The organism is Pseudomonas citrullilanati (assembly GCF_030580855.1).
GTDB lineage: Bacteria > Pseudomonadota > Gammaproteobacteria > Pseudomonadales > Pseudomonadaceae > Aquipseudomonas > Aquipseudomonas citrulli.
Genome location: NZ_JAUQOP010000013.1, coordinates 57,672 through 115,342, shown reverse-complemented (window position 1 = coordinate 115,342; position 57,671 = coordinate 57,672). Strand labels below are relative to the sequence as shown.

At 61.9% G+C, this 57,671-nt stretch carries 44 protein-coding genes (2 of these 44 cut by a window edge); 17 read left to right on the top strand and 27 right to left on the bottom strand.

Annotated features, from left to right (window positions below; translation table 11 throughout):
- From Q6A48_RS11700 to Q6A48_RS11690, 3 genes are all read right to left on the bottom strand, one after another.
- A protein-coding gene (locus tag Q6A48_RS11700) for a hybrid sensor histidine kinase/response regulator (protein ID WP_304554271.1) crosses the window boundary here: on the bottom strand, positions 1-1,025 show its 5' portion. 907 nt of this gene lie to the left of the window's left edge; 1,025 of the gene's 1,932 nt are visible here — the first part of the coding sequence; its start codon is at positions 1,023-1,025; its stop codon lies beyond the left edge, outside the window.
- A 376-nt stretch (positions 1,026-1,401) separates the two neighbouring features.
- Positions 1,402-3,708, bottom strand: coding sequence for an ATP-dependent DNA helicase (locus Q6A48_RS11695; protein WP_304554270.1), 2,307 nt, complete (start codon positions 3,706-3,708; stop codon positions 1,402-1,404).
- Entirely contained in the window at positions 3,705-5,369 is a 1,665-nt protein-coding gene (locus Q6A48_RS11690) for a VRR-NUC domain-containing protein (RefSeq protein ID WP_304554269.1), read from the bottom strand. The genes Q6A48_RS11695 and Q6A48_RS11690 overlap by 4 nt, the downstream gene beginning before the upstream one ends.
- Before the next feature lie 221 nt (positions 5,370-5,590).
- Here Q6A48_RS11690 and Q6A48_RS11685 point away from each other — a divergent pair, with 221 nt between their 5' ends.
- Positions 5,591-5,815: a YgdI/YgdR family lipoprotein gene (locus tag Q6A48_RS11685; protein ID WP_304554268.1), complete on the top strand. Its 225-nt coding sequence runs from the start codon at positions 5,591-5,593 to the stop codon at positions 5,813-5,815.
- Between the two features lie 89 nt (positions 5,816-5,904).
- Here the strand turns inward: Q6A48_RS11685 and Q6A48_RS11680 are convergent, their stop codons facing one another.
- The 8 genes from Q6A48_RS11680 to Q6A48_RS11645 form a co-directional block, all read right to left on the bottom strand.
- Positions 5,905-7,758 (bottom strand): polyurethane esterase, encoded by a 1,854-nt coding sequence (locus Q6A48_RS11680; RefSeq protein ID WP_304554267.1) that lies wholly within the window; start codon positions 7,756-7,758, stop codon positions 5,905-5,907.
- Positions 7,759-7,854: 96 nt separating this feature from the next.
- Positions 7,855-10,875 (bottom strand): autotransporter serine protease, encoded by a 3,021-nt coding sequence (locus Q6A48_RS11675; RefSeq protein WP_304554281.1) that lies wholly within the window; start codon positions 10,873-10,875, stop codon positions 7,855-7,857.
- Positions 10,876-11,119: 244 nt separating this feature from the next.
- Positions 11,120-12,457 (bottom strand): TolC family outer membrane protein, encoded by a 1,338-nt coding sequence (locus Q6A48_RS11670; protein ID WP_304554266.1) that lies wholly within the window; start codon positions 12,455-12,457, stop codon positions 11,120-11,122.
- 14 nt (positions 12,458-12,471) lie between these two features.
- Positions 12,472-13,806, bottom strand: a complete 1,335-nt coding sequence (locus Q6A48_RS11665) for an HlyD family type I secretion periplasmic adaptor subunit (protein WP_304554265.1) — start codon at positions 13,804-13,806, stop codon at positions 12,472-12,474.
- On the bottom strand, positions 13,803-15,590 hold the full coding sequence (locus Q6A48_RS11660; protein WP_304554264.1) for a type I secretion system permease/ATPase: 1,788 nt from the start codon (positions 15,588-15,590) through the stop codon (positions 13,803-13,805). Before Q6A48_RS11660 ends, Q6A48_RS11665 begins: the two co-directional genes overlap by 4 nt.
- Before the next feature lie 142 nt (positions 15,591-15,732).
- The gene (locus Q6A48_RS11655; RefSeq protein WP_304554263.1) at positions 15,733-16,086 is read right to left on the bottom strand and encodes an AprI/Inh family metalloprotease inhibitor; all 354 of its coding nucleotides are present in this window, start codon (positions 16,084-16,086) and stop codon (positions 15,733-15,735) included.
- A 141-nt stretch (positions 16,087-16,227) separates the two neighbouring features.
- Entirely contained in the window at positions 16,228-17,685 is a 1,458-nt protein-coding gene (locus Q6A48_RS11650) for a serralysin family metalloprotease (RefSeq protein WP_304554262.1), read from the bottom strand.
- Between the two features lie 378 nt (positions 17,686-18,063).
- Positions 18,064-18,969: a LysR family transcriptional regulator gene (locus Q6A48_RS11645; protein WP_304554261.1), complete on the bottom strand. Its 906-nt coding sequence runs from the start codon at positions 18,967-18,969 to the stop codon at positions 18,064-18,066.
- A gap of 134 nt (positions 18,970-19,103) precedes the next feature.
- Here Q6A48_RS11645 and Q6A48_RS11640 point away from each other — a divergent pair, with 134 nt between their 5' ends.
- Together Q6A48_RS11640 and Q6A48_RS11635 are read left to right on the top strand one after the other, a co-directional pair.
- Positions 19,104-20,549, top strand: a complete 1,446-nt coding sequence (locus Q6A48_RS11640; RefSeq protein ID WP_304554260.1) for an MFS transporter — start codon at positions 19,104-19,106, stop codon at positions 20,547-20,549.
- Between the two features lie 193 nt (positions 20,550-20,742).
- Positions 20,743-21,021 carry a DUF1652 domain-containing protein gene (locus tag Q6A48_RS11635; RefSeq protein ID WP_003201764.1) on the top strand — a complete coding sequence of 93 codons (279 nt, stop codon included), beginning with the start codon at positions 20,743-20,745 and terminating at the stop codon, positions 21,019-21,021.
- A 73-nt stretch (positions 21,022-21,094) separates the two neighbouring features.
- Here Q6A48_RS11635 and Q6A48_RS11630 read toward each other — a convergent pair whose 3' ends face one another.
- The 5 genes from Q6A48_RS11630 to Q6A48_RS11610 all read right to left on the bottom strand — a co-directional run bounded on the left by Q6A48_RS11630 (position 21,095) and on the right by Q6A48_RS11610 (position 30,155).
- On the bottom strand, positions 21,095-23,500 hold the full coding sequence (locus tag Q6A48_RS11630) for a UvrD-helicase domain-containing protein (RefSeq protein ID WP_369811689.1): 2,406 nt from the start codon (positions 23,498-23,500) through the stop codon (positions 21,095-21,097).
- 238 nt (positions 23,501-23,738) lie between these two features.
- Positions 23,739-25,385, bottom strand: coding sequence for a phosphoglucomutase (alpha-D-glucose-1,6-bisphosphate-dependent) (gene pgm, locus Q6A48_RS11625; protein WP_304554258.1), 1,647 nt, complete (start codon positions 25,383-25,385; stop codon positions 23,739-23,741).
- Between the two features lie 90 nt (positions 25,386-25,475).
- Positions 25,476-26,873 carry an aminotransferase class I/II-fold pyridoxal phosphate-dependent enzyme gene (locus Q6A48_RS11620; RefSeq protein WP_304554280.1) on the bottom strand — a complete coding sequence of 466 codons (1,398 nt, stop codon included), beginning with the start codon at positions 26,871-26,873 and terminating at the stop codon, positions 25,476-25,478.
- Positions 26,874-26,969: 96 nt separating this feature from the next.
- Positions 26,970-28,460: a hypothetical protein gene (locus Q6A48_RS11615; RefSeq protein WP_304554257.1), complete on the bottom strand. Its 1,491-nt coding sequence runs from the start codon at positions 28,458-28,460 to the stop codon at positions 26,970-26,972.
- 669 nt (positions 28,461-29,129) lie between these two features.
- The gene (locus Q6A48_RS11610; protein WP_304554256.1) at positions 29,130-30,155 is read right to left on the bottom strand and encodes a zinc-dependent alcohol dehydrogenase family protein; all 1,026 of its coding nucleotides are present in this window, start codon (positions 30,153-30,155) and stop codon (positions 29,130-29,132) included.
- 257 nt (positions 30,156-30,412) lie between these two features.
- Here Q6A48_RS11610 and Q6A48_RS11605 point away from each other — a divergent pair, with 257 nt between their 5' ends.
- Both Q6A48_RS11605 and Q6A48_RS11600 read left to right on the top strand, forming a co-directional pair.
- Positions 30,413-31,327 carry a LysR family transcriptional regulator gene (locus Q6A48_RS11605; protein WP_304554255.1) on the top strand — a complete coding sequence of 305 codons (915 nt, stop codon included), beginning with the start codon at positions 30,413-30,415 and terminating at the stop codon, positions 31,325-31,327.
- Positions 31,328-31,367: 40 nt separating this feature from the next.
- Entirely contained in the window at positions 31,368-31,502 is a 135-nt protein-coding gene (locus Q6A48_RS11600) for a hypothetical protein (RefSeq protein WP_304554254.1), read from the top strand.
- A 219-nt stretch (positions 31,503-31,721) separates the two neighbouring features.
- Here Q6A48_RS11600 and Q6A48_RS11595 read toward each other — a convergent pair whose 3' ends face one another.
- From Q6A48_RS11595 to Q6A48_RS11580, 4 genes are all read right to left on the bottom strand, one after another.
- Entirely contained in the window at positions 31,722-32,312 is a 591-nt protein-coding gene (locus Q6A48_RS11595) for a DUF1349 domain-containing protein (protein ID WP_304554253.1), read from the bottom strand.
- Positions 32,313-32,451: 139 nt separating this feature from the next.
- Positions 32,452-34,038 (bottom strand): GMC family oxidoreductase, encoded by a 1,587-nt coding sequence (locus Q6A48_RS11590; protein WP_304554252.1) that lies wholly within the window; start codon positions 34,036-34,038, stop codon positions 32,452-32,454.
- Between the two features lie 18 nt (positions 34,039-34,056).
- Positions 34,057-34,935, bottom strand: coding sequence for a sugar phosphate isomerase/epimerase family protein (locus Q6A48_RS11585; protein ID WP_304554251.1), 879 nt, complete (start codon positions 34,933-34,935; stop codon positions 34,057-34,059).
- Between the two features lie 46 nt (positions 34,936-34,981).
- Positions 34,982-36,226 carry a Gfo/Idh/MocA family protein gene (locus Q6A48_RS11580; protein ID WP_304554250.1) on the bottom strand — a complete coding sequence of 415 codons (1,245 nt, stop codon included), beginning with the start codon at positions 36,224-36,226 and terminating at the stop codon, positions 34,982-34,984.
- Between the two features lie 424 nt (positions 36,227-36,650).
- On the opposite strand from Q6A48_RS11580, the gene Q6A48_RS11575 reads away from it, so the two are divergent.
- The 7 genes from Q6A48_RS11575 to hisD all read left to right on the top strand — a co-directional run bounded on the left by Q6A48_RS11575 (position 36,651) and on the right by hisD (position 44,875).
- A complete protein-coding gene (locus tag Q6A48_RS11575; RefSeq protein ID WP_304554249.1) occupies positions 36,651-37,814 on the top strand; it encodes an ABC transporter substrate-binding protein in 1,164 nt (387 codons plus the stop codon).
- Between the two features lie 133 nt (positions 37,815-37,947).
- Complete coding sequence (locus Q6A48_RS11570) at positions 37,948-38,877, top strand: ABC transporter permease (protein WP_304554248.1); 930 nt, start codon at positions 37,948-37,950, stop codon at positions 38,875-38,877.
- Positions 38,878-38,900: 23 nt separating this feature from the next.
- On the top strand, positions 38,901-39,692 hold the full coding sequence (locus Q6A48_RS11565) for an ABC transporter permease (protein ID WP_304554247.1): 792 nt from the start codon (positions 38,901-38,903) through the stop codon (positions 39,690-39,692).
- 3 nt (positions 39,693-39,695) lie between these two features.
- Positions 39,696-40,775: an ABC transporter ATP-binding protein gene (locus tag Q6A48_RS11560; RefSeq protein ID WP_304554246.1), complete on the top strand. Its 1,080-nt coding sequence runs from the start codon at positions 39,696-39,698 to the stop codon at positions 40,773-40,775.
- 44 nt (positions 40,776-40,819) lie between these two features.
- Complete coding sequence (locus Q6A48_RS11555; protein WP_304554245.1) at positions 40,820-42,409, top strand: GMC family oxidoreductase; 1,590 nt, start codon at positions 40,820-40,822, stop codon at positions 42,407-42,409.
- A gap of 117 nt (positions 42,410-42,526) precedes the next feature.
- Positions 42,527-43,303 carry a helix-turn-helix domain-containing protein gene (locus Q6A48_RS11550; protein WP_304554244.1) on the top strand — a complete coding sequence of 259 codons (777 nt, stop codon included), beginning with the start codon at positions 42,527-42,529 and terminating at the stop codon, positions 43,301-43,303.
- Positions 43,304-43,567: 264 nt separating this feature from the next.
- Positions 43,568-44,875, top strand: a complete 1,308-nt coding sequence (gene hisD / locus Q6A48_RS11545) for a histidinol dehydrogenase (RefSeq protein WP_304554243.1) — start codon at positions 43,568-43,570, stop codon at positions 44,873-44,875.
- Positions 44,876-44,947: 72 nt separating this feature from the next.
- Here the strand turns inward: hisD and Q6A48_RS11540 are convergent, their stop codons facing one another.
- The 3 genes from Q6A48_RS11540 to Q6A48_RS11530 form a co-directional block, all read right to left on the bottom strand.
- Positions 44,948-46,102: an MFS transporter gene (locus Q6A48_RS11540; protein ID WP_304554242.1), complete on the bottom strand. Its 1,155-nt coding sequence runs from the start codon at positions 46,100-46,102 to the stop codon at positions 44,948-44,950.
- A 73-nt stretch (positions 46,103-46,175) separates the two neighbouring features.
- Positions 46,176-47,543 carry an amino acid permease gene (locus Q6A48_RS11535; RefSeq protein ID WP_369811688.1) on the bottom strand — a complete coding sequence of 456 codons (1,368 nt, stop codon included), beginning with the start codon at positions 47,541-47,543 and terminating at the stop codon, positions 46,176-46,178.
- A 207-nt stretch (positions 47,544-47,750) separates the two neighbouring features.
- Complete coding sequence (locus Q6A48_RS11530; RefSeq protein ID WP_304554241.1) at positions 47,751-48,815, bottom strand: LacI family DNA-binding transcriptional regulator; 1,065 nt, start codon at positions 48,813-48,815, stop codon at positions 47,751-47,753.
- Positions 48,816-49,532: 717 nt separating this feature from the next.
- Here Q6A48_RS11530 and Q6A48_RS11525 point away from each other — a divergent pair.
- The 5 genes from Q6A48_RS11525 to Q6A48_RS11505 all read left to right on the top strand — a co-directional run bounded on the left by Q6A48_RS11525 (position 49,533) and on the right by Q6A48_RS11505 (position 55,546).
- Entirely contained in the window at positions 49,533-50,192 is a 660-nt protein-coding gene (locus Q6A48_RS11525; RefSeq protein WP_304554240.1) for a ThuA domain-containing protein, read from the top strand.
- 79 nt (positions 50,193-50,271) lie between these two features.
- Positions 50,272-52,059 carry a thiamine pyrophosphate-binding protein gene (locus tag Q6A48_RS11520; protein WP_304554239.1) on the top strand — a complete coding sequence of 596 codons (1,788 nt, stop codon included), beginning with the start codon at positions 50,272-50,274 and terminating at the stop codon, positions 52,057-52,059.
- 23 nt (positions 52,060-52,082) lie between these two features.
- Positions 52,083-53,675, top strand: coding sequence for a GMC oxidoreductase (locus Q6A48_RS11515; RefSeq protein ID WP_304554238.1), 1,593 nt, complete (start codon positions 52,083-52,085; stop codon positions 53,673-53,675).
- 54 nt (positions 53,676-53,729) lie between these two features.
- A complete protein-coding gene (locus Q6A48_RS11510) occupies positions 53,730-54,992 on the top strand; it encodes an MFS transporter (protein WP_304554237.1) in 1,263 nt (420 codons plus the stop codon).
- A gap of 50 nt (positions 54,993-55,042) precedes the next feature.
- A complete protein-coding gene (locus Q6A48_RS11505; RefSeq protein WP_304554236.1) occupies positions 55,043-55,546 on the top strand; it encodes a heme-degrading domain-containing protein in 504 nt (167 codons plus the stop codon).
- Between the two features lie 394 nt (positions 55,547-55,940).
- Here Q6A48_RS11505 and Q6A48_RS11500 read toward each other — a convergent pair whose 3' ends face one another.
- The 4 genes in view from Q6A48_RS11500 to Q6A48_RS11485 are tightly spaced (at most 29 nt apart) and all read right to left on the bottom strand, a layout consistent with a single transcriptional unit that may run on beyond the window.
- Positions 55,941-56,123, bottom strand: coding sequence for a DUF1289 domain-containing protein (locus Q6A48_RS11500; protein WP_304554235.1), 183 nt, complete (start codon positions 56,121-56,123; stop codon positions 55,941-55,943).
- 2 nt (positions 56,124-56,125) lie between these two features.
- Positions 56,126-56,482, bottom strand: coding sequence for a hypothetical protein (locus Q6A48_RS11495; protein WP_304554234.1), 357 nt, complete (start codon positions 56,480-56,482; stop codon positions 56,126-56,128).
- Positions 56,483-56,511: 29 nt separating this feature from the next.
- Positions 56,512-57,435 carry a CDF family Co(II)/Ni(II) efflux transporter DmeF gene (gene dmeF / locus Q6A48_RS11490; protein ID WP_304554233.1) on the bottom strand — a complete coding sequence of 308 codons (924 nt, stop codon included), beginning with the start codon at positions 57,433-57,435 and terminating at the stop codon, positions 56,512-56,514.
- Between the two features lie 20 nt (positions 57,436-57,455).
- Positions 57,456-57,671, bottom strand: partial view of a metal/formaldehyde-sensitive transcriptional repressor gene (locus tag Q6A48_RS11485; protein ID WP_304554232.1) — the 3' portion only. Its footprint extends 60 nt past the window's final position; only the last 216 of its 276 coding nucleotides appear in the window; its start codon lies off the right edge, out of view — the gene reads right to left on this strand; its stop codon occupies positions 57,456-57,458.

The following is a 57,671-nucleotide window of genomic DNA, read 5'->3' as shown; positions in this document are numbered from 1 at the left end:
AACGCCAGCATCCGTTGGGTCAGCGATACGCCCCGCAACGCGCCCTGGGTGGCGTTGTCGAGCAACTGGGCAACTTTCGGATCGCCGGGCATGCGCTTGCGCACGATCTCCAGGTTGCCGAGGATGACCGTCAACAGGTTATTGAAGTCGTGGGCGATGCCGCCCGTGAGCTGGCCGATGGCGTGCAGTTTCTGCGACTGGAACAGGGCCTCGCGCGCCTGCTCCAGGGCCTGCTGCGCCTGGGTGGCATCGGTGATGTCGCGGGTGATCTTGGCAAACCCCAGCAGGGTCCCGGTGTCGCTGCGGATCGCATCGATGACCACGTGGGCGAGGAATCGCGTGCCATCCTTGCGCACGCGCCAACCCTTCTTTTCGAAACGGCCCTCGCTGGCGGCGACGCTCAATGCCCGTTGCGGTTCACCGGCGGCACGGTCCTCGGGGGTGTAGAACATCGAGAAATGCTGGCCGATGGCTTCGATCGGCAGGTAGCCCTTGATGCGCTGCGCACCCTGGTTCCAGTTGGTGACCTGGCCGTCAGGGTCGAGCATGTAGATGGCGTAGTCGGTGACGCTTTGCACCAGCAGGCGGAACTGCTGCTCGCTTTGCTTGAGGGTTTCCTCGGCCATCTTGCGGTCGGTCAGGTCGCGGGTGATCTTGGCGAACCCGAGCAACTCCCCGCTCTGGCTGTCGATGATCGGGTCGATGACCACGTGGGACCAGAACAGCGTGCCGTCCTTGCGCACCCGCCAGCCCTCGCCCTCGAAACGCCCCTCGCGCACGGCGGTCTCCAACGCCCGCTGCGGCAGGCCGGCGGCGCGGTCCTGTTCGGTGTAGAAACGCGAGAAATGCTCGCCGAGGATCTCCGCTTCCTCATACCCCTTGAAACGCCGGGCACCGGAGTTCCAACTGGTGATGATGCCCGAGGGATCGGTCATGTAGATCGCGTAGTCGACCACGGCGTCGATGAGCAAGCGAAAGCGCTGCTCCTGGTTTATGCGCGGCGTCTGGGGGTTATTCTCAAGCATCTGGCCGAAGCATCCGTATGGATTTTTGCGAAGTATGGAGCAAGTCGTGCGCGAGGAAAAACAATTGCAACCCCAAGCCCCCACGGCGGGGTGTGGCAGGCCCTGGATCTGGAATCGCCCGGCATCAAACTGTGGGAGCGCGCCTGCTCGCGATAGCGTCGTGGCTGGGCCGGTGATGTTGAAGGTGCCGCCGTCATTCGCGGGCAAGCCCGCTCCCACAAGGGATTGGCGGTGGGTCGCAGGTGTGTGAGCAACCGAGATCCAGTGTGGGAGCGAGCCTGCTCGCGAAAGCGGTGGGGCAGCTTGCATTGATGTTGGATGTGCTGACGCCATCGCGAGCAGGCTCGCTCCCACAGGGGGCGTGGCAGGTTTGGGATCAATGGGCAGCCTGGAACGGGGCGGTGGGTGGGTGTTCGGCGTTGACAGCCCACCAGCGTGGCAGCAGTCGTTGCACCTGCGCTTCACCGAACCGGTCATCGATGAGCATCACCACCCCGTGGTCCTGCTGGGTGCGGATGACGCGTCCGGCGGCCTGCACGACCTTTTGCAGGCCGGGGTACAGGTAGGTGTAGTCATAGCCATCGCCGAAGATCGCCGCCATGCGCTGCTTGATCTGCTCGTTGACCGGGTTGAGCTGGGCCAGCCCCAGGGTGGCGATGAAGGCGCCGATCAGGCGTGAGCCGGGCAAGTCGATGCCTTCGCCGAACGCCCCGCCGAGCACTGCGAAGCCGATGCCCTGGCTGTGTTCCATGAAGCGTTCGAGGAAGGCCTGTCGCGGGGCTTCGCCCATGCCACGCGATTGCGTCCAGGTGGCGATCCCGGGGTGCCGCTCGGCGAACAGCCCGGCGACTTGCTGGAGGTAATCGAAGCTGCTGAAGAACGCCAGGTAGTTGCCCGGACGCGCGCTGAACTGGCGAGCCATCAACGCGACGATCGGCTCCAGGGAGGCCTGGCGGTGGGCGAAGCGCGTGGAAATCCGGCTGACCACCTGGACGTCCAACTGATCGGCCCGGAATGGCGATTCTACGTCGATCCACACCGTGTCGGCCGGGGTGCCGAGCAGGTCGGCGTAGTAATGCCGCGGGCTCAGGGTGGCGGAAAACAGCACGCTGGCGCGGGCCGCCGTCAGCCGGGGGCGCAGGAAACCGGCTGGCACCACGTTGCGCAGGCACAGCGTCGAGGCGCTGCGCTGGCGGCCGAATTCACGCTTATGGATATCGAACAGGAATTGCTCGTCGAACGACTCGGCCACCCGGCCAAACTGCAAGGCGTCGAAGTAGAACGCCTGCAAGTCGCCGTCCAGCCCCTGGGGATGCTCGTTGAGATAATCGCCAATGGCCGTGGTGCAGGTGCCCAGGGCCTGGAGGAATTTGTCGGGCAATTGCCCATGGGCCTGGTACGCCGCCACTTGCGGCGCGTGCAAGGCGTTCCACTGGCGATTGACCCGTTCCAATGGTTTCTTCAGGGCCTCGGGGGCGGTCTTGCGCACCGCCGCCAAGCCCGACTGATCGAGGGTCGCGCTGTACATCTGGCGACCGCGCTCCACCAGGTTATGGGCTTCGTCCACCAGGGTCGCGACCTTCCAGCCATTGGCCTGGGCCAGGCCGAAGAGCAAGGCGCTGAAGTCGAAGTAGTAGTTGTAGTCGGCCACCACCACGTCGGCCCAGCGGGCCATTTCCTGGCTGAGGTAATACGGGCAGACCTCATGGGCCAGCGCGACCTCGCGCAGCGCCGCCTGGTCGAGCAGGGTCACCTGGCTCGCGGCCTCGCGCGCGGCCGGCAGCCGGTCGTAGAAGCCCCGGGCCAACGGGCAGGATTCACCATGGCAGGCTTTGTCCGGATGCTCGCAGGCCTTGTCCCGGGCGATCATCTCCAACACCCGCAACGGCATCGTCGGCGCGCTGCGGGTGATCACCCGGGCGGCGTCCAGCGCGAGTTTTCGCCCGGGGGTCTTGGCCGTGAGGAAGAACACCTTGTCCAGGTGCTGCGGCGCCAGGGCCTTGAGCATTGGGAACAGCGTGCCAACGGTCTTGCCGATGCCGGTGGGGGCCTGGGCCATCAGGCACCGTCCGGTGCTCACGGCCTTGAACACCGACTCGGCGAGGTGCCGTTGTCCGGGGCGGAAACCGGCATGGGGAAAGACCAGCGTCTGCGCCCCCAGGTCGCGGGCGTGCCGATGGGCCATTTCCTGCTCGGCCCAGGCCAGGAACAACGCGCACTGGGCTTCGAAGAACGCCTGCAGCTCGCCGGCCTCGAACCCTTGCGTCAGGCAGGTTTCCTTTTCGCTGGCGACGTCGAAATACACCAGTGCCACGTCGATGCGCGCCAGCTGCAATGCATGGCACATCAACCAGCCGTAGATCTTCGCCTGGGCCCAGTGCAACTGCCGGTGATTGGCCGGTTGCCTGGCCAGGTCGCCGCGATAGGTCTTCACTTCTTCGAGGCAGTTACGCAGCGGATCGTAGCCATCGGCCCGGCCTTTGACTGTCAGCGCCTGGTACTGACCCTCCAGGCTCACTTCGGCCTGGTAAGCCTCGCTGCGCCGCGACGCCACGGTGCGATGGCCGGCCATGCCTTCCAGGGCCGTGGGCGATGGCGTGAAGCGCAGGTCGAGATCGCCCACCTTGGCGGTGAACTCGCACAAGGCCCGCACGGCGATGCTGTAGCCCGGTGCGGCGCTCATGCGCCCTGCTCCGCATCCTGCGGCTGCCATTGCACGTAGCACACCGCCACCGGCATCCGGTGTTCATGGCAGAACTCCAGCCAGCGCAATTGATTGTCTTGCAGTCGATCCCCCGGGCCCTTCACCTCGATCATGCGGTAGGCCTTGTGCCCCGGCCAGAACTGGATCAGGTCCGGCATGCCGGCGCGGTTGGCCTTGATGTCCAGCAGCAAGCGGTTGAACCAGTGCTTGAGGTGTTCGGCCGGCAAGCAGTCGAGGGCCTGTTCCAGCAACGTTTCGGACAGCGCGCCCCAGAACACGAACGGCGACTGGATGCCCCACTTCTCGGCGAAACGACGGACAATGGTGTGCCGATAGCGGCCATCGTCCAGTTCAGCCAGGCACGCCGCGAACAATTCGGCCCGCCGGGCATGGAAGTCTTCGCTGAGCAGGTCCACCGGGCCACGCTGGAACGGGTGGAAGAACGCCCCCGGCAACGGCGCGAAAATCGCCGGCCAGCACAGCAGGCCGAACAGTGAATTGACCAGGCTGTTCTCGACGTAATGCACCGGGGCGGCTTCCTCGTGCAGGTGAGCCTGGACGTGATACTCCACCGACAAGGCTGGATCGACCCTGGGCAGTTGCAGGTCCAGCCGCTCCACCTCCCGGGCCAGGCTGCGCGGCACCGGCGGCCCCCCGAGCTTGCGCCGCAGCCGGGGCACGATCCGGAGCAGGGCCTGGTTTTCGGCGGCACTTTGCGGTGCCTGCGCGGCGGCTTCGCCCAGCTCCAGGGCCAGGGCGTATTCGCCGACGCGCTCCAGCACGCGGATCATCCGCAACCGTGCGCCGGGGTAGGTGCACGCGCGGTAGATGCACAAGGCCAGGGCGAAGTCGCCGATACGCTCGCCATGCTGGCCGATCTGGTACAGCAACTTGCCGCGTCGGCGCTCCAGCCATGGATTGTCCAACACCAGGGCATTGACCTGGTCGACGATCTCTTCCAGCGCCTCGCCGGCTTCGAAACGCTGCTGGCAGGCGTGGAGGAACACGCAGGCATAGACGTCCTGGCGGCTGCGCAAGCCGCGGGACTCGGTACTCAATTCGACGGTTTCGTAAGTGAAGATGCCCAGGTCCGCCAGGACGAATTCCGACCAGTCCTGGTAGAGGTTACCGAAGAACATCAGCCGCAACCGGTCGCAGAGCGGCATGATCGTCAGGCTGTACAGGCGATCGTCGAGCTGCGGGCACCAGGCGCTGAAGGCCTGCGGCTGGCTGGCGCGCTCGGCGACGACCTGGAGCCACTCGGTCTTTTTCGCCTTGGGTTGGTCGATCAGGTGCCCGAGGCATTGAAGGATTTCCGCTTTCAGCAATACCTCGAACAACTCGGTAACCCCCAGCGCGGCCTGGTCTTCGACCCAGCCCAGGGCCAGCAACGGCTGCACGGCGACGCCAATGTCGCCGATTTCCGGGTAGTGGAGCTTGCTGTGGCGAAACCGCAGCCCCTTGCGCATGACCATCCGCACCAGCAAGCCTTGGGAGGCCCGGGGTAGCACTGTGAAATCATCGACGAAGCGCTGTTCTTCGAGGCTGAGCACATCGGCGTAGCGCTGCGTCAACCAGCCCAGCACTCGCTGGAAGTTGTTCAGGTAATAGAAGGGATCGTCGAGGGAACTGGCTGTCACGGGAAGAAGCGCCACGGGTGCTGGGGTACTGTTCATGCATACAGATAACAGCTACAGATACCCTGGGCAACTGCAAAAGATGAACGGTCTCCTATATTTAGAGATGAAATCCTTCGACAAGTGATGAACTTTCCTACAGCGAGCGGGACAAATGGCGGTTACCTAAGTGATGGCGCAGTCGCATCAGCCGGACCGCGTCCTTTTGATCGAGAGGTTTGGATATGAACATCAGGTTTCTAAGCCTGCCCATGGCCGCCGCGGCCTTCCTGACACTGGCCGGTTGCTCCTCGCCTACCGTGGTGACCTTGCAGAACGGTACCCAGTACCTGACCAAGGACGCCCCCAACACCCGTACCTCCGATGGTTTCTACGAGTTCGAAGACATCGCCGGCAAGAAAGTCCGGGTGCGCGCCGACGACGTCGCGACCATCCGCAAGGAAGATTGATGGCCCTGTTGGCAAGGAGGCGTGCTCGCGCCTGAGCACGCTGCCCAGCGGTCACACGCCTCTTCGCCCACCGCTCACTCATTCACCGGTCAGGCGAACACGATACCCTCGCCGCCCACCTGCCCCATTCCGACACCCACCAGGGTCACCGAGTTGTCCCCTACCTGCAACAACGTGTCGCTGCCCACCTGGGACAGGTGCTGGCGATAGTCGAAACCCTCTCCTGCCCCTTGCACACCGATGAACACCAGCTTGTCGCCGGCGTCGAAACCGCTGATGCGATCCTGGCCAAAGGCGCCGTTGAAGATGAAGGTGTCGCTGCCGCCGCCCGACTGCATGACGTCGTTCCCCACGCCGCCGACGAAGGTGTCGTTGCCCGCCCCGCCCAGCAACAGGTCGTCGCCGGCCTGACCGAACAGCCAGTCCCCCGTCCCGTGGGCCACCAGGCTGTCATGGCCCACCGTGCCCTTGACCGCCTGCGCATACGCCGTGAGCTTACCGCTGGCCAGCAGGCCATTGGCGGTGACGTCATGGCTGACCTCGTCCTTGAGCACACCCCATAGCGCGCCAGGCTCCTGGCTCACCAGGGTGCCGATGTCGCGGGTGATGCTGATCCCGCCGTGGGCGTCGCGCACGTACAGCGTCCCGGCGCCATCGCTGGCAAACGTGAAGTCGTTCACCGACTTTTGCAGTTGCAGGCTGTTGTGCCCCTGCCCGCCGAGGATCACGTTGTAGCCGCCACCGCCGCGGAAGGTATCATTGCCGGCGCGGCCTTCCAGGTAGTCATTGCCCTGGCCACCCTGGATCAGATCGTTCTTGTCGCTGCCGAGGATGAACGTGCTGCCGGTGTGGGCCTCGGCGTTGCGGTTGAGGTCCTGTACCCAGGTGTTGGCGCGGGCCGGGTCCGACAGGTTGGCGACGACGATGGTCGAGTCCTTGTGCGTGAGGTCGTAGAACGCCGAGTCCATGATCCGGCCCATGCCATCGCCGTAGCCGGTGGGCAAGTGGGAGATCCAGGTGGGGATGTTGAGGATGGAAAACGGCAGTACGTTCCACGCGGTCGAGGCGTAATGGTCGTTGAAGCTGACGATGTTGTCGGTGGCCGAGACCTTCTGCGCATCGTGCACGCCCACCGACGCCAGGTTGAACGTCGAACCGTCCAGCGCCCGGAACACCGGGTCGTTCTCGTAACCGATGTTCAGCACCTTGTCGGTACCGCTCTGGGTCGGCGACGCATAGGCGATGTAGTTGGCGTCGTTGTAGAACCCCGACCAGCGGCTGCCGCTCAGGTCCGCCAGGCTGTTGACCGCCAGGCCACCGAGGCTGTGGCCGCTGACCAGCACGTCCGCGCCGGTGAGGCCATGGGCCTGGGCGAACCGGGCGACATCACCGAGCAGGTTGCCGAAGGCTTCGCCGGCATAGTGCTTCGCGTAGTCCTTGGGGCCCAGCGCGGCCATCACGTCATTGATCACATCGCCAATGGAATCGCCGATCAGGTCCTCCCGCGGGCCGCTGGTCCCGCGGAACGACACGCCGATTTCCGTGAGATGGCCGGCTGTGTCGTACTTGCCCAGGATCTCCGCCTGGGCGGTGGTGTAGCCGGCCTTTTCACCGAAGAACGTCCCACGCCCGTCGACCTTGCCGGCGTAGCCCAGTTGCGCCGCGCTGATGGGCGTCCAACCGGCCTTTTGCACCGCCTCCAGCGCGAGTTTTTCCGAGTCGGGGTTCCACGGCACGCCGGGAATCACCCCTTGCGAGTCGGTGCCGCCCAGCAGCGCAGTGACCAGGGTCGCCGGCAGGCCAGCACCGAAACCGTATTGCTGGTAACCGGCGGCGAAGCCGTTGTCGAGGTTGTGGTAGGCATACAACATGATCGCCATCGCATCGCCGACCAGGGCTTTGGATGCTTCGGTGCCGAAGGTCTTGTAGTCATAGATACCCATGTCCTGCTACCTCTTTTCTTGTTGTTGGAATATTGGAGAAACCCTGGAAGAAGATGCTGTGGCGAGGGAGCAAACCCCTCGCCACAGGCAGGTCACCTAGAACTGCCAATCCAGGGTCAGGCCCACGCCATGGCGCTTGTCCCGGGAACCGAGCAGGCCGTTGTAGTCCAGGTTGACCCGCACGTCCTTGGCCACCGCCAGCCCGGCACGGGCGCCGATCACGGCGGCGTTGCGGTCCAGGGACACGCTCTGCACCGCGAAGGTGTTGCTGCTGCCGGCGAAGGCCAGGTCCTGCTCCGAGCGGGTATCGCTCAAGTTGTGCTGCCAGCCGAGGGAGCCTGCGAGCTCCAGTTGCTGCTTCTCGGAAAGCGCCAGGCGCTTGCTGGCCCGCATGCCCAGGGTCGAGAGCAGCGCGTCGCGACGGTCGTCGCCGCCCCGCAGCGCGGCGTTGTCGCCTTTCTCGTGGAAGCTGTCGCTGTCCAGGTGCACGTAGGCCAGGTTGGCAAACGGCTCCAGGGCCAGGGGCTGCACGTCGAGGCGATACGCCGCTTCGGTGAAGAGCTGGGCCGTCTGGGCATCACGCTTGGTTTTCTCGCGCCCACTCACGTCACCCCATTGCACGTCCCGCTTCACGTCGATGCGATGCCAGCTGTACGCGCCACCGACGGTGAGGCGCACGGCGTCGATTTCATGCCCCAGGTAGGCCCCCAGGTGATAACTGTCGGCCTTGGCCGACGAGTGCGTGCCATCACCCATGCTCAACGAACTGTCGCTGTAGCCGGTGACAAGACCCAGGCGGGTCTGGTCGCCGATCAGCCCATCGGCGCCCACCAGCAGCCCGCCAATGGAGCTGTTGGCACTGGCGTTGTCATGCCCACCGTCGCTTTCGCCCCAGGCCCCGAGCACCTTGACCCAGACATTGCTGTCGGCGTCGGTCGGGGTGTTGGCGTCGTACAAGGCGTCCTGGCGCAGGCGATCACCGACGGCTTCACGCAGGTGGCGGCTGTCGTTGATCAACAGCGTGCCGACGGCCGGGTGAATCTCGCCAGACAACTGCTGGAATGCCTGTTGCGCCACGGCGGCGCTGGGTGACAACAGCAAGGCTTCGTACAACCCGTTGCCGGCGCCCAGTTGCTCGGCGGCGGCGGCCACGGAACGCTGGTTGGGTGTCAGGCCGAGGCTGGCGAATGACACGGCGTTGCGCTCGACCGCCAACTGGATGCCATTGGCGCTGTACGCCAGGTCGCCACCGAGAAAGGCGTAGTTGGGCAGGACCTCGCCAAATCGCCCTTCGATACCGCCGCCGGCCTGCAAGATGTTGAACTGCGTGCCGAGCAGGCTCTTCACGTCGCCGGTCGTGAGCAGCGTCGGGCTGTTTTCCAAGGACAGCGACACCGTCGCGCCATCGATGGACGCCTTGCCGCCGGCCACGATCGAATCGCTGGTGGTCGGCGAGACTTCCACCGCGTAGGTCGAGCCGGGCTCGAAGGTCACGTCCCCGGCCACCTGCAACGTACCGATGGAGTTACCCGGCGCCACGCTGCCGCCGCGGTTGGCGGTCAGGCTGGCGACGCGGCCATTGCCCCCCAGGATCCCGCCGTCATTGACGGTCACCGCCGAGGCCAGCGAACCGTTGACGGCCAGTCGGCCCCGGTTGACCAGGGTGGGCCCGCTGTAACGGTTGTCGCCAATCAGCACCAGGGTGCCGAGGCCTTCCTTGGTCAGCCCGCCATGGCCACCGATGTCGTTGCGCCAGACGTCCAGGCCGCACTGGATGCCGCTGCACACCCGCTCGGTGGGCTTGCCGGCGTCGATGACCGCGCCGATGCCTGGCAGGTCGGCCACGAACTGGCCGGTCCCGTAGGCACCGTCGATGCGGAACGCTTCAGGGATGTCCGCTTCGGTCACCAACATCGACGGGCCGTTAATGGCCTTGCCCAGGTTAATCATGCCCCAGCCGTACAGCTCGTCGACACCCGGCGCGCCCATGTCGGTGGCGGTGGTGCGCAGGACGCTGGCGACCTGGGCACCGGTCATGTACGGGAAGCGCTCCATCAGCACCGCAACGCTGCCGGCCACGTGGGGCGCGGCCATGGAGGTGCCGCTCTTGTTGCCATAGCCCACGGTCAGGTCCGCGGCGCTGGTGCCGCCAATCACCGCGCTGTAGACCCGGGTGCCCGGCGCCGAGACGCAGAAACTGGCGGTGTAGCCGCAGCGCGACGAGAAGGTGCTGAGGGTGTAGGGATTCGGGCTGGCGGTGTCCGGGTTGATCTGCAGCGCCGCGACGGTCATCCAGTTCGGCGCGATGTCCGGCACGAAATACGCCAGGCCGGCGATAGCGTCGGGGTTGTTGAGGTTGTAGTCGTTGCCAGCGGCGAAAATCGTCACGATGCCGCTGCGGGCCGCGGCGATGGCGCCATCGTAGGCGCCGCCCGGCTTGGTCCCCAGCAGTGGCCTGATCTGGTCGAATTGCAGCTGCGCGTCCTGCACGGTGAAGTGCGGGAACGCCGGGTCGCGCCCGCCCTGGTCGAAGCGGTCGGTGATGCCAATGCCCCAACTGTTGTTGATGATCCGCGCCCCGCTGGCGATCAGCGCATCCCAACCGGCCTTGTACACCGCGCCGTCGTTGCCCAGGATGATGCCGTCCTCGGGACCGGGGTCGCCGTTGTCGGCGCTGATGATCTGCGCACCGAAGGCCACGCCGTGCATCGGCCCGCCATCGCGGCTGCCGGCGGCGATCCCGCCGACGTGGGTGCCGTGGGACCCGAGCTTGCCGTCGGATCCGACGGTGGGCGAGCCGTCGTAGCGGAACGGGTCACCGGCCTTCACCGGGATATACGGGTCGGTGTATTCGCGGATGCCGCTGGTGACCAGCGTCACGACTTTATCGGTGCCGGAAAACTCCGGGTGGGCGGCGTACACCGGCTGGTCGAAGATCCCCAGCTTCACGCCCTTGCCGGTGTAGCCGGCGGCATAGGCCTGCTGGGCGTTGATCGCCCCCAGGCCCCACTCGGCGTTGAATTCGCTACTGCGCCAACTGTCCGGATCGCCTGCCCTGCCACCCTCGACATATGGCGCAGCCTGCGCCGTGCCCAGGCTGGCCAGGGCACAGAGCATGGCGTGGTTGAGGGCCTTGGGTACAAACGCGCGACGGGGTTTGACGAGTTGCTTCTTGTTATCGGTCTTCATCACGAACCATCCTTAGTTGTTGCAAAAAACCTGCGGTATCGCGGGCTAGCTGGCTCCGCCGCCCTCTGTGGCGAGGGGATTTATCCCCGTTCGACTGCGAAGCAGGCTTGATCCTGGGGCCGCTGCGCGACCCAACGGGGATAAATCCCCTCGCCACAAAGGGCCAGTCAGTTCAATGGGTTACAAACGCCTCATCCACCTTCGCCAGGTCCTGCTCCCCGAGCGTGCCGGCGTAGTAATGCAACTTGGTCCAGGCCATGAGGTAGTCGTAGCGGGCCTGGGCCAGGTCGCGGCGGGTGGTATAGAGCTGCTGTTCGGCGTTGAGCGCGTCGAGGTTGACCCGCTCGCCGCCGAGAATGCTTTGCCGGGTCGACACCACCAGCGCTTCGGCCGAGCCCAGGGCTTTCTGGTAGGCGCGCAGTTTGTTCACCCCGGTTACGCAGGCGCTGAACTGGCGGCGCAACTCGATCAGCGTCTCGCGGGTCTTGGCGTCCAGTTCGTACTCGGCTTGTTCCATGTTGCGGCTGGCCTGGCGGGTGGACGCCGCGACGCCGCCACCGGCGTACAGCGGCACGCTGATTTCCACACCGATGGTGTTGGTGTCGTAGCGCTGGTTGTAGGTGTTGCCGCTTTCCGATTCGTTCTGGCGCATGGTCGCGTAGGCACTGACCTTGGGCAGGTGCCCGGCGCGGTTGCGCTCGACCTCGAAACGCGCGACATCCACGGCCTGGCGCCGGGACGCCAGGTTCGGGTTGTTGCTCACCGCCAGTTCATGCCAACTGTCGAAGTTGGCCGGTTGCAGGGCGAAGGTCTGGAACGTGTCGTTCAGCGGTGCCAGGTCTGCGATGTCCAGCGCCGGTACGCCGATCAACGCCCCCAGCTCGCGCAGGGACGCATCCTGCTCGTTACGGGCCTCGATCTCTTCGGCCATGGCCAGTTCATAGCGCGATTCGGCTTCGAGGATGTCGGTGCGGGTGCCCTCGCCCTGGCGAAACAACGCCTCGTTCTGGCGGAACTGCTGTTCGAAGGCCTTTTTCTTCGCCTGGGCGATGTCGATCTGGTCCTGGGCGAACAAGGCCTGGGTGTAATGGCTCAGCACCCGTACCAGCAACTCCTGGCTCTTGCCGCGAAAATTCTCGTCGGCGAACAGCGCCTGGGCGACGCCCTTGCGGTACGCCGCGTAGGCTTCGTAGTCCAGCAACGGTTGTTGCAGGGTCAGGCTGGAGCCGTAGCTGCTGTAGTTGCGGTCGTCATGCTGGCTGGCGCCGCGGTCATTGAGGTAGGTGACTTTCGATTGGTTGCGACCCTTGTTGTAGCTGTAGCCCAGGTGCGGCAGCAGCCCGGCGCGGCCAATGGCCCGGTTCTCCAGGCCCGCATCGCGCTCCTTGATCGCCCCCAGGTAGACCGGGTCGTTGCGCAGGGCCTGTTCATAGAGTTCGAACGGGCCCAAGGCCCACACGGTGTCGCACGCGAAAACGGCCAGCAAGGCCAACCCGTAGAAACGCTTCATACCGCCGGACATCCTTATTCTTCGGTCAACGCAGAGCCAGCTCGGTCGAGCAGCGGCTTGAACAGGTAGTTGAGCAGCGAGCGCTCGCCGGTGCGTACGAACATCTCCGCTGGCATGCCGGGCTTGATCACCAGGCCATTGAGGCGCTCCAGCGCCTGGTCGCTGACGCTGCTGCGCAGCACGTAGTACGGCGCGCCGGTCTTCTCATCGATCATCTGGTCGGCGGACACCAGGCTGACTTCCCCCGGCACCCTCGGCGTGCGGTTCTGGTTGAAGGCGGTGAACAGGATGTCCACTGGCAAATGCGTGCCGACCTTGTCGATCAGGTTCACCGGCAAGTGCCCTTCCACCTCCAGGCGCGTGCCCTGGGGCACGATCTCCAGCAAGGTGTCGCCCTGGCGTACCACCGCGCCTTCGGTGTGCACGCCGAGGTTGACGGCGATGCCGTCGGCGGTGGCGAGGATTTCGCTGTGTTGCAGCTCGAATCCGGCGGATTTCAATTGCTGTTGCAAGGTTTCACTCTTGAGCTGGGCGTCGGCCAATTGGCTGCGGACTTCCTTCTGGTATTCCTCGCTGTGCTGCTGCAGCTTCAGGCGCGATTCGACGATCCCCTGCTCCACCCGGCCGCTTTCGCCGCTGTTCTGCGCCAGTTCCTGCTGCACCTGGGACAACTGCCGTTGATAGTCCAGCACACGGTTGCGCGGGATGTAGCCGTTGTCCGCCAGGGGCTGCAGGTTGCCCAGTTGCAGCCGCAGCGACTCGGCCTGGGCCGTCAGATCGCTGCGCGCCCGGCGCATGCCCGCCAGTTGCGCGGTGGCGCCGTCGATACTGGCGCGCAATGCCGCCTGTTCGCGGGCGAACGCTTCACGGCGGCTGCTGAACAATTGCCGCTGCCCTTCCAGCACCAGGGCCAGGCGCGGATCGGGGTCGCTGCTCAACTCGGCCGGGAAGCTCACCCGTGCCAGGTTGTCGCGCTCGCTCTGCCAACGGGCCAGGCTGGCCCAGGCCATGCGGTACTGGGCTTGCAGCGACTGGACATCGGCGTCGACCTGGGTCTGGTCCAGGCGGAACAGGGGTTGGCCCTGCGTCACCGCCTCGCCTTCGCGCACCAGGATCCGACTGACCACGCCGCTGCTCATCGACTGCACCGCCTTGCGCTTGCCGGACACCACCACGGTGCCTTGGACCGGGATGCCCTGGTCCAACGGCGCCAGGCTGGCCCAGGTGAAGAAACTGCCGGCGCCGATGAGCGCCAGTGCCCAGCCGATGCGGGTGAAGAATCGTGCGTCGCGCTCGGGCCGCTCGAAAATCCGGGAATGTTCAAGGTTCATGTCGCGATCCTGGCTCATGCGCCGCTCGGCTTGTTGGCGGTGGTGTATTGGCGGCTCATGCTCAGGCCGGTGGGGCTGGCTTGGGGGCTGGCTTGGGGTTTGTTCCGCGCTGATTCGGCCTGGCCGGACAACGCCCGCAGCACATCCTGGCTGGGCCCGAAGGCCTGCAACCGACCTTCGTTGAGCACCAGCAGCTTGTCGGCCTGGGCCAATGCCGAGGAGCGATGCGTCACCAGCACTACGCTTGTGCCCTGGGCCTTCATGTGCGCGATGGCACTGGCCAGCGCCGCTTCGCCCACCGTGTCGAGGTTGGAGTTGGGCTCATCGAGCACCACCAGGCTGGGCCGGTCATACATCGCCCGGGCCAGGGCCACCCGCTGCTTCTGCCCACCCGAGAGGCCGCTGCCGTCTTCCCCCAGCACCGTGTCGTAGCCCTGGGGCATGCGCAGGATCAGTTCGTGGACGCCGGCCTGTTGCGCCGCGGCCACGACTTTCTGCGGGTCGGCCTCGCGAAAGCGGGCGATATTCTCGGCGACACTGCCGCTGAACAGCTCGATGTCCTGGGGCAGGTAGCCGATGTGGGGGCCCAACTGGTCGCGGTTCCAGCGATGAATGTCGGCCCCGTCGAGGCGCACCGTGCCGCCGAGGGTCGGCCAGACGCCCACCAGCACCCGGGCCAGGGTGGACTTGCCAGACCCCGACGCGCCCAGCACGCCCAGCACTTCCCCGGCCGCCAGGTTGAAACTGACCTGTTGCAGCGTCGCGCTGCGTTGCCCCGGCGGACCGGCACTGACCTGCTCAAAGCTGACCTGGCCCTTGGGCGACGGCAGCGCCATGCCTTCGTCGCGGGGGGCAAACGCTTGCAGCAGCGCATCGAGACGGCGATAGGCCAGCTTGGCGCCGCTCCACTGCTTCCACACGGCGATCAACTGGTCGATGGGGCTCAGCACCCGGCCCATCAGGATCGAACCGGCGATCATCATGCCGGCGGTCATCTGGCCCTTGATCACCAACAACGCGCCGAGGCCCAACACCAAGGATTGCAGGCACAGGCGCAGGGTCTTGCTCAAGGAGCTGATTACCGCCCCGGTGTCGCTGGCCTGGTTCTGCAGGCCGAGGAACCGCGAATGCACGGCGAACCAGCGGCTGCGCAGCGCATCGAGCATGCCCATGGCCTGGATGGTCTCGGCGTTGTGCAAATGGCTGGTCGCCAGTTGGCTGGACTGTTGCGAATAGACGCTGGCCTGCCCCAACGGTTTGCGGGTCATGGCTTCGTTCAGGCAGGCCAGGCCGATCAGCAGTGCGGTGCCGACACTGGCGAACACCCCGAGCCAGACGTTGAACAGGTAGATCACCAGCAGGTACACGGGAAACCACGGCGCATCGAAGAACGCGAACAGCGCCGGCCCGGTAACGAACTGGCGCAACTGGGTGAGATCGCCCAGGGATTGCCCGGCATTGCCCTCGCCCTGGCGCAGGTTGCGTTCGAACGCGGCTTTATACACCTGGAGATTGAAACGTCGTTCCAATTGGCTGCCGATGCGAATGACGACGAAACTGCGCACCATCTCCAGCAGCCCGATGAACACGAAGAACCCGACGACCATCAGCGACAACATCAACAAGGTCGTTTCGTTTTGCGAGGACAACCCGCGATCATAGACCTGGAGCATGTAGATCGACGGCGCGAGCATCAACACATTGATCAGAGCGGTAAAACAGCCAACGCTGATCAAGATACTTTTATATTCGCCCAGGGCTTTAAACAGCGGCACCGACCCGGCACTCCTTGCCTTATTCATGCATCTTCCTTGCGCTTGGCCGCACCGGGCAGCCTGGCGATTATTCAACTTACCGATCGTTAATCTTTTACCCGGGCCCTGCCGGGATTCACGCCCGTCAAAACAAGCGTGTTCGATTCTTTGCGCACACTGGACTCACGGACTAATGCGTGACTTGCGACTTATTACGTTCAAGCCTAAGTACCAAACCGGACTTCAATGTCACTTGATAACGGTCTTGCTGGCGCAGCCCCAGGTGAACACGGGTGTTGTGCTGGCTGATCAGCGATAAACCATCGGGCTCGGTGAACCACTGCACCGGCTCTTCTCCCAGCCAGTGCCCCAGGCATTCGGTTTGCCCACCCAGGGTCTGGTCCGCCTTGAGTTCCACCAGGCAGGTGTTGGACGGTTTGTCCTGCAACGCCTGGGCCTGGGCATCGTCCTGCGGGCTCGCCAGCACGGCCTGCCATTGACCAGCCAATTGCGAGGGTTCGATTAACAACAGACTGCGAGCCATGGTGGCTTCTCCGAAAAACAACGTCAGCGTGGCGAGTGTCCAGGCGATTGCCGAAGGCCTGCAAGGCATGGTTTTTCTCACTCTCAAAGGTCCGCAAGGTGTGGCGGGAGAGCCAGCTCTCCCGCCACCGTTATCAGGACATCAGGCCACGATGTCCGTCACCGCTGCCTGGCCAACGGTGCTGACCAGGAAGTCCGCCACGCCATGGCCGGAGAAATCCACCGACAGCAGGCTATTACCGCCCGACGTCGACAGCACGGCATCCCCCGCCGCCCCGGTGAACGCGCTCACGAAGTGCAAGCCCGCACCCTTGGTGATACCGGTCAGGTCGATCTTGTCCAGGCCGCTGACGAAGTCGAGGATCTGGTCGGCGGAACCGGGACGCGAGTCGTTGCTGGCCGCGAACACGAAGGTGTCGGAACCCGAGCCGCCCCACAGTTTGTCGGCCCCGCCGGCTCCCCAGAGGATGTCATTGCCGGCACCGCCCTTGAGTTCGTTGGCGACGGCGTTGCCGATCAGCAGGTCGCTGCCCGAGCCGCCGGTGGCGTTCTCGATGATCGCGCCCTTGGCGATGGACACGTTGCCCACCAGGCCGCCAACGTCGGAAAACGACGCGTCATTGAGATTGATCTTCTGGTTCTGGGTGAAGCCGGAGAAGTCCAGGGTGTCGCGACCGCCCGCGTCCCAGACCGAGAACACCACCTTGTCGGAGGACGACGTGGCGCCGAGGAAATCCCGGCCGGCGTTGGAGTTGAAGCCGTAGGTGGTGTCACCGGTGCGGGTGCTGGTGTTGGCGCCGTAGAGCTTCTGGATGGCAGCGATGTCATCCATCAGCGGTCCGGAGGAATAGGCTTCGACCCCGCCCTTGCTGAAGTTCTGGTTGGTGTTGCTCTCACTCCAGTAGCTCATGACGCTGTAGCCACGCGTGTCCTGGCCATAGGTGGCGTCATCGTAGGTCGGCGCGCCTTCACCGGCGTTGTAGTCACCGGGGTGGGCCAGGCCCAGGGTGTGCCCGATCTCGTGGGTCAGGGTCTGGCGACCGTAGTTGTTCAGGTCCGGGGTCTTGTTCTGGGTGTAGCTGCTGTTGATCAGGTACCAGGACGTGCCGTCATAGCCGGCCCCGGTGCCCGGCAGGTAGGCAAACGCCGCCGCGCCATCCTGGCCGCTGCTGTAGTTGCCGAAGGTCATGTGGCCGTCGCCGCCGCTGGCCTTTTCGGTGAACGTGACGTTGGCCACGTCCGCCCAGGACTGCATCGCCAAAGCCGCCTGGGCTTTCTGCTGGGCGCTGAACTGGCTGAAGCCGCTGATGCCATGCTTGTTCATGGTGCTTGAAGAGGCGGACGTCAGGAACGTGTAGGTCAGCTCGATCTTGCCGCTGCCGTCCCGGTCCTGGTAGGCCGCGCCGTCACGCAGCAATTGCGTGGCCGCCTGGTCGACGGAATAGGACGGCTTGCCGTTGACGGTCAGGTTGCCGCCGCGATCGTATTGGTGGCTGAAACTATTGATCTGGTTGAAGGCATTGCTGGCAGCCGCCAATGATTGCGGGGCCCAGAGCAGTTGTTCGGCCGAATCGATAGCGCTGTTTTTGACTTTCGACATAAACACACTTCCTTGTTTGCAGATGGAACATTTGTCAGACGACAGGCGATCTCTGGCGAGATCGTCCTATCACTCGCCCAATGAGGGACGTAAGAAACCTGACACAATTTGAAATCGAACGTCTAGCAGTTTTTTTGGATTAAATTCCGGCCGTCGGCCGGCATGCCCACAAACAAAAGGCCTCGTCTCGAACGTACTCACTAGTTAAAAATTCGAATGCGGATTGTCGGACAAAAGTCTATTTAAATATTAAATAGCGGCAACTAACCCGTTGCCCACCCCGGGCACTTTCGCCAACTAAGTGCCAGCGAAGTGCTATTAATGAATATCTACTAGGGCCTGATGAAAAGTCTTGAGACGAAGGTTTTCGTGCAGCGCCTAAATGCCCGTGGGCTTGCGTGCGCACACTTCCCGCAGGCAACCGCGAAGCCAGCGATGCACCGGGTCGGCGTCCAGGCGCGGATGCCAGAGCATGGCAATGGTGAACTCCGGCACCGGAAACGGCAGCGCAAAACTGTGCATGCCCACCCGCAGGTTGGCGGTGTAGCGCGCCGGCACGCTGGCGACCAGGTCGCTGGACCGGGCCAACCCCAGGGCCGACGAAAAACCTGGCACGGTGGTGACGATTTCCCGTGACAAGCCCAGGGGTTCCAGGATGCGGTCGATGGGGCCTTGGTCGAGAAAGCGCATGGAAACCCCGATATGCTGGCACGTCGCATAGTCTTCGGCGCTGACGGCTGTCCGGCTCAACGGATGCCCGGCGCGCACCACCCCGATCAAGCGATCGCCAAACAGCGCCTGGGTACGCAGTTCCGGGCTGGTGTCCCGGTCGACGACCGCCGTTTCCAGGTCGACGGTGCCCTCGCGCAACGCTGTGCTGTCGCGGTTGGCCTTTTCCACGAATCGCAAGCGCACCCCTGGCGCCTGCTGGTTGATCCGGGCGATCAGGTCGATGGCGAAGTTCTCCACGAAGCCTTCGCGGGTCCGCAAGGTGAAGGTTCGGTTCAACCGTCCGAGGTCCGGCGTCGAGACGGGACGCAACACCGCCTGGGCCTGCTGCACCAGGAGGCTGACCTGCTCGCGCAGCGCCAGGGCACGAGGCGTTGGCACCAGCCCGCGCCCGGCCCTGACCAGGAGCGGATCCCCCGTGGTTTCGCGCAACCGGGCCAACGCCCGGCTCATCGCCGAAGGACTCAGCCGAAGCCGTCGCGCGGCCCGGGCCACACTGCCTTCGGCCAGCAACACATCGAGGGTGACGAGCAGATTCAGATCGGGAATGGACATGATGGCGCCCTGGCGTGGCTGTGGGATGGCGTTTGCTGCAGCTATGGAGTGCAAACGCTGCGTCTTCCGCCATGGTAAGCCCAGGCGTAACGTTCCGACAGCACCACGTTACGACCCAGACACAGGTGACCCCGATGAAATCCGATCTTGCGCCGCCCTCCCACCCGACACCCGCTCTTCCCGCTCGCGGCGCCTTGGCCAGCCTGGCGCTCTCGACATTGCTCGCCTCCCTGGGCGCGAGTGTCGCCACGGTCGGCCTGCCAACCCTGGCGGGGGCGCTTGACGCCTCCTTCCAGCAAGTCCAGTGGGTGGTGCTGGCGTACCTGCTGGTGATTACCACACTGATCGTCAGTGTTGGCCGCCTGGGGGACCTGATGGGACGCCGTCCACTGCTGCTGGTCGGAATCGCGCTGTTCACCGTGGCATCGGCTGGGTGCGGCATGGCGCCCTCACTGGACTGGCTGATCACCGGCCGGGCCCTGCAAGGCCTCGGCGCAGCCATCATGATGACCCTGACCTTGGCCTTGGCGAGCGACACCGTCAGCCAGGACAAGACCGGCAGCGCCATGGGCTTGTTGGCCACGTTGTCGGCGGTGGGCACGGCCCTCGGGCCGAGCCTGGGCGGCGCGTTGATCAGCGGCTTCGGCTGGCAGGCATTGTTCCTGGTCAACGTCCCCCTCGGCGCGCTGACGCTAGGCCTGGCCTGGCGCTCGCTGCCCGTGCGGCCTCGTCCGGCGACGACGGGCGCCCGCTTCGATGTCTACGGCACGCTGCTGCTGGCGGCCACGCTCAGCGCCTACGCCCTGGCCATGACCTCCGGACGCGGCGACTTCGGCGGACGAAACATCGTGCTGTTGCTGATCGCAGCCCTCGGCGCCGCGCTGTTCGTCCTGGTCCAGTCCCGGGCGGCCTCGCCGCTGCTGCCACTGGCCGCGTTCCGCGACCGGCTACTGGTGTCCGGCCTGGCGACGAGTGCGGTGGTCGCCACTGTGATGATGGCGACGCTGCTGGTCGGTCCTTTCTACCTGTCGATCACCCTGGGCTTGCCGGCGGCGCTCGTCGGCCTGGTGTTGGCGGTGGGTCCCTGCGTGGCGGCGCTGGCGGGTGTCCCTGCCGGGCGCCTGACGGACCGTGTCGGTGCCCGTCCCATGCGTCTGGCCGGCCTTGGCACCATGGTGCTGGGCAGCCTGATGCTGGCGCTGCTCGCGCCCGCCCTCGGCATTGGCGGCTATCTCGGCGCCATTGTGGTGACCACCCTCGGCTACGCCTTCTTCCAGACCGCCAACACCACCGCCGTCATGGCTAACGTGGCCGCCCACCGTCGAGGCGTGATCGCCGGGTTGCTCAACCTGTCGCGCAACCTGGGCTTCTTCACGGGCGCCTCGGTGCTGGGAGCGGTATTCGCCCATGCGTCGGCCACGACCGACATCGGTAGCGCGAGCCGCGAAGCGGTCGCGAGCGGCCTGCACGCCACCTTCGCCGTCGCCTTGGCGTTGGTCGTCCTGGCCTTGCTCATCGCCCTCAGGTACCGCGCGCCAGAGCCGTTGGACGAGACCCTGGCCAGTACGCGCGAGGCGTGATGGCACAGCAAAATCGGCGGTTTAAGCCTTGATGCAGATCAAAAGAATGGAACCAATCGCAAAACGGACTGAAAAAAGCCACATGACTTTCATTTTCAGGTGCTATTTTTAGTTCTCACTGGTAGAGCCATGAAGGCTCTTCCTTCCTGACATGAGCAAAAGGAAGCGCTCGATTGAAGAAGGTGGGCAACACATGAATAAAGGATCTTTCAGCAAGGTTACCTTCCCCAACGCCTGCCAGTTGATGCGCTGGCATTTTCATCCAATGGGCTTTGAAGCCAGCATGGATGCGCCCGGCAGCATGGTCGCCCGATTGTTTGATCGTGCCAGTGGCGAGACCATGATTGCCATCGCCGGCATCCCCTGCGCGACCGTGATGAATGCTCCGGATGTGGAACGCATCATCGAAGCGGTGGAAGCCGAGCTGGAAGCCTTCGTGCCACCGGTTGGCTTGCGCAGGTTCGCTTCCTGATCCTGGTTCCCTGATCCACCGCTTTCGCGACCGCTACGCTCCCCACCCTCGACCAGGGGGTGGCCGGAGCGTCTCAGCCATTGCGTGCACGACGATGATCAGCGAAGAACGGCTTGCCCGTGCCGATGCGATCCGAGGCCTTGGGCGCATTGGCCGCCTGGCCTTCCGGGGCATCCACGTACCAATAGCAATGCTGCACCGCACGCGTAATCCCCACGTACGCCAGGCGCAGGATCTCGTCCTTTTGCGCGGTGTCGTAGGGCTCGGCGTCGGTGTCCTGGCCCAACCCCGCCATTCGGTAGACCTGGTTCTTGTAGGGCGAATGGGTCAGGTGCTGGCAATCGCCCAGCAAAAACACCGCGTCAGCCTGTAGCCCCTTGGCACTGTGATAAGTCATTTGCCTCAGCCGTCGGGCCTCGTAAGGCAAGCTAGAATCCACATTAACTATTGGCGAAATATATTTCTCAATCAACGACTTATCGCTGCTTTTTCGATACAACATCAAGATTGAATCGCCCTTGCGATAGTGCTCGTCGAGCCGCCGCGCCAGACCTTCGTCATCCCGGTCCAGTACATTGACCGGCGTCAGGGAACGAGGCTGGCCACTCGCCTTGGCCTTCTTCCCGGGAATCGCTGCCGCGGCGCGCACAATGTGCTCGGCGGCGTCGATGATGTGCTGATGACTGCGGTAGTTGTCGGTCAGCATCACCCGCGTGGTCGTCGGCGAAGGGAATTGCTTGTTGAATGCCATGAAATAGCTTGGCGAACTGCCGCGCCAACCGTAGATCGATTGCCAGTCATCCCCAACGCACAATAACGACGAGCGCTGGGCGCCGCGCCCCACGTGCATGGCTGGGCCACGGCTGCGCACTTCCCGCAGGCTGGCGCGCAGCCAGGAGACGATCTGTGGCGACACGTCCTGAAACTCATCGATCATCAAGTGCGAGAGCGGCCTGAGCATCCCGTCAGTCAACAACTTGAAGTTTTCCGGGGTCTGTTCGCTGAATAACGCGAACATGCGGTTGAAAGTCATGATCGGCGGGGACTGGTCCAGCAAGTGATCCTCGAACGCCCGCCAGTAACGGCTCAACGCCTCGAAGAAATAGCGGTCGGGATCATCCTGGGCAAAGGACATCCGCCCCACGGCGTCCGGTACATCCAGGCCAAGGTTTTCGATAAAGCCGGCGGCGGCGACGAAACAGTCCAGCAAAGGCGCCGAAGCCAACTCCCCCTTGACCTTGTAGTCGAACCCGGGACCGGCGCTGGCATCCCCTGCCATGGACGCCAAAAGACGTTTTGATGAGTCATAATTTTCAAGCCATATCAATGGTTTACGACAGAAAGCTTGAAACAGGGTGCGCTTTACAGCCCACTCCGCGCGCAGGCTCAGCTTGGCCCCGGGACGGCTCAGCCGGGCGTCTTCCCGTGGATCGAACCCCAGCACGACCCAGGCATCCAGGGACGGAATGTAGCCATGGCAGCGAAAGGTCGAGCCGTTGATGTCGAAGGCCTGCCGCTTCGGCTCGATGCCCTTGATAGGCCAGGCTCCGGCGCGTACCCACAAATCCTCGATGGCGTCGCACAGCGCTTCGTCGCGCTGGGCCGCCAGCTCGGTCACGGCTACGCGCTTTTGCACGTCCGGATGATCGCGCTCCAGCTCCTTGAGTTGCAGCGCATGCCGGGACAGCGGCTTGATCAGCTCGCGAAAACGCTCGTCCCGCTGGTAAAGGCGGTGATAACAGGCGTTGAGTTGCTGGCGCTGGACGTCGTTGATGCGCAGGTCGAAGGGGTTGCCCTGGCCGTCGTCGTCACTCGTCTCGCGGTGACTGAGGGCCTCGAACGCTTGAAGTCGCTCGAACCCGGGCAGGCTGCGGACCATGGGCAGGATCCGCGAGTGGAAGGTCCGCACCAGGTCACGGGCCTGCTTGAGGCTGACCGCTCGCCCCCAGAGGCCAAATACTTCAATCAGTTTCTGGATGAAGTCCTTGCGCGACTCCCGGGTAAACGTCACGACGGTCATCGAGTCCATTTCGAACCCCAGGTAATGCACCAGCAGCACGATGCGCAACACCAACGTCGTCGATTTGCCCGCACCCGCCCCCGCGACAACGGAGGTCGAGGGCGTGTCACTGAAAATCATCTTCCATTGCGCTGCACTGGGTTGCGCATTTGCCGGCAACAATCGGGCGACATCAGCCTTGATTCGCTTTTTCAACTCCGCGCTCAGCGGCAGGCGCCAATCATCGAACAGCAGGTCATCGACCTGTGGGGCTGGATGCTCCGTGCTACGGGAATCACGGATCAGCAGGACCTGGCGACCGTCTTCCAGGCCTTCCTTATAGCCATAGTCGAAACCGGCGGTATGGCCGCTGCGAAATCCATCGGCCTGGCCGTGCAACCAGGAACTGCGGTGCTGGGCGCGCAGGCGAGTCAGGCCATGGCCAAAGAAACGGGCCGCCAGGCGTTTGAGCCACGGCATCTGTGCCAGAGGCAAGAGATCGGGAGGAAGATCGGGGGTGTGCTGCGACACGCGTAGAGACTCCGGTGTTCTGAACCATGGCAGACATGGTGTCTGCATTTGCCTTCAGGTTCCACCAGAAATCTTATTTGTCATGGGGTTAGGCGATGAAGTGAAAGGTATATGGAGCTTTTGGACCACCGAGTGCCAAGCACATCGTGCCTGAGGAAGCGGCCTTCCACAGGCACGAAAGGCTCGATCACTGCCCGGAAATGGCCCCGTCCACCAGGGTCTGCGCTTCGACGACCAGTTGCTTGAGGTGGTCTTCGCCAATGAAGCTCTCGGCGTAGATCTTGTAGATATCCTCGGTCCCCGAAGGACGGGCGGCGAACCAGCCGTTTTCGGTCATGACCTTCAAGCCACCAATAGCCTGGTCGTTACCCGGCGCGTGGCTGAGGATGTTCTGGATCTTCTCGCCGGCAAGCTCAGTGGACGCCACCTGTTGCGCAGACAACTTGCCCAACAGCGCCTTTTGCTGTGGATTGGCCTTGGCGTCGACGCGCACCGAGAACGGCTCGCCCAATTCGTCGGTCAGGGCGCGGTAGGCCTGGCTCGGATCGCGGCCGGTGCGAGCGGTCATCTCGGCCGCCAGCAGTGCCGGGATCAGGCCGTCCTTGTCGGTACTCCAGACGCCACCGTCCTTGCGCAGGAACGATGCGCCGGCGCTCTCTTCACCGCCAAAGCCCAGGGAACCGTCGAACAGGCCATCGGCGAACCATTTGAAGCCGACGGGCACTTCATACAGGCGCCGACCCAGGCGCTTGGCCACGCGGTCGATCAGGCCGCTGCTGACCACGGTCTTGCCCACGGCGGCATCGGCGCGCCATTGCGGACGGTTCTGGAACAGGTAGTCGATGGACACCGCCAGGTAATTGTTGGGCGCCAGCAGGCCACCAGACGGCGTGACGATGCCGTGGCGGTCATGGTCCGGGTCGCAGGCGAAGGCCACGTCGAAACGCTCCTTGAGACCGATCAGCCCCTGCATGGCGTGGCTGGAGGACGGGTCCATGCGGATTTGCCCGTCCCAGTCGACGGTCATGAAGCGGAAGGTCGAATCCACGTGGGTGTTCACCACGTCCAGGTCCAGGCGGTAATGCTCGGCAATCGCCGGCCAGTAGCGCACGCCGGCGCCGCCCAGCGGATCGACGCCCAAGCGCAGGCCGGCAGCGCGGATGGTGTCGAAGTCGATGACATTGACCAGGTCGGCCACGTAGCTGTTGACGTAGTCGTGACGGTGGGTGGTGTCCGCCTTCAGGGCCTGCTCGTAGGTGATGCGCTTGACCCCAGCCAACTGGTTGCCCAGGAGCTCGTTGGCCTTGGCTTCGATCCACTTGGTGATGTGGGTATCGGCCGGGCCGCCATTGGTGGGGTTGTACTTGTAGCCACCGCTTTGCGGCGGGTTATGGGACGGCGTGATGACGATACCGTCCGCCAGCCCCGTGGTGCGGCCGCGGTTGTAGCAAAGAATGGCGTGGGAAACCGCTGGCGTCGGCGTGTACTCGTCGCCCTCGGCAATCATCACGGTCACGCCATTGGCGGCGAATACTTCCAGGGCGCTTGCGCCGGCCGGCGTCGACAACGCGTGGGTGTCGATGCCGATGAACAGCGGCCCGGTGATGCCCTGGGCTTCGCGGTACAGGCAGATCGCCTGGCTGATCGCAAGCACGTGCCACTCGTTGAACCCCAGGTCGAAGGAGCTGCCACGGTGGCCGGAGGTGCCGAAAGCCACACGCTGGGTGGCAACCGATGCATCGGGGCGGCCGGTGTAGTAGGCCGTCACCAGTCGCGGGATATCGATCAACAACTCTGCCGGTGCCGGCTTGCCCGCAAATGGACTGACTGTCATGCAAAACCTCTGGATGGAGTGGCTCGGGAAATGGAATGCAGTTTACTGACAGTTCGACCATGGCGCGATGGGTTCGATCCATCCGCCCCGTTACGAGGGTTCGAGCCGCAGCGCATCGGCCAGGGCGCAAAGTGCCGCGTCCAGGTCTTGCGTGCCGTTCAAGGCGTGAGTCAGGCGCAGATGCTGCCCATAGAGCCCCTGGAGGCTGAACAGCTCGCCCGGTGCGATGACGATGCGCTGGGCCAGCAACCGCTGGAACACCCGCCGCAAGTCGACGTTACGCGTGGAACGCAGCCAGATCGTCGCGCCGCCCTGCGGTTCGGGCCACTGTAGGCTGTCCCCCAGCCGCTCGTGCAGCAGCTGGGTCGCCGACGCCGCGCTGTCGCGCAACAATCGCCGCAACACCAGCAAATGCTGGTCCACCCTGCCGTTGCTGTACAGGCGGGCGATGGCTTTCTGGCGGATGGGCGACAGCCGAAACGCGCGCAACAGGAAATGGCGCTGCAAATCCAGGGTCAGCTGGCGCGACAGCAGGTAGCCGTAGGGCGCTTCCGGGCCGATGGTTTTCTCGAACGTGGAGTAGACGATCAACCGATCCGGGTCGAGCAAGTCACGCAAAGGCGTAGCCCCGGCCTCGAACGCCAGGTCCGTATGGCTGTCGTTCTCCAGCACCCAGGTGCCGTGCCGCTCCAGCAACCGGGCGACGGCACGACGGTTCTGGTCCGGCACGAGCGTGCCCCTGGGCATGTTCAGGAGCGCGGACAGCATCACCAGCCCCACGCTTTCGCTCACCAGCAGGTGTTCGAGCTGGTCGAGATCGATCTCCCCAGCGGCCTGCAACGGCAATTCGATGACATTGACCCCGGCCGCCTGGAGCAAGCGCAGCACCGTCCAGTCGCAGGGCGATTCGATCAAGACCGTGGCGTCGCGCAACGCCAGCGCGGCGATCAGGATCTCCAGCACGCCCCGCAGGTCGGCGCCGAGATAGACATCGTCGGCGTTCCAGCATCGCGCCGGCGACGAGGTATAGCGCGCCGCCAGGGCCGTGCGCAATTCCAGCTCTCCCCAAGGCTGGGAAGGCGTCTGCGGGGAACGCGGATACTGGCGCAGCAACTCGCGTTCAAGGAGCAACAGCGGGCTGTCCAGCGGCTGCATCGAGGCCGGCTCATCCGCGCTGAGCACCAGCATGCCTGGTCGCCGCACATTGACGTACAGGCTTTCGAGCAGGTCGTCCCCACCCTCCAGGCCCGTCACGCTAGGCACAGGCAACGCGTAGTAGCCGGACTTGGCGATCGAATAGACCCGCCCTTCCTTTTCCAGCAACGAATAGGCGTACTGGATGGTGGAAATCGACACGTTCAAGCGTTCGGACAATTGCCGCAGCGACGGGAGGCGCACCCGGGCATCCGCTCCCATCTCGTTGATCAGCGTGGTCAGGTACCGATACACCGCCTGGTAGGCGAAGTCTGTCTCCCGGCAGCCCTTCATGGCGTCAGGCCAAGGCAGCGAGTCCTGCCCGGACATGCCACGGCGCCCGGCAGCCGGGCGGGACACAGGGTGGCTGAAAGCATCAGGCCCCGCTCCTCAATGCCTGGCCGAGCGTTCGCACAGGTCATCTTCACCCTGCCCGGCCTCCACCGCGTCGGGACCGTCCAGGGCCCGTTGCAGGTCACTCTCGGACAGGGCTTCGACCTTTTCCGACCGCGTGACGCTCGACCGGTACAGCGTGGCGAGTACATCCATGGGCAGGCCGCTGACGTCGACCATCCAGTGCGCCACCTGGTCTGCGATGGGCCCGCCCTGCATCGCCTTGTGCAGGTCCGGCATCGCCACCAGCATGCCGGGGTGGCAGCAACGCAGGAAATGCTCCAGGCCGGCCCCCTCCTCGACGAAAGGCGCGAACAGCATGCACACCAGCTGTGTTTCGCTGAGCCCCATGATCTTCTGTGCCTCCAGGGCGGCCTGAGTTCGGCGTTGCGGGATCTGCAGCGGTGACCCGAACATCGCCTGCGCCTGCTCGCAGGCGTATTCCGGCAATTGCTTGCGATGCATGATCATCACCGCGCGCTGCGCGTAGTCCCCATACCCCGTTTCGTAGCTGCGCCCGTGCAGGTAACAGGCCTGCAAGCCATGCAGGTGGGCCGACAGCAGCGGGCTGAGGTACTCGTTCTCGGACGTCGAGGGAATGAGGTTCTCGGTCTGCACCCGCAGAAATTCGTTGAACAGCGGCCAGTTGGTGCCTTCCAGTCGATCGACGGTCAAGTCATCGATACCGATGTGTCCCACCCGCCGACAGGCCTCGAAGTGGCCTTCGGGCTGCCATTTGCCCAGGTGTTGCGGACCATAGACCTGCCCGTAGAGCTCGCCGCCGAGGGTGTCCAGCTGTGCAAAGAGGCTGTCGAAGCCATTGCCGCTGTCGGCCACCAGGCCCACCTTGCCGGCGGCGCGCCGAAGCCCCGACATGAAATTCTTCTGCTGGCGTGGCGTATCGCTGCTGACCAGCGAATCGACCCCGGCCTCCCAGCGCGCCATGTGCCGATAGAACTCCGCCATTGCCAGGTAGCCCTCGTCCCCGATCTCCAGCGGGCCGTCGACCGAGCGCAGGTGACCCAGCACCAGCATGTCCATGCGATTGGCCTCATGCCCGGCCACCGACAGGGCCTGGGTGTGGCTGAACGGCACCACCTCGCGGTTATCGGCCATCAGCAACTCGACCCGGGGATCGTCGTAGACGAAGAGCGCGCTGTAGCAGCGGTGGATGTTCTCCAGGGTGGCCTGGGTGGTCTGGCTCAGGCGGGGCGTGGCCACGCGCAGGGCGAACGTCGCCGGATGCCTGCCCGCGATGCTCAACTGCGCGGCGCGCAACGCGGTCAGGACATAGAAACCGTCCCGGCTGCCGTTCTGCACCGTCAACACGCGATAATCACCTATCCGATCGATGCCTCCGGCGGCGACAATTAAACGCTGGATCAACAACTGCAACGCAGTACGTTCCGCCCGGGAATAAAAACCCAACAAACGCTGCAATACTTGTTGATACACGTGAGTCATTGCTTGCTCATGGATTGCACTCATAGCCATTTACCTGGAAATTCAACGGTCGGCGTCGCCTCCACACCCATGGGGTCGAGCGACATGGTGATCTGAATAGATTGTTCTAGTGCTGCAAAGAGTATTAGCAGTACATTCAAAACCTGCTTGCTGTAATTATTTGATACATACGTCTCAGGATCGACTTGCCTCCTTCGACACCGCCCCGGGAGCCGCATGATTGCTGGACCTGGCTGTTCCGCCAGCACGTCCTAGGAGATTTCCGACAACGTCCCACAGACAATGAGTACAAGAAATAAAGAACCTGCCGAACATTGATCGGCGTTCTGCCACAACCGGCTTTCCTGACAGTCGATAGATAGGCTTACGCCAAGTAACGCTCAATGCACCTTGACTATAAGTTGGAGGGCAAGGGCCTTCGAAAAAGTTATACCGCGCCACGACTTCTTCCTTGAGATAAAAACAAGCGTTCAATTATCAGGACTTAAACAATGATTGGAAGATACAGATTAAGAGCAAAAACCAGTTCAGATGCGGGCGGGCAAACAGATTCGAGAAGAGGCGGACCCAGTCAGGCCAGTCGGCAGGCACGTGCCAGGTCATGGAGGTGGGTGGATCGCAGAAGGAACGCCGGGCGCTCAGGCCGCAGGCAGCGCAAGAGTCCGGGGCTATGACTCTTGCGCAAGGGGCAGATCAGGCAGGATCGACGACCTGGAGGGCAACACGTTCGCGGCAAGGACATTCGTCCATGTAGCGATGGGCTTCGACGAACTCGGCGAAGGGAAAGATCCGGGTCTTGAGGGGCAGCAGCACACGATCGGCGGTCAGCTGGTTGATGTCGCGCAGCGCCCGCTGCAACGCCACCTGGTCCTGGACGATGCCCAGTTCCGGCTTGCCGGTAAAGTTGCCGATGCAGTGCACGAAGAACTGGATGTTCTTCTGGAATGCCGCGCAGGCCGGGAATGGCGTCTGGTTGCCCCCCTGCAGGCCGTACAGCACCAGGCTGCCGCGCGGTGCCAGCACATCGCCGAGCAACGACATCTGCGGCCCGCCCAAGCCGTCGAACACGACGTCGACGCCACGGTTGTCGGTCAGCTTGTTGATCTGCATCAGCAAGTCCTGTTCCTCGGTGACGATGACCTTCTCGGCCCCCAGGGACAACAGGTATTCACGTTCGTCGGCCGTCTTGGTGGCCGCGATCACCCGCACGCCCAGGGCCTTGCCCAGTTGCACGAAGGAAGGACCGGCGCAATGGCTGGCATCGGTGACCAGGGCGAACTGCCCCGGCTTGACCCGCGCCAGGTCGGCATAGGCGAAGTAGGCGATCAGCAACGGCGTGTAGTGCACCGCCGCCTCGATCGGGCTGAGCACGTCAGGGTAACGGGTCAGCGCGGTGCGTGGCAGAACGATGACCTCGCCGTACACCGGATAGTCGTTGGGGCTCTCGGCAGGGAAGCTGGCGACCTTGTCGCCCACGACCAGGTCGTCGACACCATCGCCAACGGCCGTGACCACGCCGGCCATCTCATGGCCCAGCCCGGAAGGCAGGCGCGCCTGGGATGACGCCAGGTTCTGGCGCCACAGGGTGTCGTACCAACTGATGCCGATCGCTTCGACACGGACCTGCACTTCTCCTGGCGCAGGAAGAGCCGCCGCATGCTCTTCGCATTTGAGCACCTCGGCACCACCAAACTTGTGAAAACGGATCGTGCGGGACATCGCAAACCTCGTCAAAGTAACCTCTAATGCCATGAACTCTATCCGGGCTTTGTACCCAAGACCATCAGTGGCTATTAATAGTCGACATGCCTGTCATTGATTCCGCACCAAGAAAATGAAACCGTTCGTGTCGGCCTGATCCCTGGGAAACCCGAATTAGCCAGTGCAGAGTACCAGCCTTTCCCCGTAAGATTCATGCCGGCCATTGTTCCCATATGGCCGCCCACGTCAAGCTTACCGAACAGCCAGGACCCCAGATGAATCGTAATGACCTGCGGCGTGTCGACTTGAACCTGTTGATCGTGTTCGAAACACTGATGCATGAACGCAGTGTGACCCGTGCGGCCGAGAAATTGTTCCTCGGTCAACCGGCCATCAGCGCAGCGCTGTCGCGCCTGCGCAGCCTGTTCGATGACCCGCTGTTCGTGCGCACCGGCCGCAGCATGGAGCCAACGGCCCGGGCGGTGGAGATCTTCGCCCTGCTCTCCCCGGCCCTGGACTCGATTTCCACGGCGGTCAGCCGCGCCGCGGAATTCGACCCGGCCACCAGCACCTCGGTGTTTCGCATCGGCCTGTCGGACGACGCCGAGTTCGCCCTGCTGCCGATGCTGCTCAAGCGCCTGCGGGCCGAAGCACCCGGCATCGTGCTGGTGGTGCGCCGGGTCAACTACATCCTCATGCCCGGGCTGCTGGCCTCGGGTGAAATCTCCATCGGCGTCAGCTACACCGACGACCTGCCGGCCAACGCCAAGCGCAAGGTCCTGCGGCGCAGCATGCCCAAGGTCCTGCGGGCCGATACCGCGCCAGGGCGCCTGACCCTGGATGAATTCTGCGCCCGCCCCCATGCCCTGGTGTCCTTCGCCGGGGACCTGAGCGGCTTCATCGACGAGGAACTGGAAAAACTCGATCGCAAGCGCCACGTGGTGCTGGCCGTGCCGCAATTCAACGGCCTGAGCACCTTGCTGACAGGCACCGACATCATCGCCACCGTGCCCGACTACACCGCCGACGCCCTGACCGCCGCCGGCGGCGTGCGCGCCGAAGACCCGCCCATCCCGGTGCGCAGCTTCGAACTGCACATGGCCTGGCGCGGTTCGCAGGACAATGACCCGGGGGAGCGTTGGTTGCGGTCGCGGATTCAGATGTTTTTTGGGGATCCTGAGAGCCTTTAGGTTTCGTCGGGCAGGCTGTTCATCAGCATCGGCATCGCCCGTGCTTATCAAATCGGCGAGACCGATCGTCGGCGCATTCGATTACACCTACCTGATCTTCGCGATTGCCTGGGGGGCGTTGCTGTTCGACGAAGAGCTCGATGGTCGGATGCGGCTGGTCTGGCCCTTATCCTGATTTCAGGCTTCATTCTGCTGAAAAAGCCCGCCGCCACGCGCTGAACGCTTAGCAATTGCGTGTGTTAGGCCAGCGCAGCCAAGTCCATAAATCGTGTTTGGCGCATGTTTTTCGCATAAGGGGTTTGCGACTTCCAACCACATCGTTCTTCAGGCGGACAGCGAGGGTAAACGTCGCGTTGTATCAAGTCCGGTATACCCTCGCCCGCCTCACCGGTCGCTAGCTACCATCCCGCAAATCCACAATCTGCTGCAGGCTCCAACCCATATCGGTAAACCGCGCAACACATCCTTCACCCGTCGGCGCCTGAGCCGCGAACCCTATCCGCAGAGGCCTCCGAGCAATCCCCGGAAGGGTAAACCAGCGCAAGAATCGCCAATAGAGGCCATCCACGGAGAAGTGGAAGGCCAACGTCTGGCCGTCACAGTGCACCCTCAACCAAACCGACTCACCTTCGATCGAAGGACCATCTGCGTCATCCGAGACCCCTCGGGTAATGACGCTGACAACGGTAGGTAAACCAGCCCCCGATAGCTCGAACGCCAGCTTGGCCCAGTTATCGTCGTCGACCTGGACAAACAGGGCGCCGGCGTCAAAGGCAGATGAAAATCTCACAGAAACTTTGGCAGACAGAGTAAAAACCGCGTCCTCAATCGCCATTGAAGCGGCAATGACGTTGTCACGCCGGAATGATCCCGCCGGATGAAAAAACCAATCGGTCTGCGCCCCCGCCCTCAAGAGAACGCCGTCGGTGTTCAACTGCGCCATACCGTTGGCCTCGCCTTGAACTGTCAACCGTTCCAAACGCATAGCATCACACCTCGTCTCGATTTTCACACTTTGAATTGGGCAACCAGGTAACTTGAAAATATCGATCCTGCTATCAGGAAGAATGCAGGTAATGGAGCGACTCTCTGCCCCATCGCCTACACGCAAGAGCAGGCGACTGCTAAGAATTGCGCCGGATCATGTCTGCCAATTTTTCGCCAATCATGATGCACACCGAATTCGGATTGCCCGAGACCAGGGTTGGCATGATGGAAGCGTCGGCAACGCGTAGCCGTTCGATACCGTGCACACGCAGTTCAGGCGAAACCACCGCCATCTCATCAGTCCCCATCCGGCAGGTTCCCGAAGGATGGAGCGCGGCGTGTGCTATCTCTTCGCAGAACCGCGCGATTTCCCCACGGCTTTTCACCTGCGGTGACGGCACATGACGGCGCGCAATATAGGGTTTGAACACCGACTGCTCCATGATCTGGTCGGCAATGCAGAATCCTTCCACCAGTGCCTCCAGATCGTAAGGATCGGCGAAATAGTTGGGGACGATTCTCGGTGGCTGGTCCATCGAGCGACCGTTGAGTTCGACAAAACCACGGGACCTGGGTCGGATCTGGCCGAAGTTGATCGTGCATCCATTGCCGCCCGGTACTGAATCGACACCTTCTTCGATCCCCGCACCGACCACCATGAAGTACTGGATATCCGGCGTCGCTTCTTCTTTTTGTCCCCACCAGAATGCGCCAGCCTCGATCAGGTTGGAGGCCGCTGGACCGTTACGGAACAGACCATACTGCAAGCCCGCCGCCGCTTTCCACAAAGGCTTTTTGTACTTGTCATAGCTGTGTGGGCCAGTCAGCTCGTAGACCATCGATATCTCGATATGGTCCTGCAGGTTCTGGCCGACACCGGGTAGATCCTTGACAACACTTACGCCCTGCCGCTCGAGGTGCCCGGCAGGGCCGACGCCCGACACCATTAACAGTTGCGGCGTAGCAATGGCGCCCGCCGAAATGATGATCTCCCTGTTCGCGTACAATTCCTTGCGCACGCCCTTTTCGGAGTAGACGACGCCCTTGGCCACATTGCCTTCGAAAATGATCTTTTCGACCTTGCAACCCGTCCTGACCGACAGGTTCTTGCGACCACGGGCGGGGCGCAGGTAGGCCGCTGCCGCACTGCTGCGCACGCCATTGATCGAGGTGATCTGATAGAAGCCACACCCTTCAGGCTTGCCGCTGTTGAAGTCCGGGTTGTAAGGCAGGCCGTACGCCTGGCAGGCTTGCAGCCAGACCCGCGACAACGGGTGGATATAAGGCGGGTAGGACACGCCCAACGGGCCACCGGTGCCATGCACCTCGTTACTGAAGGTGTCATTGTTTTCTGCCTTCTTGAAGAACGGCAGCACATCCTGGTAAGACCAGCCAACAGCGCCCTTCTCGGCCCAACCATCGTAATCTTCGGGTACCCCGCGAATGTAGATCATTGCATTGACCGAGCTGCCCCCGCCAAGCACCTTGGCCTGGACCATGGTCGGTAGCTCAGTGCGCGACTGCGATCGGGTGGGCTCCCATTGATAACGCTTGAGCAAGTCGCCCTGGGCGGTCTTGTAGTAGGCGCCCGGGATATGGATGTAGGGATTGAGGTCTCGCGGCCCTTCTTCGAACAACACCACCTGCGTCGAGCTGTCTTCGCTCAATCGACCGGCGACCGTGCAGCCCGTTGAACCGCCACCCACCACTATGTAATCAACCATGTCCAACTCCAGTACCGATTAACCGTTGACGAGCTCATTGAGCAGCTTGAAGTGATTGCGAGCGACCTCGAAGCTGTCGGCCTGATGTTGTTTCAGACAGAACAGTTCGCAGCTCCACCACCCCTGGTAACCGGTCGCCTTGACTGCCTGGATCCACGCTTTGAGATCCAGAACCCCTTCACCGGTTGGCACGTCGCGAAGGATGTCTTCATTGGGAATACCGCCATCGAACGTCAGCGAGTCGCACACATGCACGCCATAGAGGTAGTGCTTATCCATCCTGGCGACGGTGTCCGGCGTATCGCCCGAGGCGTAGCAATGCCAGAAGTCGATCACCATCTTGACGTTGGGCCTGTCGACCCGGTCAATCAACTGGATCTGGTTCGTGACCCCTGTGAGGGGGGTCCAGGCCAGGGCCTCCAGGTAAAGGGTCAGATTGAACTGGGCGGCAAGATCGGCCAAAGCGCGCAGATTGCGGGCGGTTATGCGCTTCTGCTCTTCAAGCTCCAGCCCCAGCAAACCTGCATACTTGCTGGACGGGCGGCGATCGTGATGATCGATGACCGCCTGGACATCGATCGGTCCGGTCAGCACCTGCACCCCTTTGGCGCCTGCGGCAACGGCCATGGAAAACAACTGCTGCGCCTCCTCCATCAGTTGCGCGTGCAGCGCGCCGGTACGCTCGATATCGCGCAGATAACCCAGGCCCGGCACTGACAAGCCGCCCAGCAGCCCCTTGAGATCCTCGCGCGAGTAACCGGCGTCGAAGTACTTGTGCAGCTTCGTTGCCGACAGCTCCAGCGCCGAAAACCCGACGGATTTCGCAATGTTCACATCCAGCGCCACCGTGCCATGGCGCGCCACGGTGCAGTGCAGGGCAAATTCATTCACGGCCATTTACAACTCTCCCGGTTAACTCGCGTTTGTTTTTATTGAGCTCGATTCAGCGAGCAAACCTGACCCACTTTCTGTTCGTGCTCGATTCAAAGCACAGGTGAGCCAGTTCGACTCCTCGGCACCCCTGCTCCAGGTCCGGCACCGGTATCCGCAACACGCCCGACCGCTGTTCGCCAGCAGCGATAGCAACGGCAAAATCCTGATAAAGGATGGCCAGGGCTTCCAGGTATCCCTCACTGCAACCGGCGGGCAAGCTCGAGAAGGCCTGGGATTCGAGATTGTCCGCTTGCCCGCGACGCAGGATCAGTTCTGCGCTGTCCACGGGCTTGAGGTGCAACAATTCGGGCGACTCCTGGGACCACTCAAGGCTGGCGCGGCTGCCAATCACCTTGAACGCCAGGCCATTGCGGTGCCCGGGCGCTGCGAAACTCACCCACATCAGGCCTTCGATTGCCTGACTGAATTCGAATTGGGCCACGCAGTTGTCATCCATTTTCCAGCCCGGCACCTTGTTGCTCAGGGTCGCACTCAGCGCCTGTGCGCGTTGGCCGGTAAGAAATTCCATCAGGTTGAACGCATGGGTACCGATATCGCCAACGACGCTGCTGATACCCGCCTTTGCGCGCTCACCGCGCCAGGCCAGGCTGGCGTTGAGCGATTGAACGCCCGGCGCAAGCCACTCCAGCAGGTACTGGACCTGGATGAACCTGACCTCGCCGATGGCGCCATCCTGGATTCTGCGGCGGGCCTCGCGCACCATTGGATAACCTTGATAGGTATAAGTCAGCGCGAAAAATGTATTGCGCTCGGCGGCCAGGCGTTTGAGTTCATTCGCCTGGTCGATCTCGTTCACCAGGGGCTTGTCGCAAATGACCGCAATGCCGGCGTGTAGGAATGCCTGGCAGGCTTCAAAATGCAGGTGGTTGGGAGTGACGATAATGACGGCGTCGATGGGGTCGGCTCGACCGGCCTCAGCGCTGGCCATCTGCTGGGCGCTGGCGTAGATCCGCGGGGTGGTCACGCCCAGCGCGTGGCCGGCCGCAAGGGACTTCTCGGCGTGCGAAGAAAACACTCCTGCAACCAGTTCATAGCGATTGCACAGGCGCATCGCCGCCCGGTGCAGCGAGCCGAAATAGGCGCCCTCGCCGCCGCCGATCATGCCGACCTTCAATTTTACGGGGCTCGGGATATCGCTTGTTAAATTGGGCATCTCACCGTCTCGGACTGACACTCTTGTGCCACGAGTATCAGGTTGCACTTGGCAACGCTCAATTTCGCAAGCCTTCGGCATATGACGCGAGCTGACGCAAATCCCGACTGATGGCACGTACGACCCGCCGTGATTAACGCCAGCACATGCGTCAGTCTGCGTCAGATATCCCCTTTATGCGAAATTGATCGCGTCTGTTCGCAGTTCGATACTCGGCTCATGAAAACAATAAGCCGAGCCTGTCAAGCGCTGGGCGCACAGTGTGATTCTCCTGCGAACCTCGCGGCGGGCAATCCTGTGCAACCTGGCCATCCTGCGACGCCAAGCCACGTGCATGGGTGGGCTGGCTGTTCGGTCCGTCTTTCACAGCGCCCGGCGACTCACATCTTCGCCCCGCTCCGCCTTTCTCCTTCTGCCCAATTCGTACCTGTAACTGCGGCCTTCGCCCTGGTGGCGTCGGCGTGTGCCCGATTGATTTCATCCCCACCACGAGTAGGACATCTGTATGAAGCACGAATCAGACAAGGCCGGACCTTCCAAACCGACGACAGCGCTTTTTGGCGATGTCACGCTCAACCGCCGCTCGTTCATGCTCGGCTCGGCGGCGGCCGCTGCCGGGCTGTATATCAGCTCGTGGGCACCGAACAGTTTCGCCGCGGCGGGTCATCTGGAGATTCTCGGCTGGGAAGGCGAGACCGGTGACGCCGAGCTGGCGGCCTGGCGCAAGCAGCGCGACATCACCGTACGCTCCAGCTACGCCGCAACCCAGGATGACATCACCGCACGCCTGGCAGGCAGCAATCCGGTACAACTCGACCTGACCATGTACGCCCTGGGCTACGAGGCTATCTACCGGGACATGGGCATTCTCTCCCCCATCGACACTTCACGGATTTCCAACTACAACGCCAGCGACACCCTGCCACTGTTCTACAGAGGCGTTCAATGGTTCTGGGACGGAAAACAATGGGGCATCCCGCTGCTGTGGGGAATGAACACCATCGTCTATAACGTCGCCAAGATCGACAAGCCGACCCGATACAGCGACCTGCTCAACCCGAAACTCAAGGGCAAGCTGACCTTTGTCGACGACTCGCTATCGACCTGGAGCCTGATCGCGATCATTGCCGGCTATGGCGACAAATACCCCAACCTGACCCGTACCGAATTCAACGATGCGTTCGAAAAACTGCAGCCCTACCGAGACCAGTGCAGAGTCTTTGCCGCCTCGGTGGGCGACGCCGTTTCACTGCTGGCTTCCGGTGAGGTCGATGCGGTGTTCTCTCTCTCGGCCCAAGGTGTTCTGGAAACGCAGAAACGCGGGGTGAAAACCGCCCTGTCGGTACCCGAGGAAGGCGCTGCCATCTGGTGCGATGCCCTGTTCGTGCCGCAGACAGCCAAGGATGTGCCGCTGGCGCTGGAATACGTCAACAAGATGCTGGAGCCGCAAACCCAGGCGCAAATGGCCTGGTCGATGTTCTCAGGCGTCACCAATCAAAAGGCCATACCGCTGCTCAGGCCAGAGCTCAAGGAATTGTTCGACTACGACCATCTCGACGCGGTGTTCAAGAAATCGAAGCTCTATGGCGTACCGCCATTGAACTCTGACCAGTACGTGACTTACGCAGAGTGGGTGGATCAATGGGCCGCTTTCAAAGGCTCGTTCTGAGCTACGCCATCGGCCAGGGCGGTATCGCCCTGGCGCAACCCCGACACGGGACGCCGGGAATAGCGATCAATCGAGTGACCGAAGTCCGCATGCCTGGCAAGCATTCCACTACCTGCTGCAATGGGTCTGTATCATGAACGTCATCAATCAAAGCAAGTTGGCAAGCACGGACGCTTGTGGCACGACACCCCCAGGGAACGCCGACAGAAAACGTTTCATCCCCTTTTACCTGGCCGGCGCTCCGTTCGCGTTTCTGCTGGTCTTCTTCATCATCCCTGCGGTTCTGCTGTTCGTTTCGAGTTTCTGGCTGTCGCGGTCATTCACCATGATTCCCGCTGCCACGCTGGCCAACTATGCCCGTGTGCTGGGGGCGAGTGGGTTCTACGATTCCCTGTGGATCTCCATGCAGAACGGTTTCTGGACCGCCACGCTGTCCACCCTGCTCAGCGCGCCCGTGGCCTGGTACATCGTCTACCGATCACGCTCCAACACCATCCTCTACCTGGCATTGGTTTCCTGGTTTTCCAGCTATCTGGTGCGGGTCTACGCCTGGCGCACCATCCTTGGCTCGACCGGCGTGATCAACAGTTCACTGATGCAGTGGGGAGTGATCGATACACCCATCGACTGGATCGTGTTCAACAAATTCGCGGTGGTCATCACCCTGGTCCACATCATGTTGCCCTTCACCCTGCTGCTGCTCGTGTCGGGCTTGCGTGATGTGAAAAAGGACTATCTGGAAGCCTGCGCCGACCTGGGCGGCAGCGGCTCGGTGGCCATCCGCAAAGTCATCATTCCCATGGCGCACAAAAGCATCGTCAGCTCCTTCATGTTCACCTTCGTGCTCGCCGCCGCGGATTACGTCACGCCGCAGTTGCTCGGCGGCCGCGATGCCATGACCACCGGGCTGCTGATCGCCAACCAGTTCCGCACCGTGGGCAACTGGCCGCTTGGCGCGGCCATGGCCTACCTCCTGCTGATGGCCTTCATGCTGGTCTACGCCGCCCTGTTGGTGTTCATGCGCTCGGTGAACCTGGCGCCCGGCAAGCGATATCACGACTGACAAACTGGGCGATGCCCCGGAGAATGAAAATGGCCCGGTTATTTACCTGGTTCTACATGCTGTTCCTGTATGCCCCCATCGGCCTGATCGTGCTGTTCAGCTTTCACTCGACGCCCTCGTTATCGCTGCCGTTCGAAGGCGTTTCGCTACGCTGGTACGAAACCATCTTCAATAGCTACGACTTCAGGACCGCGCTGGGCAACAGCCTGATTGTGGCGGGCGCATCGGCGCTCTTCACCACGCTGCTGGGGACGCTGTCCGCGCTGGCCTTGATGCGCATGAAAGGCAAGGCGAAAGCGACGTTCGCCTTCCTCAACTTCGCGCCCATCGCCATGCCGGGGCTGTTCCTGGGTATCGCGCTGGTGATCCTGTTTTCACTGATCGGGCTACCGCGCTCGCTGCTCACCATCATCATCGGTCACACGTTGTTCACCCTGCCCTTCTTCGTTGAATCAGTGCGCTCGCGCCTGGAGTATTTCGACCTGTCCTTCGAAGAAGCCGCACGCGATCTCGGCGCTACGCCATTGAAGGCTTTCTGGCTGGTCACTTTGCCCATCATCGGCCCGACCATCGCTGGCGCCGCCATCCTGACCGTGGCGTTGTCGCTGGATGAGTTTCTGATCACGGTCTTCGTCACCGGGACCGATACCACCCTGCCGCTGCTCATTCTGTCGATGATCCGCCGGGCCGTTGATCCAAGCATCAACGCCGCGTCCGTGATCATGCTGGCGATGACCATCGCGATCATCGGGGTCGCTGGATTGGTAATGACGATGCGCCGCCGGCGCATCGAACTCGAACGTACAGGGGAATGAATCATGTCCATCAACAGCATTGAACTGACCGGTATTTCCAAGGCCTACGGCAATCTCACTGCGCTTGGAAAGCTCGACCTCAACGTACGCAAGAATGAAATCCTGACCTTGCTAGGTCCAAGCGGATGCGGCAAGACCACGTTGATGCGCATCATCGCCGGCTTTGAAACGCCTACCACGGGCAAGGTGCTGATCGACGGCAAGGACGCCACCCGGCTCCCCCCGGAACAACGACCGGTGAACATGGTGTTCCAGAAATACGCGCTGTTCCCGCACCTGGATGTGTTCGACAACGTCGCCTTCGGCCTGCGCCTCAAGCGCACGCCGAAGGATGAGATAAAGCGTGAGGTTTCACGGGTCCTGGAGCTGGTGCAATTGAGTACTTTCAAGAACCGCTGGATCTCCGAACTCAGTGGTGGCCAGGCACAGCGGGTCGCGCTGGCACGGGCGCTGGTCAATCGTCCGGCTGTATTGCTGCTGGACGAACCCCTGGCTGCGCTCGACCTGAAAATTCGTCACCACATGCTCAACGAAATCAAGCGCATCCACGAAGAGTCCTCGACCACGTTCGTCTACGTCACCCACGACCAGGACGAAGCCATGATTCTTTCGGATCGTGTGGTGCTGCTGAACAAGGGGGGCATCGAGCAGATCGGCGATCCGGAGGAGATGTACTGGGCGCCCAAGACGCTGTTCGCCGCCAGGTTTTTCGGCGACACCAATATCGTCGACGGTGTTTACGAGCATGAAAGCTCAGGCACAGGCGTGGTGAAGCTGCCGTTCGGCCAATACGCCCATCTGCCTAAGGCCCCGTTGAAAAGTGGCCCGGTGAATGTATCGATCCGGCCGGAAACCATTGCCCTTTCGTCATCGTCAGGCGCACCGCTGGACGGCGCTTTCACCGGTACGGTCAAGGACACCTCCTTCATCGGCAATCGGGTGATCTACCGTGTCGCCGTAAGCGGCAGCGACCTGGAGCTCAAATGCCAGCAACTGCCGACGCCCGGCAGCCACACCATGGCCCCGGGAACATCGGTGGCCCTGACGTGCCGGCCTGACAGTTTTGTGGTGGTAGCCGCCTGAACGCGCTTCGAAGCGCGCTTATGTGCCCAGAGGAGGATGATACGTTGGTGAACTACATAGTGGTCGGTGGCGGCTCGGCGGGTTGCGTGGTCGCCGCCCGGCTGAGCGAGAACCCCGATGCTTCAGTGGTGTTGCTGGAGGAAGGTCCGAGCGACTGGAACCCCTATATCCATCTGCCGGTGGGTTTCTACAAAACCAGCCAGGGCGCGCTTGTCGAACACTACCCCTGGCAACCACCACCGGGTTACATCGGCCCGGCCAATCCGGGCATGGTCCAGGCGCGGGTGCTGGGCGGCGGCGCGACGGTGAACGCCATGGTGTACCTGCGCGGCCAGCCCGCCGATTACGATCAGTGGAGCCATTCGGGAGCTACCGGCTGGTCGTACCAGGACGTGTTGCCGTTCTTTCTGAAACACGAGGCCAACGACCGCTTCAACAACGTCTCTCACAGCGTTGCAGGACCGGTCGGGGTCAGCGACCAACGCCATACCCATCCCCTGGCGCGCCTTTGGGTCCAAGCCTGTCAGGAAGCCGGCCTGGCCTTCAATCCGGACTTCAATTCCGGCACCCAGGACGGGTGTGGTTTCTACCAGATCAACGCCCGCAAGGGCCGTCGCTCCAGTACCGCAGTCGCCTATCTGAAGCCCGCCAGGGCGCGTACGAACCTTGAGGTGATTACCCATGCCCGGGTATTGCAGATCATCCTCAGCAACGGTCGCGCGATGGGTGTCAAATACGAGCGCCGCGGCAAGGTGCAGCACCTGATGGCCGACCGCGAAGTGATCCTCTGCGCGGGTGCCATCAATTCACCCAAGCTGTTGATGCTGTCCGGCATCGGCGCCAGCGAGGCGCTGGCCGAGCACGGCATCGAGGTGCATTGCGACCTGCCAGGGGTAGGCCAGAACCTGCAGGATCACGTTGAAGTGTCGCTGGTCAGTGAATTGAATACGCCGCTGAGCTACGACAAGTACAAAAAGCTGCATCACAAGCTCTACGCGGGCCTGCAGTACCTGCTGTTCAGGAATGGGCCGGCCAGCTCCAACATCGTCGAAGGCGGCGCGTTCTGGCGCACCTCCCTGGCCGAAGGACGAGCGGATGCGCAGTACTGCTTCATGGCCGGTGCGGGCGTTGAAGCGGGGGTCGATTCGGTGCCAGGGGGAAACGGCTGCACCCTGAACGTCTGCCAGACCAGGCCGCGCTCCGTGGGCAGCGTGGCACTGCGCAGCGCGGATCCCGGGATAAAACCGTTGATACGCCCCAACTACCTTCAAGACCCGTATGACGTGGACTGCATGGCCGAGGCGGTCGAATACGGCCGGCACATCATGGCGCAGAGCGCAATCGCCCGGCATATACGCCGCGAGTTCGTGCCTGCGCAGGCACTGCGCTCGCGGGACGACTACCGCACCTTCGTCCGCCAGGCCGCCCACGGCGCGCTTCATCCGGTGGGCACCTGTCGGATGGGCGAGGACGACAGCGCCGTGGTGGATCAGCAGTTGCGCGTGCGGGGTATCGACGGCTTGCGGGTGATCGATAACTCGATCGCTCCCAACCTTTGCTCCAGCAATACCAATGCGATGGCTATCATGATCGGTGAAAAAGGCGCCTATCATGTCCTTCATGCCGGTGCTTGATGCCCACAGGACCGCGCCTTGCCGGGTTGGGGTGAATGCCCCTAGACTGCCCCACTGCTCGCAAACGACTGAATAGATACCATGCAAAACCAAGAGAATTTTCAAGAAAACCTGAAAATGTTATGCGAGCAGGTCGGTACGGTTTCGGAAATGTGCCGCCGGGTCGGTATCAATCGACAGCAATTCAACAAATACCTGGCCGGTACCCACCAGCCTTCCAAGTCGAACCTGCGTGCAATCGCCGGTTTTTTCGGGCTCAGCATCGATATTCTCTACACCAACCCGAACGATTTCCGCTCGATGATCGAGGGTGGCCATTTCCACCTGTTCCGCAACCTGGTCCAGTCACCCAAGATGTTGCTGTTCATCAACGAATTGCTGATGGAGAACGACGCCGACATCGGTGACCTCACCGGCGTCTACGAGCGTTATCACTACTCCTCCATCTACAAGGGCAAGATCGTCAGGTCAGTGTTCTGCATCTACGAGAAGAACGGAATACTGATGCACTATTACCTGGAGCGTTTTCCCAACCAGGACGGCAGCGGCAAGATCGACTACCACTTCAAATACCACGGTTTGAGCTTCCTGATCTCCAACCGCATCTTTTGTGTCGACTTCGAAACGATCCAGCGCAACGAGATCACCTTCACCAACCTCGCGGCGGTCAGCCGTAACGCCAAGAAGTATGTGTTTGGCGTGTCCAGCGGTATCGCCGCGACCATGGTTCGCCAGCCGGTAGCGGCGAAAGTCGCGATGAACTTCGTGGGCAAGGGTTTCATCAAGAAGACGCATATCAAGCGGGCCACTGTGTTGTCTCCAGACGATCCGACCATCCCCAAGGAAGTGGTGGACTACCTGGGTTCCGGCACGGCCTCGATCGACCCAGTCTGACCAACTCAACCGTCCAATACGTCAGTAGCGGCCCGCAAGGCCGTTTTTTTGCGTCAGCGCCAAATTCAACTTGCGTCACTTTGCGTCAGCTGTCGCACGAGTGAGAAATTGTTAGCCCCCCCTCCCCACTGTATTTTTTTCAAAGCAGCGGAAATCGTAGCGCTCACAACTTACTGCTCACCACGCACATTTGCATGATTGCGTGCGCCGGCTCGTGCTGCCCAAAAACCGAATGAATTGTTTGCGCCCGATCGAGGTGATGTCATGGCTCAATGGATAAAAAAAGCGAAACCTGCCCCGCAGCAAGTAGAACGCAACGAACAGGTCAAAAGCGATGTATCCCGCATTCTGTTGGATATCGAAAAGCGCGGCGACGCCGCGGTGCGTGAACTGTCGGTAAAGTTCGATGGTTGGGATCGCGCGGACTACCGCCTCAGCGACGCGCAAATCAAGGAGTGCGTATCCAGGCTGACCGAGCGGGAATACAACGATATTCTCTTCGCCCAGGCGCAGGTGCGTCGCTTTGCAGACGCCCAGCGCCAGTCCCTGCTGGATGTTGAAATCGAAAGCATCCCCGGCGTCATTCTCGGTCACCGGCACATCCCGGTAAATGCCGCTGGCTGTTATGTACCGGGTGGCAAATACCCGCTGCTGGCCTCGGCGCATATGTCGATCGTCACCGCAAAATCCGCCGGCGTTAAGAACATTACCACCGCCGCTCCGCCGTTCCAGGGCAAACCTGCGCCTTACATCGTCGCGGCCCAGGCCTTGGGCGGCGCGGATGCGATTTACTGCCTGGGTGGCATCCAGGCGGTGGCGGCAATGGCAATCGGTACCGAGTCGATCAGCCCCGTCGACATCATTGTCGGGCCGGGCAACGCCTATGTGGCCGAAGCCAAACGCCAGCTGTTCGGCCGCGTGGGCATCGACCTCTTCGCCGGCCCGACCGAGACCCTGCTGATCACCGACGACTCGGTGGACGGCGAACTGTGTGCCACTGACCTGTTGGGCCAGGCTGAGCATGGCGTGGACTCTCCGGCCGTCATGCTCACCACCTCGCGGGAACTGGCGCTGGAAACCCTCAAGGAAATCGAGCGGCTTTTGGTCAAGCTGCCCACCCAGAAAATCGCTCGCGAGGCCTGGGAAAACTTCGGCGAGATCATCCTCTGCGAGAACTATGAAGAAATGGTGAGGTACTCGGACGAGTACGCATCCGAACATGTGCAGATCATGACGCACGACGACGACTACTTCATGAAGCACCTGACCAATTTCGGCGCACTGTTCGTCGGCGCGCGTACCAACGTCTCCTATGGAGATAAAGTGATCGGTACCAACCACACCCTGCCGACCAACAAGGCGGCTCGCTACACCGGCGGCCTGTGGGTCGGCAAGTACATCAAGACCTGCACCTACCAACGTATCCTTACCGATGAGGCGTCCTCGCAGATCGGCGAATACTGCTCGCGACTGTGCCTGATGGAAGGGTTCGTCGGGCATGCGGAACAGGCCAACATCCGTGTTCGTCGCTACGGCAGGAAGGCAGTCGGTTTTGGTGAGCCGGCGCTCTGACAGCGCATGGCCCAGAAAAGCCAGCACCTGAAACGTGCTGGTTTTTTTATGGCTGCGAAACGCCAGCCCCCGCTAACCGTGTCGCACCACTGTGGTCGAGGTGAACATCACGAACACCAGCAGGCCGGCGGTCATTACCAACGCGATGCTCAAGGACGAAAGATGGGCGACGAAGCCGATGGCCGCTGGCCCCATGAGGATGCCCAGGTAGCCGATCGCGTTGACCGTCGACAGGGCCAGGGAGACCGGCATGACGTGCTGCCGCCCCACCGCCGAACAATAGACTGGCACCATATTGGCGATACCCGCTCCCACCAGGACGAAGCCGACCAGGGTCAGCCACTGGCTGTCGAGCAGGACCGAGACCAGCATGCCGAACATCGCCAGGGCGCTGCCACCCACCAGTACCGCACGCTCGCCCAGTCGTGGCACCAGCCAGTCGCCGGACAGCCTGCCGATGGCCATGGTCACCGAGAACAGCGCATAGCCGATGCCGGCCTGGCTGATGTCCATGCCACGCACGGTGGTCAAGAATACCGCGCTCCAGTCGAGCATCGAGCCTTCGACGAGGAAAGCGATCAGGCACAAGATGCCCACCAGCCATACGTATCGGGTTGGCCGGGAGAAGATCGGCCCGCCTGCCCCTTCCCCGAACGCGAGCATTTGCCGACCGAATGTAGCCAGCAGCACCGCCACCACGCCTCCCAGTACAGCAACCGCCGACAACGGCGATAGACCAAAGCCGAGCAAGGCCGAAACCAGCAACGCACTGAAGATATTTCCGACGCTGAATAATCCATGGAACCCGGACATCATCGTGCGTCCCAGGCCCCGCTCCACCATCGACCCCTGCAGGTTCATGGTGACATCGGCCGTGCCCATGCAGGCGCCGAAGCACAGCAGGAACATCACCAGTGCGTAGAATTGCGAGGCAACCGACAGCGCCAGCAGACACAGGACCGCCGCACTGACGGCTGTCGTCATCGCTGCCCGGCAACCGACCTTGCTCACCAATCTGGCCACGAACGGCATCATGCACATCGAGCCGCTGCCCAGACAAAGCAACAAAAGGCCCAGTTCACCGTCGTCGATCCCGGCGCGCTCACGGGCAAAAGGTACCAGGGGGGCCCATGCGCCCATGGCGGCGCCTGACAAGAAGAAGGCGATTCGACAGGCCTGGAGATTATTGCGGGAGATCGCGAAGAGCTGGTGGGTCAAATCGTTCATTGCTGATCAGCCATAAAAAAGCCCATCCGGGGATGGGCAAGGGTGGTGAGCCGGGCTCGATGAAAAATCAGATTCAGGCCTTGTCGCGTTTTTGCAGCACCACACCGATGACAATGAGCGCCAGGGTGAGCACCGAGGACACCAGCAACTCGGTCTGGTGACCTGGTACCACCGCCATCAACACCAGGAAGGCCACGATCGCGGCGATGGTCAGGTAGGACAGCGCCGGGAACAGCGGGAACTTCACCAGCAGCGTTCGCCCCTGTGCGATGGCGCGCTTGCGCAGGATGACCTGGCTGACCGCAATCACCAGGTACATCACCAGTGCGATCGTGCCGATAGTGGCGATCAGCGGAACAAGTACCGTCTGCGGCAAGGTGTAATTGGCGACCAGCAGCACCAGGGCCCCGGCGCTGGCATAAAAGATCGACACCTTTGGTACACCGTTGGCCGTGGTCTGGGCCCAGGCACGCGGTGCGTCACGCCGAACCGCCAGTGAATAGCCCATGCGCGAGGCGGTGAAGATCGCCGAATTCAAGGTACTGGCAACGCCGACCAGGATGACCGCCTGGATAATCGTCGAAGCCCCGGGTATGCCCATGGTCTCCAGGGCTGACTGGAACGAACCGGCCTGCAGCGCCGGAGCGTTCCACGCGACCAGGCTGACGATCACCAGGATCGAGCCGAAATAGAAAATCAACATGCGCCATACGACTGAGCGGATGGCACGACGGATATTGGCACGTGGATCCTCGGATTCGGCGGCGGCAATGGTGACGATTTCCATGCCGGTAAAACTGAACAGCGCGAGCACCAGCGCCGAGGCAATGCCCGCAAGGCCGGCTGGCGCAAAGCCACCGTCCTGCCAGAGATGGCCGAAGCCTGAGGCCGAACTGCTCGGCAACAGGCCCGCAATCGCACAGGCACCCAGTGCGATGAACGCCAGGATAGTCACGACCTTGATCAGCGAAAACCAATATTCCAGCGTGCCGAAATTCTTCACGCTCATGATGTTGGTCAGGGTCAGCCCAACGATCAGGATCACCCCGATCGCCATGGAAGGCACACCGACCCAGGCGCCCAGGATATCTGCCGCGACGATGGCCTCCAATGGAATCACCAACACATAGAACCACCAGTACAACCAGCCGATGGCGAATCCCGCCCAGCGTCCCATTGCCTGTTGCGCATAGGTCGAAAACGAGCCCGTGTCCGGGTTGGCCGTGGCCAGTTCGGCCAACATGCCCATGACGAGCACCACCAGTATCGCGGCGATGCCGAAGGAAACCAGCACGGCAGGACCGGCTGCGCTGATCGCACTCGCCGAGCCCACGAAGAAACCCGCGCCGATCACGCCACCAATTGAAATCATGGTGATCTGGCGACTGCTCAGGCCCTTGGAAAGCGAGCCATGGGACGCCACCGTCCGCTCGGACGGCAAATCCAGTTGATAGTCCACAGTGATGCCCCGATCAGGCACTGACCGCCTCATGGCATGGCACGGACGGCAGTGAAATTGCACAAGAATTGTTGTTTTGACCGCTGTGTAGCCAGGGTCAGATTATGTTGTGCAAAGGCCGAGGCTCAATTTCTCACCGCCCGGAAAAGTGACGCAGCATGACGCATCCGCCCCCCTGAAGGTGCGCGATCAAGACGCCGGACGCGCCGTGGACCCCCTTGCTACCAGGCTGGTATCGAAGATTTTCACCCGCGGCGTGAGCGGCTCACCGGCTTCAAGCTCCTCGAGCAGGATGCGCGCCGCCCATTCACCCTTGCCGATCAACGATTGGCGAATAGTGGTGAGGTCGCGAAGACCGGCTTCAGGGATGTCGTCGAAGCCGATCACCGACAACTGCTCAGGCACCTGGACGCCCTGGGCAGCAGCCTGCGTCAAGGTGGCCAGCGCCATCACATCCGAGCTGGCGACAATCGCCGTAATGCCCGCATTGCGAAGCAGGGGCGCCGCAGCCTCCCGGCCAAGCGTGTTGGTGAAGCCGCCTGCTTCGACGATCACCAGCTCGTCGTAGCCGATGCCATGTCGCTGCGCTGTATCCACGTAGGCGGCCAGCCGTTCGCGCACGATCATTTCGGTCGAGGCCTTGAAGCGTGCCTTGCTGACCGGACCCTTCTTGCCATCGGGGAGCAGACGCTCGACAAGGACACCGATCCTGCGATGCCCCAGCCCGATGATGTGTTCCATCTGGTCGATGGAAGCCTGGCGGTCGTCGATACCCACGTAGTGCACCCCTTCCAGGCGCGGGGAGTCGATGACCACGGCCGGAATGGCGCGCCTGGCGATGTACTGCACGATGGGATGATCATCCGGCAGGGTTGAAATGATCAAGCCGTCCACCAGGCCGCGCACGGCCAGGTTCTCATCCCCTGCACCCTCGCCTTCGAGCTTCTTGCTGCGTAAGGGGAACAGGGTCAGGGCCACGTTGGAAAGCTCATTGACCTGAGCAATGCCCTTGAGCAGCGAAAGGGCCCAAGGGTCATCGAAGGCGTAGGAAAGCTGATCCATTACCGCCAGTCCGATGGCACCGACGCGCCCGGAGCGCAGGCTGCGGCCACGCACGTTCGGGCCTGGGTAACCCAACGATGCCGCCACCGCCAGGATGTGTTCGCGCTGGGAAGCAGATACCTTGCTGGAACCACTGTAGGCATAGGAAACCGCCGGCTGGGAGACGCCTGCGGCCTTGGCCACGTCCTTCATCGAAACCATTTGAACCTTGTCCTTTTTCTCTGTCACGGCAACGCGTGAACGAGGTCGGCAAACCGAAAGTGGCGCCCAGCATACCGACTCGATCCGGGCAAAGATAACCCTTGCCTGGGCTCTTTGGGTGACCGTCGTAATGAGCTGGCAGGCACTGCTTTTTCACTGCCTGCCGATGCGCCAATGAGCGAGGTACAGCCTCAGGAGATTTCGACCAATGGCAACGCCCTTTGCCGCCACAGGGTATTGACAAGCCAAAATCGCGTGTTAATTTGTTCCAAGGTTATACGTATAACCGACCAAAATCACCTAACAAGAAGATGAGGCCCGCTTATGCCAGGCGCCCAAAAATCGAATCCGGTCTCCCAGCCGATTCGTCTACCGCAGAGCCGCGAATCCGTGAATGAACGGCGCGAGTCTATGCAGCCCTTTACGCTCACTGCCCCATACAAAATCCCATCGCAAGCAGATTGATCGCTCTTCGTTAAGAACGCTGTTCTGCGTGCAATGAGATGAACAACAGGCACAGCTCCGCACTTTGGAACGGCTTGTATCGATAACGTTTTACCTATAACGCATTTCATGCGGCGGCCTCTTGCAGCCGCAAAAAAGTGCTCGCTGGAACTTGGTGACGCAATTGAAAGATGGATAAGCCGAACGTCGAAGTTTCCTCGACCGACGCTTGTCGCCTGAAAAACAGAGAGTGGAGAAATAACCGTGACCCGAGTTCTTTATCTGTATGGCGGTTGGCCAGGCCACTACCCCTATGAAATCGCAGGCTGGGCGCGTGAACTGTTCAAGGAATTGGATTTCGACGTCGAAGAGTCGACCGACATCTTCACCCTGGACCGTGACCTCAAGTCTTACGATCTGATCGTCATCGGCTGGAACAATGCCGTCACGACCGAAACCTTGACGGCGTCCCAGGAAAAACACTTGTCCGAAGCCATCGAAAACGGCGTCGGCCTGGTCGGCTGGCATGGCGCCGGTGCGGCCTTCCGCGCCAGCCTCAAATACCACTTCATTCTGGGGGGTTCGTTCCTGGAGCATCCGGCGGGCGAAGGTTATCCGCATCCTTACATGGTCAACTTCCTCGATCGCGAACATGAAGTGACCCAAGGCGTAGAAGATTTCGAAGTGCGCTCCGAGCAGTACTACATGCAGGTCGATCCGAACATTCATGTGCTGGCCGAAACCACCTTCGATGGCAATCCGATGCCGTGGCTCAAGGGCCACCGCAGCCCCGTGGCCTGGGTTCGCAACTGGGGTGAGGGACGAGTGTTCTACCACTCCATCGGCCACGACACCAGCAACCTCGCCGATCCCAATATTCGCCGCCTGACCAAGCAGGGCCTGCGTTGGGCTGCGCGCAAATGAATACCTGAACGGTAGCTCCAGGGCGCCCAGCCCCCTGGAGTCATTCCAAGGAAACCCCCTCCAACAGGAGCGAAACAAAATGGCAAAACTCACAGGCAGCCAAGTAGTTGCCCAGACCCTGAAAAACTATGGCGTGGAGTACGTCGCCGGCATTCCCGGTCACGGCATCTGGACCTTGATGGACGCCTTCATGGAAGAGGAGTCCAAGCTCAAGTTCATTCAGGTATTCCATGAACAGAGCGCCGTACATTTGGCTGACGGTTACTACCGTGTCGCCGGCAAACCCATGGTTGCCGTAACCTCGATCGGTGCCGGCGCCAGCAACACGGTAATCGGCATGGCGACTGCCTATACCGATTCCACCAGTTGCATGTTGATCACAGGCGGTCCGCCCACCCACATGCGTGGTCATGGCCTGCTCCAAGAGCTGGAGCGCTACACCGACAACGACTTCCCGAAAATCGCCGAAGCCGTCTCCAAGCGTCACTGGGTCGCCACCCGCACTGAAGAGATGCCGTTCATCATGCACCGCGCCTTCAGCTCGATGCTGACCGGTCGCCCGGGGCCCGTGCATATAGAAATTCCTATGGACGTCCAGGCCGAAGCGGGTGAAGTCACCTTGCACGACCTTCAAGAGCGCGTTCCGGTGGGCAAGGTTTATCCAGACCCCGAGGCCATCCAGCGTGCCGCGCAGGTGTTGCGAGAAGCCAAGCGCCCGATGATTGTCATCGGTGGTGGAGTGATCACGGCTGAAGCCTCGGCAGAGGTCGTGGCCCTGGCCGAGCACTGGAAAATCCCGGTGGTCACCACCTGGAACGGCAAGAGTGGCTTCCCGGAAGATCACGCCCTCTTCTCCGGCAGCGTCGGCCAGACCGGCACCCTGTGCGGTAACCATATGGCTTCCAACGCCGACGTGATCCTCGCGGTAGGTTGCCGTTTCACGGACTGGTCATCGTCCAGCTACGCCCAAGGTGTGACTTTCTCCATTCCACCGGGACGCCTCATCCATATCGATATCGATCCGCACGAGATTGGCAAGAATTACCCGGTGGCCGTCGGTATCGTATCGGATGCGAAACATGCCCTCGCCCACCTGGTCGAAGCGTTGAAGAACGACTCCGTCGACCGTAGCGATTACCTGGCGGACCTGAAGCGCAATCAAGATCTCTGGGAAGCCAAATTGGCCACGCGTCGCGATTCCGACCGTTTCCCGTTCACGTCACAACGGCCGTTGGGTGCCCTGCGCAAGATTTTCCCGCGGGACACCATCGTAGTGGTCGGCTCGGGCAACGCCCAAGGCGCGGTCAAGCAGACTTTCCCGGTCTATACCCCGCGCACGCACCTGACTTCCGGCGGTTTCTCGTCCATGGGCTGGGCCGTGCCTGCGGCCATCGGCGCCAAGCTGGCGGCACCGAACCAGCCGGTGGTGTGCATTCTGGGCGATGGCGACTTCCTCATGAACCCACAGGAAATCGCAGTCTGCGTGACCAACAATATTCCTGTGGTATTCCTGATCCAGAACAATGCCGGTTACATGTCGATCCGTGGCGGACAACGCAAGCAAACCAGCCGCCACCTGGGCAGTGAGTTCAACCTGCCCAACGGCGAACCCTACTCGCCGGATTACGCGGCGCTTGGCAAGGCCTTCGGCATGCTGTCGTTCTGCGTCAACAGCAACGAGGAACTGGAACCAATCCTGCAACAGGCCCTGGATGCCAATGCGCCGGTGCTGATCGAAGTGCCAACGGACCGCGACGCTGCCGGTCCGTGGGTTCCAGGCTGGTGGGACTTCCCGGTACCTGAGTACATCACTGACGAACGTCAGAACGAGTACTGGGAGCTGCGCAACAAAGAACAGCATCTGTAAACGACAATATAGGCGTGCAAGAAGTGAGTACTTCAATCATCACTCATTCAGCGCAAGCCACGTCGGAGGGAGCGCCGGTTAGCCGGCGCTCCACTGCGACAGCCAAGCCTGATGAAAACGGAAACCTGACCTGCGACGTGCTGATCATTGGTTCAGGCATGGGCGGCTCGACCTTCGCCCACGCTCTGGTTGACAAGGGACTGGATGTACTGATCGTCGAGCGTGGAGACTTCCTGCCACGCGAGTCCGAGAACTGGAGCGCCGCTGCTGTATTTGGCCAAGGTCGCTACCGCAATGCCGAGCAATGGCTGGACAGCAACAACAAGCCTTTCACGCCAGGAGTGTTCTATTACGTCGGCGGCAACACCAAGTTCTATGGCGCCATGCTGCCGCGCTTCCGGGAAGTAGACTTTGGCGCGGTCCATCACGCCGAGGGTATCGCCCCGGCCTGGCCTATCACCTATGCAGAACTGGAACCGTTCTACTGCCAGGCCGAAACAATGTACAAAGTCCATGGCAACGCGGGGCAGGATCCCACTGACCCATGGCGCTCCAAGCCTTATCCATGGCCCGGTTTGAAACACGACGCAGCGTTGTTGCCGCTTGAAGCCGCAATGCAGCAAGCCGGGCTGTCACCTTTCGTCATGCCGGCAGCGGTGGACTACGGCACTGATCGGGCTTGCATACTCTGCTCCACCTGTGACGGCTATCCCTGCCTGCTCGAAGCTAAAGCCGATGCGGAACTTTCGGCATTGCGTCCGGCCCTGGAAAATGGCGCCCGGCTGTTGGTCGGCACGAAAATCGATGTTCTATGGACCTCTGAAGACGGCACACGCGTCACCGAGGCCAGAGGCACAAAAGACGGCAGACCCGTCAGGATCGTGGCCAACCGAGTTGCATTGGCCTGCGGGGCGGTGAACAGCGCCGCCCTGCTCCTGCGCTCACACAATGCACAACACCCTAATGGACTGGGCAACAGTTCCGATCAGTTGGGGAGAAACTACATGGTGCACAACAGCACCTTCATGATTGCCGTTGATCCACGACGCAGTAATGACGTGAAGTTTCAGAAAACCCTGGCGATCAACGACTGGTACACCGCCGGTAACGGCAACGCCTTCCCGCTGGGTAATGTGCAAATGCTGGGCAAGATTCGCGAACCCATGATCACCCCCATGCGCCCGTGGATTCCCAAAATGGTGTCCCGCTACATCACCGCGCACAGCGTCGATCTCTACCTGACTTCGGAAGATATTCCGACCCAGGATAATCGCATCGAATACGATGCCGAACGCGACTCTATCAAGGTGCACTGGACCCCCAACAACCTGAGTGCCCACGCACAACTGGTCAGGCGTACGAGCCAAATGATGAAAAAAGCCGGCTATCCATTGATCCTGACCGAGCGCATGGGCATCGGTACCAACTCGCATCAATGTGGTACAGCCGTGATGGGCAATGATCCGGCGAAAAGCGTCGTGGATGCGAGCTGCAAGATGCATGACCTGGACAACGTCTGGATCGTCGACAGCGCTTCGTTTCCCTCCTCGGCAGCCGTTAACCCGGCGCTCACCATTGCCGCCAATGCCTTGCGCGTCGCTGCCAATTTCCATTGATAGAAGCGCCCCCTCGGGGACGCTACGCTTTCGCTGACAGGAATTTGTTAAAACATGAACAAGATCGACAATAGCCTCGTCACACCACGGATCCGCAGGGCCAGAATCGCTACCTTCGCGGGTTTTATGATGATCGGCGCAATGCTGTATATCTGGTCCACGGGTGTCTCCGCTTTTCGACACCACATGGGCCTGAACGGCGACCTCGGCGATGCCAACTTCGGCATGATAGCCTTCGGTATCGGCGTCGGCAGTGCCGCCGGGTCCTTCCTGGTTGGCCTGTTCCTCGACAGGTTCGGGGCCAAGAAGGTGATCCTGGCCACTGCCATTGCCTACCCCCTCTCAATCATTCCCCTGGGCTTTACCACCGACTTCAACTTCGCCCTGTTCTTCGGCGTGGTCCTGGGGTTATTGCGCGGGGCAACCGATACCGCGTTCAACACCCATGGTGTGCAAGTGGAACGCTTCTACCAACGCTCGATCATGACATCGTTCCACGCGGCCTATGCCTTGGGCGGCTTTCTACTGGGCATGGTGGGAAGTCTGTTCGCAGCCCGATTTACCGAAAGCGCTGCAGTACCCTTTGCAGTGCTGGGAGGCTTCACGATTGTTGTAGGAGCGGCTGTTGGGTATTTCATGTTGGAAAAACATGAAGTCGTCGCACACGTGGAGGCTATGCCTGCCGCGAACGCCGGCGTAGCGAAGCGTTCGTCGAACGCAACAATTTTGCTGATGATCGGGTTCGGCATTCTGTTGCTGGGCAGCATGGTCGGTGAAGGGACAGTAGCGGACTGGGGGCAGGAATATGGGCGGCGCGTACTGGGTGCGACAGCGTCGAGTGCCGGCATTGCCGTCTCAGTGTTCACCGGGGCGGAGTTTTTCGCCCGCTTGTTCGGTGATCGATTTGCCGCTTGGGTCGGTCCGGCTCGAATGGTGTTGATCAGCTCTTTGGTGGCGATCGGTGGCTTGCTGGTAACCGTGGTATTCCATACCCACCTGGCCGGTCTCATTGGCTTCGCTATGTTCGGCCTCGGGCTAGCCTGCATCGCGCCACTCATGTTGTCGAGCGCCGGTCGCAAGGACCCGGCCAACGCCGGACGCAATATCGGCATCGTCAATTGCATCGGCTACTCCGGCATGCTGCTGGGACCTGCCGCCCTGGCATACGTGGTGAGCACATTCGGCATCGACAAACTGCTCTATTTCCCGATGCTGCTGATGGTTTCGCTGGCTCTGTTCGGCCCTGCGCTGATGCGCTCGACACGTACACCGAAAGCCACTGTCGATAGTTCACCCCAATTGCAAAAGTGTCTGTGACTCAAGCGCAGCCTTTGCCGCTTGGCTTAGCTATGTAAGAAGAGGTCAATATGGATCTGAAGGCAGACCTGACGGTAATTATTCGGCAGGAGGATGAGCTTAAATTTGAAAACTTTGATGAAAACACAGCGTGGCAACTTGGCTCGGTCCTGTACAACCGGGCGACCTCCCAGCAGTGGCCCCTGGTCATCGACGTGAGGCTCTTTGACCGCCCGCTTTTCCTCGCCGCCACGTCCGGCGTCACCGCAGACAATCATGATTGGGTGAAACGCAAGACCAATACGGTCCAACGGTTCCTGTGCAGCTCCTACCGAATTGCGCAACAGCTCAAACTGGAAGAGAAGAGCATCATGGAACGCTATCACTTGTCGCCAGCGGATTACGCCAGTGTCGGCGGCGGTTTTCCCATTGCTGTGCGTGGAGCGGGTGTAATCGGCAGCGTGACGGTTTCAGGTTTACCGGATCGACAAGATCATCAGATTATTGTCGACGCCCTGTGTGCCTTGCTGGACAAGCATCCAGCCTCACTTACGCTCGCGCCACCTATGGCCTGAATCGCCTGAGCCTCGTCTTTTTGCCAATACGCCTGCGTCTGGTCCTCGATAGCGAGGTCACGGGCCACCTCAGGAAGTCGGCCCAAGGCGTGGTTCAGGGTGCTCCCGACTGAAGCGGCGCCCGCAGCCGTTTGACCCATTGAGATGATGTAGATAGACAAGGGTTGCGCCCACTTCGCGCGAGGATCGTCAGAGCGCCAAGCCCCCTCCCTACATCACTCTCGCCCAAGCCAGAGCGTGGCCTCCTTCCAGGCCCCCACCGTCACCAGCTCTTCCAAGGTCTCCAACAGAATCTTTTCCCAGCTCAGCGCCAACCGGCTGTTCCTGCGGTCCTTGAGCGTGGTCAACGAAACCGCGTTACCTGACCTTCGTCTCAAGACGTTTCATATCGACCCTAGCGCTGCCCCTTCTTCAACCCCTTCAATCGCACAGTCGCACGTTGCACCGTGGCCATTTTTTCGGGCCGTTTCATGCGCTTCCACTTCCTGATCTCGTCCTTGCTTCGCCCGCAGCTTACACACAGGTCGCCACTCAGTTGGCAGATCGAGATGCAGGGGTTTTCGATTTCTTTCGCCATCGTCAATAACCTCTGCCGAGACGCTTGCGCCAATCGCCACTCTGCGAGCGTTGGCACTCTTGCTCCGAGTCAAAGCGGACATTGCGATCTGACAGCGCCAGGTGGAGGTTGGCCTTGTCCAACGCCATGGCCGTCAGCTCAACGATGCGAGCCTTGGCCTCTCGCTGGGCGAGCTTGCTGTCCTCCAGGGTCTCGAAGACCCAAATGACCGTCAGTGTTTCGGCCAGCGCGTCCGGGTCAGCGATGTGGGTCAGCCAGGTAAATCCCTGGATTTCACATTTTGCGGTTTCACACGCCTCGGTCAGCGCGCGGATCAACTGGCGTTCGGTTCGCGCCCGCTCGCGTTTTCCTGGGGGCATTGCGTGTTCCTTGGAGATATTGGATTGGTTCAAGCCGTTCGAAATTCGACCGTCAGGTGGCTGATCTCGTGGACCGGCTTGAGACGCTCGCGAATGCTTTCGGCGTTCACGCCGGCCTCACCGAGGACGCTCACGATGGCGGCGTGGGCTTGAGGCCCGACTCGCCAGACATGCAAGTCGGTGATCGTGGCATCCCCCGGTTGCTCGATCAGTTCGCGGATTTCCTCGGCAACGTGCGCATCGGTCTGATCCAGCAGTACGCCTGCGGTGCTCCCCATCAAGGTCCATGCCCAACGGGCGATGACGATGGCGCCGACGATGCCCATGACCGGATCCAGCCAGACCCACCCCAGATACCGGCCGGCAAGCAATGCGACGATGGCCAGCACCGAGGTCAGCGCATCGGCGACGACATGGACGTAGGCTGACCTGAGGTTGTTGTCCTGCCCGTGGTGGGCATGGGTATGGACGTGATCATCGTGATCGTGTCCATGACTGTGCCCGTGACCCAGCAACAGCGCGCTGACGAGGTTGACCACCAATCCGGCCAGGGCGATGAGCGTCGCCGTGCCGAACTGGACGTCCGTCGGTTGCAGGAGGCGCATGACCGACTCAACGCCGATGCCCAGGGAAACCATGCCGAGAATCAGCGCCGAGGCGAACCCACCCAGGTCCCCGACTTTGCCGGTGCCGAAACTGAAGCGCTGGCTGGTCGCGTGGCGCCTGGCGTAACCGTAGGCGGCCGCCGAAATGCCCAGGGCGCCCGCATGGGTCGCCATGTGAAAGCCATCGGCCAACAGCGCCATCGAACCGGTGATGTACCCGGCGGCGATTTCGCCGACCATCATCACCACCGTCAGCGCCACGACCCATAAAGTGCGCTTGGCATTCTCATCGTGGGCCGCGCCAAGGAACAGGTGCTGGTGGGTGTAGTTGCTGTGCGTGTTATTCATGGGGATGGGCCTGGCCGTGGTCACTTGGCGTAGCGGTGAATGGCTTCGAGAAGTTCCTCGACGCCCTGGTTGCGCTGTTCTTGCGTGAGCCCAGGGTTGGCCACATGTTCGCGCGCGTGATCCTCGATGATCTGCTCCATCAAGCCGTTGATGGCACCGCGGGTGGCTGCGACGAGGTGCAGGGTCCTGGCGCAATCGAGGTCCGATTCCAGGGCCCGCTCAACCGCCTGGATTTG

Coding starts and splice junctions, on each gene's coding strand:
- Q6A48_RS11660 (WP_304554264.1), bottom strand. CDS start 15,590: ATGAATAAGGCAAGGAGTGCCGGGTCGGTGCCGCTGTTTAAAGCCCTG.
- Q6A48_RS11595 (WP_304554253.1), bottom strand. CDS start 32,312: ATGCGTTTGGAACGGTTGACAGTTCAAGGCGAGGCCAACGGTATGGCG.
- Q6A48_RS11575 (WP_304554249.1), top strand. CDS start 36,651: ATGAAGCACGAATCAGACAAGGCCGGACCTTCCAAACCGACGACAGCG.
- Q6A48_RS11685 (WP_304554268.1), top strand. CDS start 5,591: ATGAACATCAGGTTTCTAAGCCTGCCCATGGCCGCCGCGGCCTTCCTG.
- Q6A48_RS11495 (WP_304554234.1), bottom strand. CDS start 56,482: ATGCCCCCAGGAAAACGCGAGCGGGCGCGAACCGAACGCCAGTTGATC.
- Q6A48_RS11580 (WP_304554250.1), bottom strand. CDS start 36,226: ATGCCGAAGGCTTGCGAAATTGAGCGTTGCCAAGTGCAACCTGATACT.
- Q6A48_RS11565 (WP_304554247.1), top strand. CDS start 38,901: ATGAAAATGGCCCGGTTATTTACCTGGTTCTACATGCTGTTCCTGTAT.
- pgm (WP_304554258.1), bottom strand. CDS start 25,385: ATGACAGTCAGTCCATTTGCGGGCAAGCCGGCACCGGCAGAGTTGTTG.
- Q6A48_RS11505 (WP_304554236.1), top strand. CDS start 55,043: ATGGATCTGAAGGCAGACCTGACGGTAATTATTCGGCAGGAGGATGAG.
- Q6A48_RS11610 (WP_304554256.1), bottom strand. CDS start 30,155: ATGTCCCGCACGATCCGTTTTCACAAGTTTGGTGGTGCCGAGGTGCTC.
- Q6A48_RS11550 (WP_304554244.1), top strand. CDS start 42,527: ATGTTATGCGAGCAGGTCGGTACGGTTTCGGAAATGTGCCGCCGGGTC.
- Q6A48_RS11665 (WP_304554265.1), bottom strand. CDS start 13,806: ATGAGCCAGGATCGCGACATGAACCTTGAACATTCCCGGATTTTCGAG.
- Q6A48_RS11680 (WP_304554267.1), bottom strand. CDS start 7,758: ATGGGTATCTATGACTACAAGACCTTCGGCACCGAAGCATCCAAAGCC.
- Q6A48_RS11630 (WP_369811689.1), bottom strand. CDS start 23,500: ATGCCGTGGCTCAAACGCCTGGCGGCCCGTTTCTTTGGCCATGGCCTG.
- Q6A48_RS11645 (WP_304554261.1), bottom strand. CDS start 18,969: ATGTCCATTCCCGATCTGAATCTGCTCGTCACCCTCGATGTGTTGCTG.
- Q6A48_RS11670 (WP_304554266.1), bottom strand. CDS start 12,457: ATGAAGCGTTTCTACGGGTTGGCCTTGCTGGCCGTTTTCGCGTGCGAC.
- Q6A48_RS11520 (WP_304554239.1), top strand. CDS start 50,272: ATGGCAAAACTCACAGGCAGCCAAGTAGTTGCCCAGACCCTGAAAAAC.
- Q6A48_RS11540 (WP_304554242.1), bottom strand. CDS start 46,102: ATGAACGATTTGACCCACCAGCTCTTCGCGATCTCCCGCAATAATCTC.
- Q6A48_RS11570 (WP_304554248.1), top strand. CDS start 37,948: ATGAACGTCATCAATCAAAGCAAGTTGGCAAGCACGGACGCTTGTGGC.
- Q6A48_RS11635 (WP_003201764.1), top strand. CDS start 20,743: ATGAATAAAGGATCTTTCAGCAAGGTTACCTTCCCCAACGCCTGCCAG.
- Q6A48_RS11510 (WP_304554237.1), top strand. CDS start 53,730: ATGAACAAGATCGACAATAGCCTCGTCACACCACGGATCCGCAGGGCC.
- hisD (WP_304554243.1), top strand. CDS start 43,568: ATGGCTCAATGGATAAAAAAAGCGAAACCTGCCCCGCAGCAAGTAGAA.
- Q6A48_RS11615 (WP_304554257.1), bottom strand. CDS start 28,460: ATGAGTGCAATCCATGAGCAAGCAATGACTCACGTGTATCAACAAGTA.
- Q6A48_RS11695 (WP_304554270.1), bottom strand. CDS start 3,708: ATGAGCGCCGCACCGGGCTACAGCATCGCCGTGCGGGCCTTGTGCGAG.
- Q6A48_RS11590 (WP_304554252.1), bottom strand. CDS start 34,038: ATGGTTGATTACATAGTGGTGGGTGGCGGTTCAACGGGCTGCACGGTC.
- Q6A48_RS11640 (WP_304554260.1), top strand. CDS start 19,104: ATGAAATCCGATCTTGCGCCGCCCTCCCACCCGACACCCGCTCTTCCC.
- Q6A48_RS11620 (WP_304554280.1), bottom strand. CDS start 26,873: ATGAAGGGCTGCCGGGAGACAGACTTCGCCTACCAGGCGGTGTATCGG.
- Q6A48_RS11530 (WP_304554241.1), bottom strand. CDS start 48,815: ATGAAGGACGTGGCCAAGGCCGCAGGCGTCTCCCAGCCGGCGGTTTCC.
- Q6A48_RS11650 (WP_304554262.1), bottom strand. CDS start 17,685: ATGTCGAAAGTCAAAAACAGCGCTATCGATTCGGCCGAACAACTGCTC.
- Q6A48_RS11675 (WP_304554281.1), bottom strand. CDS start 10,875: ATGCTCTGTGCCCTGGCCAGCCTGGGCACGGCGCAGGCTGCGCCATAT.
- Q6A48_RS11655 (WP_304554263.1), bottom strand. CDS start 16,086: ATGGCTCGCAGTCTGTTGTTAATCGAACCCTCGCAATTGGCTGGTCAA.
- Q6A48_RS11605 (WP_304554255.1), top strand. CDS start 30,413: ATGAATCGTAATGACCTGCGGCGTGTCGACTTGAACCTGTTGATCGTG.
- Q6A48_RS11500 (WP_304554235.1), bottom strand. CDS start 56,123: ATGGCGAAAGAAATCGAAAACCCCTGCATCTCGATCTGCCAACTGAGT.
- dmeF (WP_304554233.1), bottom strand. CDS start 57,435: ATGAATAACACGCACAGCAACTACACCCACCAGCACCTGTTCCTTGGC.
- Q6A48_RS11560 (WP_304554246.1), top strand. CDS start 39,696: ATGTCCATCAACAGCATTGAACTGACCGGTATTTCCAAGGCCTACGGC.
- Q6A48_RS11585 (WP_304554251.1), bottom strand. CDS start 34,935: ATGGCCGTGAATGAATTTGCCCTGCACTGCACCGTGGCGCGCCATGGC.